Origin of the sequence: Synechococcus sp. M16CYN (genome assembly GCF_040371545.1) — a bacterium.
Classification (GTDB): Bacteria; Cyanobacteriota; Cyanobacteriia; order PCC-6307; family Cyanobiaceae; genus Parasynechococcus.
Map to the genome: position 1 here is coordinate 1 of NZ_AP029048.1, position 57671 is coordinate 57671.

A 57671-nucleotide genomic window follows, 5' to 3' on the forward strand; every position below is an offset into this window, starting at 1 on the left:
CGCTTTTAGCTCTGAATCAATGCTTCACCCCAGGGCAAAAGTGTGGTTAGTTGTGACCAAGAGCAGGCAGCCAACATTGGGAAACTTGCTTCCGATAAATCTTGACCTGCGTACAACTGCGATGGGTCAGCACCCAGCCAACGAATTGGGCAATCCAATTCCTCCAATACAAGCCATGCCGCGGCCAGGTCCCAAATTCTAGGAGTTGCTTCAAGGGCACCAACTGTTTGTCCCATCGCGACACTCACTAAATTGAGGCTGGCAACTCCAAGTAAACGAATCTTTCCAGGAAACGGTTGATCCAGTTTCCTCTGTAGCAGTCGTATTGAGCGACTACAAAGCGAAACACAATTGCTTGTGGTTAGACAGCGCGTCTTTGCCGTCAATACTTCGCCATTTCGAAAAGCGCCCCGACCTTGTAAAGCCACAATTCGCTGACTCAAAGCCGGTACGTCCAAAAACACCTCACTAGGACGACCGTCAACGAATCGAGCTATAGAGATGGCCCAATAAGGGATACCAGCTGCAAAGTTTGTTGTGCCATCCAGCGGATCGACGACCCAGTATGCACGAGATTCGGGAACCTGCTTCGACCCCTCCTCACTGAGGATACCTTCTCCCGGGGCAATCTCCGCTAGACCCCCCACAAAGGTGGCATCACTCCAACGATCACAAGCCGTGATAGGAGTTCCATCCGACTTAAGATCAGACGTAGCATGACCAAAGTCCTGGCGCTGTCGTGCTGAAACACGGTCGAGCAACTGATGGACGGCGCTCAGTTGGTCTGCACTGAGCACCTCAGTCATCACAATTCCTGTACAGAGAAGGAAGGAATAGCAAAACCGGAAGAAACCGGAGTGGTGGGACACACAGATCGAAAGGGCATTGGTTCAATGGGAATTAACGTTTGCATGTCTTCAGGATTGATTGAAGGCAACCCATCAGGCCCACTACAAGGAAGCAATGCATCCAAACCAGTACGGCGGCCTAACTGAACTAGGCCAGTGTTATAACCACGAATAGCGCTTGCGTAACGCAGCTCAGCATTGGTGAGATCCCTTTGATTATTCACTACTTCTCTTTGAGTGCTCACACCGGCTTGTACACGAAGCTGAGACAGCAGCAGGGACTCACGGGAGGATAAGACTTCACTGGCCGTGGTTTGAATGTTTTGGATGGACGTACGAAGTCCAAAGAAACTTTGTTCCACCTCAAGGCGAATGTCATCCCGCTTTCTTGCGAATTGGTAAGCATTTTGCTTAGCAGCCCGCTTGAAACGGCTGTATTCAGCATGGGAATGACCTCCATCAAACAAACGCCACGTCAGCGTTAACGCTGTGGTGTTGCTGAAGGCCCACGCATAATCATCCATATCGATCTCTTTGATAGATCTTCTACCCATTTGGCCTTCCCGACGATTAACATTACTCGTGTTGACAAAGCTTAAAATTGGCTGAATTGCTGCGAGAGAAGCATTGGCCTCGCTGTTGCTAATGGATATGTCAAGGAGTAGCTGATCTAACTCTTCTCTATAGGCGTAAGCAGCGCTGATACTCTCCTGAAGTGATGCTTTCCAACTCCCTAAAGGCCTTCCCGGGGTGGCTGCCGTTGGGGTGATGTTTTGAGGCAAGCTAACTTTGGAAGCCAAACTCCGACGCGCTGTATTCTGATCACCCAGCTTGGAGGCCAGGATACTCCTATCGCGCGCGAGCTGGGTCTCAGCTTCAAGAACTTCAAGTTTTGTGTTAACGCCAGCGTTAAAGCGAGCGCGAGCGTCTCTTAGGCTGATTAAGGAGGCACGAACCGAGGTCTGACCAATTCGAACACCTTCATCAGCTTCTTGAAGATTGAAGTAAGCAATAGAAGTCTCCAATCGGAGATCACGCAGAGAGATCAGATACGATCTGCGTGCTCGTTCATAACGGTCACGAGCGGCGGCGATTTGGGGAACGCGCCTCGGGTTAATGATGTCCCAACTAACTTGAAGGCTGGCATTGAGACGCCATTCACGCGCATAAGTCTCATTCGTAGGCTCATTTACCGGATTGGCCACTTCTCCGGTCAAGCGATTGGTCGCCGATGCCATGGAGACTTCAGACAAAAAGTCTGGATTCCGAAATGTGTACGACTTGAAGTAGGCAGGAAGACCACCGGCAGAAAAATCCACAGTGGGATACCAGAACGCAATTTTTGCGCGTAAAGACAACTTCGCTTGATCAACTTGACTTAATGCAGCTTTTAATTTTGGACTATTGACCTCTGCCAAAAGCAAAGTCTCTTCGAGGGTAAGCGGACGCAACTCGTTGATCTGGACTTGTTCTTTTTGATCCGGAAGCGCAAGAGATGGCGGAGCAACCAAAGGCTGAAGCGATAGAGGTACCTCAGTGGCTGCTGGAGATATGGCAGATTCGTTCACGTTTACGCGAAGTCGCCCTTCTCTGAACTCAGAAGCAATGGGCAAGGTCGATTTATCGATTAATGCAGAGGTAGAGCCCTCATAGACAGAATTTTGACTTAGTCCGGGTGAAGTTCCAGCAACCAAAATTTCCGCAACCAACAACGCACTTGCGGAGAATCGGTGCACAATACGAATCAATCTTCAACAAGCTTAGAGGTCTTCTTGGCCGAACCCAGCACAGAAGCAACAATATCAGCCGCCCCATAAACGACGCGTATAGGAACAGTGATCTGACGCTGAACCGCTTCAAGAGTCATGTCGTCAAGAAACACCTGCTGCCCCCGACGCAACATCACAGAGGGGAGCAAAAGCTCATCTCTTAGATCGCAACCCTTTAATCCATCAAGAAGATCTTGGCCTGTTAGCAGTCCCGTAACTACCTGACTTTGGCCCCAGTAGGGGCTTGGTAACCCAAACAGCTTAAGGTTGACCCCTTTTACAGCATTTAACCGTTGGGTGACTGGTTGGAGAGCAGTCTTGACAATGTTCCCCACCACCCAACTGCATCGCCGGGGCCGAGCCACCTTTTGAGGGAGTACTTTGGAGGCCTCATCCAGAGCCTCTAGGAAGGCACGAATGCTGCCTACGCCATTTTCTTCTTGGGGGAAATCCTCATAATCCGCTCGTGGTGGCAGCGGTAGTCTGGCCATTAGGTACCATTCATCGGACAACCAAACGAAGCGCGATCCTACCCGAACTTGAAATTCGGGTTGTAATCTCTCTACCTGGTCAATCACACGGCGAGCGCAGTCCCGGTCTACTGGCACGAGGCAATCATCTTCTGGCCGAAAGCGTGTTAGACCGACTGGCACTATGGCAGTAGACAAGACAGCTGGCCAGTCTCCCCTGGCAAAACACGAAAGGTCATTGAGAGTCTGCTGCAATGCAGCGCCATCATTGAGACCGGGGCATACAACTACCTGGGCATGGATCTGTAGATTATGCCGGTCAAACCAGGCAAGTTGATCCATCAACAATCCAGCTCGAGGGTTGGCAAGAAGGCGAGAACGCAAAATCGGTTCCGTAGCGTGAACCGATACGAAGAGTGGTGATAACCGCTGGTCTTTAATTCGCTGCCAATCCGCTTCTTTAAGGTTAGTGAGCGTAACATAAGAACTGTATAAAAAGCTAAGGCGATAGTCGTCGTCTTTCAAGTAGAGGCTGCTTCGGTGGCCAGGAGGTTGCTGGTCAATAAAACAAAAAGAACAATGATTGTTGCATTGACGCAGCCCATCAAAAAGTGCTTCAGTAAAGACTAAGCCAAGACCATCATCCGTGTCTTTTTCCAGATTAATGCGGTGAAGCCCACCAGCGGTATCGCGAACTTCCAGGCTGAGGTGTTCTTCAACGCAAAGATAACGATAATCGATTAAATCTCTAGGACGAATCCCGTTGATACTGAGAAGTTGATCACCAGGTTCAAAGCCAAGCTCGTGTCCAATAGAGTCGGGATCAACGGATGCGACTATAGCGGGCTGTAGCTGATGCACAAAAGTGTTGGAATCAAGAGTCGCAACGGCAACTCCGGCAGACATCTCATTCAATGCGAAGTAGCACTCAATCTCTTCATTCAGTGTGCACTGGAAACAACCCACCAAACAAGAAGGGTCGAACCAAATATCAATCGGTAAACAACAAAAATCCAGGAGCTGTTTTGTTGTAAAAAGTGTAACAACCAACCAATGGACAACCAGGATACCAAGGTAGCCGAGATAATGCCTACAATGAGAGAAAGGGGATCGACGGTCGTACCGACGTCCAAGGCGCTTTTTAATTCTACCAATCCAGCAACAGAAATTGCAGGGATACTTAGCAAGAAGGAAAAACGCGCAGCGTCTGCGCGTTTCCATCCATCAAACAACGAAGCTGTGAGTGTACTTCCCGAGCGAGAGACGCCAGGGACAACGGCCAAAGCCTGAGCGCAGCCTACAACAAGACCGTCGCGACTATTAACCGAATCAAGTCGTTTAATTTGTGAACCGACGCATTCAGCGAACGCAAGGAACAGCGCCATCACAATTGAAATAACCGCGATGGAAGGAACAGTACGTAATGGGGAGCCGTCATACTCCTGGTGCCAAAACATCTTGATTCCTAGGCCCAACAGGAGAATAGGCATGTTGCCGCTCGCCATGGCAATTCCCAAACGCGCTTCGGGGTCTTGCCATTGTCCATAGCGAATTGCACGACTGATTCCCCTGAGCACCCGAGATAGATCTTGGTGAAAGTACGACGTTGTAGCAATGATGCTTCCCAATTGAATAGCTGCGGTAACAGATACTCCTGGGTCATCCCAGCCGAAAAGTGCTGGTACAACCCTGAGGTGAGCGGTGCTGCTTATTGGTAAAAACTCTGTTATTCCCTGGATGATGCCAAGCACTAAAGCCTCAACAAGACCTAGCGGAACAGCGGTATCGGTCATCTAAGGATAAATGTCCTAGCGACCCTATGTCGGACACAAAGACCAAGGATGTCCTCTAGGGTTCTGTAACTTTGGGACCAAAAGAATTTGATCGGTAGCATCTGGCAATCTACGACTTCCGATCGTGCATGGTTCGTGTCGATACCGAAAGTAGCCACAGCCATGATTGTGCTGCCAGTCTTTTTACAAGCTCCCTGGGTTCGTATTCATCCGTTTTCAGCGACGCTATTCACCGCCGTGTTGATCGCAGCCGGCATCACTCTAAACCGTAGCGAAAACCAGCACAGCACAGACCTAGGTTCACTGCTAGTTGGTTTTAGCGGCAGCTGGTTTGCAGGGTGTGTGTTCTGGGGTTGGCTTCGGGCTCATCCAATTTTGCATCTGCCAGTTGAAGCTTTTGCCTTACCAATTGCTTTAGCCGGCTTAGGAAACCGTTGGCATCTCGCCTCAGCCTTCTATTTGTCATCTTTGCTCGGTACAGCCTTCACCGATCTAATGATTGCCATCACGGGAGTGATGCGCTTTTGGCCCACCGTAGTCACCGCCTCCCCGAACACAGCGCCCCAACTACTACATAAGGCAGGGCTCCATCTACTTCACCCACTCCAACTCATAGCTCTTGCAGCGGCTATTGCCATAATTCTATGGATTGCTCGGGAATTATCAAAACTTGAAATAGCCCCTCGCTGTAGTACCGACACACTCTCTATGTCAGCATCGGTGCTCACAACCACCTTATGGGTGGATGGTCTTTTTCTACTCTTTGCATTGCTCCAACCTAGTCTCAGTGGATTAATCGAGTGAAACGAACTGCAAAACCTCTGCGTTGCCGGGTACTACAACAGCAATTTGACCTGTAGCCTTCTTCGGCCGGCTTTGCCGGCCGTCCTGTTTCGTCCCCTAATTGAGAGTTGTTGTGATGAAGTGGCTCCTAAGCTTGTTAACCACCACCCTAGTCGTGGCAGGCTTGATCTCGAGCCTTGTGCTTTCATACGCGGTTTACGCGGAAGAAGACATTCTCGGAAAATATTCCGGTAGCGAAATCCGTAATGTTGCGGATGACAAAATCGCTGAGCGTGAAGGCAAGGTGGATCTCAATAATTCTTCCGTACGCCGTTTTCAGCAGTTCCCTGGGATGTATCCCACAATGGCTGGAAAAATTGTTCTTGGCGGGCCATACAACGAAGTTGATGACGTACTGGAACTTGACCTTAGTGAACGTCAGAAAGAGCTGTTCGCCAAGTACCGCGATAATTTTACTGTCACGCCTCCATCAATTGCCCTTAACGAAGGTGATGATCGAATTAATGATGGTCAGTACCGATGAGGGAAGCATTCATAATTCACTCGCTGTGATTACCTGAGCCGCCAGTATATCTGGCGGTTTTTTGCCTCAATGGACCAGCTTTATTCTCCTGATCCAATTCCTCCCGGCCCCTGGGATGTGGCGGTGATTGGCGCCGGGGCAGCCGGTCTAATGACTTGCCTGGACCTCCCCGCCGGCTTAAGCGTGTTGCTGCTTAATCGGAACACCGGGCGCTGTTCGTCCAGCCGATGGGCGCAGGGAGGGATCGCCGCAGTCACACGGCCAGAGGATAATGCTTACAGCCACGCTGAGGACACCATCCATGCCGGAGCTGGACTATGTGACAGGGATGCCGTACAGCTGCTGGTAAACGAAGCGCCCCATTGCGTAGAACGTCTTCAAAAGTTAGGGATGACTTTTGACCGTGATGGCCCAAACCTCGCAACTACGCTTGAAGCAGCCCACAGCCACAAACGAGTCCTTCATGTACGAGACCAGACCGGAAAAGCACTAGTGGATGTGCTACGGGAGCGTGTAGAAGAACGTGTTGGTCTTTTACACCGCCGCGGCGTACGGGTCACGCAGCTTATGGTGGAAAACGGGTGTTGCAGCGGTCTACAGGTGCTAGACGGCCGCCGCGTTTACACGGTACAAGCCCGAGCCATTGTGCTCGCCAGCGGGGGCGGCGGTCATCTGTTCGCAAATACCACCAACCCGACTCAAGCCTGCGGCGAAGGCATAGCACTTGCCTGGCAAGCAGGCGCTGCCGTAGAAGACCTAGAATTCATCCAGTTTCATCCTACGGCGTTACGCCTCAAAGGCGCCCCTTGCTTTCTCCTCTCAGAGGCGGTACGAGGCGAAGGCGGTGTTTTGCTGGATGACTTCGGTTGTAGCCCCGTAGCTCATTTGCCACAAGGGGATCTCTCTCCTCGTGATCAAGTGAGTCGCGCTCTTGTTCAGGCCATGCAACGGCAGGGAGTAGGACAAATTTGGCTCGATTTCAGTGCCATTCCCCGCAAGCGGGCGGAAGCGCGCTTCCCAAATATTCTTGACCGTTGTGGTGAATTTGGCCTCAACCCTCTGGAACACCCAATCCCAGTTGCTCCCGCCGCGCACTATTGGATGGGTGGTGTCGCTACCGACCTTCAAGCTGCCACAAATCTTCCTGGGCTTTTCGCAGTTGGCGAAGTGGCTTGCACGGGGCTCCACGGTGCTAATCGTCTGGCCAGTAACTCCCTGATGGAATGTCTGGTTTTTGCTCATCAGCTAGAGAAAATTAGCCTGGTGCCACAACAAACATGGGGTAAACGATCCAAACCCACAATCTGTGAGCTTGATCTCAGTCATGGAGAAAGCAGTACCGGCCTGATATCACGCATTGAACAACTCAGGCAGCTGTGCTGGCGCGACGCCGGTGTGGACCGAGCCGTTCGTAAACTCCGCCGAGCTCTTCATCAAGTTCAAGCTGAGGAAATCTGGCTTGAGCATCAGCCTCTTTTGCGCCTTATGCGAGGTCTTGGTAATACAGAAGCCTTAGAACTTGGTGACAGCAGTCGCAGAAATCTTAATCTGCTGCTAGATCTTCATCACCGCTTACTAACGAGTCGGTTAATGCTGCAGGCGGGGTTATTCAGGCGCGAAAGTCGAGGCGGACATTTCCGCATTGATGCGCCGGCGCCACTACCTCAATGGCAATGTCACTCCCGTCAGTCCATCAAAGAGGGAATTAGGACCCGGGCCTTGCGTGTATGACTTAGAATTCTCTACTGCCTTGATAGCCACTCAGGTCAGCCAAGATACTGAGGGGTTTAACACCGGAATCTATCTCACCATTAATTTCCCAGCTAGGAAAGCCTTCCAACCTCTTACTACGGCAAAGGTCAGCCTGGTTGTTCTGGCCATCAGTTGCACATTCCACAACAATGAGCTGCTGGCTAGCCTGCTTGCCAAATAACTCCTTTTGTTCATGGCAGTGAGGACACCAATATGCCGAATACATCACAGCACCGCCTACTGCAAGATGCTCTGCTAATGCTAGAGCAGCTATCGAACTTTCATTCGTCACAGCTGGAGGAACACCGACCTTCTCACCCACGTTAGCCGAGCGTCCTGAATCAACCGCAGAAATCCAAATCAGGCTCCCTAGCAAAACGACAGTGGCTAGAAGCACACCGCGAAAAGCCAGTATACCGGAATCCTCCCAACCACCGCCAACTATCGATAGCACCAATAAAAGTATAGATAAGGACGCGGAGAGAACACAAAAGAAGCAGAATGCCTGAATTTTCAGGACAGCTAATCCCAATAGGACGGCGCTGAATGCAGCCATGCTAGTGGAAAGCGTAAATAATCCCCACCAAGTGCGACGAGACAAATCTGCCTTATTCTCCTGCAGCCCAGGTAACAGAGGCATCAAAGTCATTAACAGGATAGAGATGTAGGCGATCAACCCAACCAGCGATAGTGGGATACCGTTAATCAAAGTTCCCCAGGAACTATTAAGCACTTTGTCGCACCCGTCCGCACCCATCGGACACGTGAGCTCGCCGAGAAACCCCCAACGCTTGAGAGTGATCGAACCTGTATCGATTACGCCAACTGTGGCCAGCACTGCCATTGCAATGCGTGCCCATTTGGTCCCGGGATCCTGACGCCGGCGACTAACGAGACGGGTAACACCCACCTGATAACCCTACAAGTGACCAAATTCTGCCAGTCTCTACACAATCCGTCCCAATTAAGCAAGGTGATCGGCGGTTTGCTGGTACAGCAACGTGGCCACAACTGCAAAACTGGTCATTACCTTTATCTATACATGGGCCAGGGCAAATAATTGCGTTGACGTCAAAATGTCACAATGAAATCGATTGTCAGGGCGGGAATATGACATCCGCATCAACTAAAGTTAACGCAATGGCTGTGGTCGATCAGTCATAACTAAAGGCATCCCAAACCAATCTAGATGATATAGAGGATGCAAGGGCTTATTCATTTTGATCGGTTAAACAATTCAATCGACATTGGTATATGGACCGGACCTGTGCAAAAACCCTGACTAACACAGCTGTCAGGGAGGTTACGACGGTAAGCGGGTTTCTTCCCTTCACTAGAGTCACAGAACCTATGTCCAGGGCTCTTGCCGCAGGTTGAGATACGGAAGTCGCGGTGCTCCACTCTCGATTCTCGTCCCATAATACAACACAGCCATCTACAAGACTCTGCAGATAATTAATCTTGCTCCTGATGGGTTAGGTATAAATAAAAACTTGTTCAAACGTATCCAAGACCAACTAACCGACGCTATTTTACTCACAATGTTGATCACGGAACTCCTGAGGAAAATAGAAGAGTGCTTCTCATTATATAGCTCATTTTTTTACGTCAGCAATGTCTCACCCATATGAGAATTTTCACATTGTTCTTTATTTGGAAGACTGCACTATCATTGCAAATTTGTCTAATTAGATAAATTCAAATGTGACTCAAGTTTGGAAGAATGCCTTAACAATTTTACAATAAACAACTGCCTTAGAAAACAATCAACGCTAAATAAAAAACAGTAGTTAGTTTTATTGAACACTATATTTACATACGATTAAATAATTATATTATGTGCCTAATTAACCTCAAATAGATAGTAAATTTACCGTTCAGTTATATATGATTAACAACAGGCTTTACATCGCCAATGTGTAGAAAGTGATCCCAGCATTTGCAGTGAATCCTGTGGCTATCTTAATCGTTAAAAGCTAATAATATCCTATTAACTAATAGATGACTTTTCGCCATCGTAGAAAGCAAATAGATCTCCAAAACTGATATAGCCAGTTACAGACTACTCTCAATTATCAGTGTTTTGTCGTTAACTAGCTCAAATTAGACCTAAGGCAGTACACAACATCAGTAAGCAATAATGGCTCTATTCAATATTTGGGATCATTGCAGGATAACGCTTCCGATTTAACTCTACTGAATCTCCCATGAGGTGCCAGGTAGAGGAGCTCAGGAATCTTGCGTATTTACTAGCGCTTCGAATACGAGCAAACAGCACTACTAGTAGAACGGTACTGCAACACAACAGTACAAGATTTAGCAGCAAATCACTCTTAATCTTAAAAGAGTCGGGAGCCATTATATCCATCGCTTTGCAGTCAAACATGTTGTGCGGCTCAGGGGCGGTTTAAATTGGCTACACTCTTTCTTTCCACCAGTGTTGGCTCAGCGCCTTATCCAGCGGCAATGGTGTTCCACAACCGCTCAAACCAATTTTGATTAAAATGATCGTGGATGGAACAGCCAGGTTTGACCAAGTCGCTTTTCTGAAAGGCAGAGAATTGAGTGATCTTTTAGTAGCAGCCTTTAGTGGTAATCAATAGTCTCTTGACGGTCTTCAGACTTTGCAGAAGTCCCGATCTTGTGGTTGCAACATCTTTTGAATTATTATCTAAAGTAAACGAACCCTCACATTACTTAAAGCAGTTTGATTCCCTTTAAGAGCTTAGTAAGTACGAAGGCAAGCACTAAGCCTGAACCGACTAATCCGAGATAGATACCAATACCCATATGAGAATAAAGAGACGACCACCCATTAGATCAGAAATTGAATAGAAAATGCCCTGATACTGATAAGGTTTACAAATTGTCGATTATTTGGATTCAGATGGATTCAGATTGGTCGGCTAGTATCTTTCCCCTTTTTAATCTCGACCCCGGGCAAACGGGTTGTAAAATTCTTCATGAAATTAAATCGTCTCCTTCACACTGGTTTCAGCCTTAAAAAATGTGATGAAGTCGAAAGCTACCCCCATCTTGAAGGCGAAAGGCCTAACGGAATCTCCATGCCATTTAATTCTCTGTTTTAGCCTACTAAAGTCGACATCAAGAACTCCATAAGTATATGAGTCTCTCGTGGTCATCCGCTTGCTTAATTTTAAGTCCTATGATGCGAAGCCATATGCAGAAGCAAACCACTGACAAAGACATTTAAAGGAGCCGACGCCACAGTTCTAAAAACCGCACGTGTCGGAAAGGATGTCGCTATTCCTTCAACCCGCGATTAGAGCATCTGTTAAATCAGTCGATGACGATAAAATAATGTTACGAAGCCTAGATTAAGAACACATTCATTGGTGTCGAAACACCAGAGCAGAAAAGCCTTACAACGATGTTACAAACACAAAGCATTCGCGATTCACAATGAGTGTGGCCGTTATTGAGTCACTATTACCTGTATCCATGTGTGGCATGTGTGGTAGTAAGCCAAATTCGGCTGCAGAAACAGCCAGGTTGATCAGCTGTAAGATTGTTAAATTTATTGCTCGCACAAGAAATCATACGATGACAACAAACACATTAAACGCATTACAATCATCTTAATTGAAGATTATGCTTTGAGTTTGGTTAGAAGAGGAAAAACAATTGCAGACTAGGGAGGCCGTAAGAGGAATAAATTAGACGAATAATTTCAGGCTTCGCAGTCAACACAATTGCCGATTTGAAATATCGTTAGCGAATATCTTAAGCATTTTATGATTCTTTACGAAGCTGATAGCTCAGCGTGGAAAGTTTACAGTCACTAATTTACCTATAAATAAGAAATTTATAACGATAAGTAACCACCAAATTCTTATACACATCTGAGCTCTAAGCATCATAGTTTAACTTCAAGAAGTTAAGCCCGATACGTTCCGAATACCTTTGGCGCTCCTGGTAACAACAATACACTACCAGCACAGTGCTGCTGAAACAATTAACTTCTCATGACATTGGTCCATATGAGCCTCTTCTTGAGTATCGGTCGATTATGTAGCGAGAGCTCAAGAATAGCTTGAATCCCTTCCTCCTAAAGAACTGAAAAATCCAAGATAATTACAGATGACCTAACAACGACTCAGTCCTGCGAGTACGGAGATCCATTCCGAAGGCAGATTTCAGCTTTTTGAAGCTCACGACCTAAGTACATTGCGTGATCAAGGCGGCTTAAAGGATAGGGCCCATCTCCTTCTGTAAGTTGAATTCCTACTTGCTTCGCTGTACGACCTCGATACACAGCTAGAGGTTGTCTTGGTTCATTAGCTCTTCGGCAATTAAGTACCTCGCCTGTTTCAGTATCATGGGCTAATCCCTTATCATCAATAGTATTCCCATAATGTTCAAGAACAAGCTCCGTCGCCGCATAGTCAACTTTGATTAAGAAATAACCATTAGGGTCAAGGGCGATAAACCGCCTAGACAAATGGTTATCCAGCTCCTGTAGAGAATCTGTCAAAGATGATGATTCTGGGATTTCAAGCATTACTTCAATCTAAAAATCCAAGGTAGGCGGCTCCACCTTGAATGGAAGTTCGGCATTGATAGCATCGATCTCCTCCAGCATCAAATCATTTGCTTTGGGCAACCAAGCCCTTATCAACGCGTCCATTTGCGGCTCATACCAACGGTGCAAGCTGACGTGAGGACGGACCATGAACCCTCGGCGCCGTTTGTGACTACCACCAGCTCCAGGATCAAAATTGCGGATCCCCCTCTCTAAAGCCCACTGAATTGGAGAATAGTAGCAAACCTCAAAATGAAGACATTCAATTTGTTCATTCGTACCCCAATATCGCCCCCAAAGGTTTGTAGCGTCGTGAACGCAAAGTGACATAGCTACTGGATGACGCGGGTCACCTCTATGGGCTGCAAATAACACAATTTTCCTACGATATTCATCCGCAAGTGCTTCAAAAAATCCCTGATTTAAGTATTTGCTGCCCCATTGCCCCCACTGAGCACAGTGCTGTTCATAGAAGCCATACATAGTCTGCAGCAAATCCCGATCTAATTGATCTCCCGTCAGTGACGTGATTGTGATTCCTGCATTGGCTACTGCCTTGCGTTCTCTTTTGATATTGCGGCGCTGGTTAGAGTTGAAACCTTGAAGATAATCGTCAAAGGTCTGATCCTCCCCACGGCTCCAAAGACTCTGTTGGTTAAGCCAAGCTGCACAACCTGCAGCTTCAGCGAGGGGACGCCATGACGGATCTACATAAAGGAAGTTGCAACTAAGGATTCCGTTCTTCTTGCAAAAGCGATCAATCGTTTGCAGTAAAATCGCGGTAAGCTGAGCTTCATCTTCTCCTAATAGAATATGAAATCGGTAGCCCAAAACTGGGCTTGCTGGACTCATTCCTAAAAGCTTTGGATAGTAACGAAAGCCAAGATTCGTAGCCAAACGAACGAAAGCCTGGTCGAATACAAATTCGCCATAGCTGTGACCCTTCAGATACAAGGGCGCGATCGCGACGGGCTTATTGTCCCGCCATAAAGCCAAGTGAAAAGGCTGCCAACCTTGGTCAGGAACAGTACTGCCAGAGCCTTCGAGAGCACTTAACCACTCCCATTGATAAAAAGGAGTGGCACCCTCCCCAAGCAAATCTCGCCATTGCTGCGTAGGGATCTCATTAATTGAGCGGTGCCAACGCGCGGTGAGCGCGGTCATATAATTAATCCCGCCATTTGAAGTGGCTTGATATTAACGAAAGACAAAGGAGCAGAATACTTTGCTTGATTTACGAAAGCATGATTAACTAAAACGTATCGAAGTGGTTGACGAATCCAATATAACAGGTAATGAGATCGGTAGCAGTTAGGACCCACGCTGCCGTTGATAGCTGACCAATATTTCATCATGTCCTAGGTTTTCTATGACATCACAGTTCCAGGCACTTGCTTCGCCCATTCGGATCGGTAGCGGACCATGGTCCCACGGGACCCAGGTATTAGGGCCACCGAGTAGTCTTGGTACCAGAGTCAACCGCAGGGTATCAATGCAATCTTCTTGAAGAAGTTGGGCTGCCAAGTGAGCACCACCCAACACTACAAGATGTCGAATTCCTGCCGCTCGGATAGCAGCAAGACGATTAGACCATGAGTGACCTAACGCAATCCAATGATCAAATCCTTTAGAGGGCAACATTGGTGCTACAAGCCATCTCTCAAAGGGTTGCTGAAAGAATCGCCAATGCTGAGGAAAAACATGGCTATGGCTCACTACCACAGCAACGGGCTGGGCAGAACGACCTTGATCCAGCCTCTGCTGAACAAGTTCAGCGTTCCTGATTAAACAGGTGCATTGATGGGCTCGCAATGTTCCAGCACCTATCAAGCAGGCATCTCCCCAAGCCAAAGCTTGCTCGAGTGCGCGTCGGTCACCCTCTCCTCCCAACTGAGCCACAATGCTCCTAGACGAGGAAAGGCGACCGTCTAAAGAAATAGCCAAAACCAGTCGGGTTTCAGGCCTCGCAGATGATTGACAATTAGTCTTTTGTGGTATCACGAGCTCTTCAGATTGCAACAACGGCGTCCACTAGCGCAGCAGGAGAAGCTATTTCTAGTCGTAGAGGTTCTGCGTAGACTTCCGCAGCATTGTTAGGGCTCTCTTGAAGGCGCACCTTATAAAGGTGGGCGCCGATCGCTGCGATCGGATTGGAAAGACGATCTGCGATATGTAGTGCGATATTTTCTGCCGTGGGAACACAATTTGCGAAAAACGGTACATCCTTGTTAAGGAAGGTGTGATCAAACGGCTCAACCACTAAATCATCGACCAAGCGCTGCAGGGCTGATAGGTCGCAAACCATGCCCGTACGCGAGTCAATGCTACCACGAACAGTTATATCTACTAAGTAATTATGCCCATGACCATGAGGTCGAGCACATTTGCCATAGATGCGCTCATTTTCTTCTTGGCTCAATTCAGGGCGAGCTAGGCGGTGAGCAGCAGAAAAATGAGTGCGAATGGTGAGGAAAGCATCCATAGGATCTCCGAGATAGTCGGCCCAGAGGCTCGGTTGTTCGTAAAGGCGTAAAGCTGTAATCGGAAGATGAGAATTGAGGCGCCGCCAAATTGATCGGATAAGAGCCTCAGTAGTTGGTAAACAGCTATCAGGCTGAGTAATGTCAAATTCTGGCCAAACTTCATTGAGGAAGCGAGAATCGAGCTGACTGGTTATTTGTGAGCTAATGGCCCGCTTCACCTCAGATAAGTTCAGCACCATGCCGTGAGCATCCAGGTTTCCAGCCATTGAGACAATAAGTTCATAGTTGTGGCCATGACCTGGCGCGAAGCTGCAGAGACCAAAGAGAGCGGCATTATCGTCTGGGGAAAACTCCGGTAACCAGTAACGATGGCTGGCACTGAAACAAGCCCGTCGAGTAATCACACAAAATCTGCCATGGCCATGCCGGGTGGTTGATTCAATTTCAATCATGTGACGTTCTGGCCGGGGAGCATCCTAATGAGCCAACAGCAATTCTGAGCTATGGCAGATTCCGCTTTCCCTCTAAAGCAGCGCTTGGGGGGCCGTAGTCTTTATTTGGTGGGGATGATGGGCAGTGGTAAAACAGAAACTGGCCGACCTCTCGCAAAACAATTAGGCTACAGCTTTGTTGATGCAGACGCTGTAATCGAACAAGTTGCGGATTGCACTATTCCTGAAATTTTCAAACGAGATGGGGAGACAGGATTCCGCTTAATCGAGAGTCAAGTTCTTAGTGCAATTAGCAAGCACCATTCACTGGTCGTTGCTACTGGCGGTGGAATTGTGACAAAATCAGAAAACTGGGGTTTATTGCATAGCGGCATAGTGATCTGGCTAAACGTTGGGCAAGATCGGTTGCTCACACGATTGGAGGCTGATCCCACCACCAGACCGCTGCTGCCGAAAGCAGACCTTAAATCAAAGTTAAATGAGATTCTAAACCATAGGCGCCGATTTTATTGCGAAGCGGACCTTATAGTCATGGTTGATGGCGAAGCACCCGATGCAGTAGCCGTCAACATCTTAAAGCTCTTGCCTTCACTTCTAAGAGATCCCATTCCTACTCAACGAAGGGAAATCAACTCGCACTAGGCCGTTGGAGGCTCTAGCCGGACAGCAAACCACTGAATCGTGATTCCGGGACTGAGCTCGAGATCGCAAGCCGTGTCCAGTAACCGCTGCGCGGCAGCATCCACGTTCGGCTGGTTCATTAAGTCGGCGGGCGGGCTCTCCATCATCTGCAAGCACCGGCTCAGCCATGCCAAAGTATCGGCCGCGCTGAGAAGACGTTCCGGCCTGCCGGGCTCTAGAACCACGTAATCGTCACAAGTGTGGATCAAAGAATCAGACATGAGCCGAGATTTACTTGCTTTTGTAATCGGGACCTTAATCTTGATCAGTGGGTCTTCCGCATGGGCTTCGCCGCTAGAACAAAGATTGAGCCTCTGGCCTGAATGGACCCTGCCGGCTCCTTTAACTCGCCCCTCCAGTAGAGACGACTTAGTTTATCCGGAGTGGTTCACAGGTTGCTGGCAGGTGAAAAGTGTCGATCTGGATTTACCCAATCAGCCGCCCGTTATTCACGAAGCTCGTTTTCTCAGGGACTCTAAAAATCGGCTGGTTGGGGATCGTGCCTTCAATGCAAGTTCTATAGGTCGAGCCCTACTTGGCGATCAGATTTTGCGTATTGAAGACGACCCCACATCATCGGGACGACAGATGACACAGTTGAGAGGAAACCGATACCTGGAAACCACTGTCATTGGTAGACGACAGTTCTCTCCTGATGCTGACATCTTCTTAGCTGATGAGTTGGTATTGCAGATTTTTCATACTACAGAGCTACCGAGACTAAGCCGAATAGAAACCCTTAGCCGTTACCAACGCTGCGGCGCCGCAATCTGTGCTGAACAATGGCAAGCTAGCTACGCTCCTCCTGGACAAAGCTTGCGGGGCCAAGCCATTAGTAACCATCACTACCAACTACAGTTCACACCTCTTCCAATGTCCGCTCCATCAACTTAAGCTCAAGTTGATCCCGCCATTGAAAGAGAGGTTGAAGTTTGGGATGATCCCTTAAACCAGGCACACCTTTTCCAGCCAAGACAGTGCCCGCAGAAGACGGAAAACAAAGTAGCGAAAGTTGTGCAGCAACTGACAAATCTGCAAGCGACATGGTTTCTCCCACTAACCATGGGCTCTTTTGTACTAAAGATGCTAACTGCTCCAAGCTAGCTAGCAGATCAATTCGTTCATTTTGATTTACCAATTCAGCAACATCGCTGATCCATTTACCGGGAAAAGCACCCATCATGGTGCGTATAGGATCTGGCACATCGCCGGGTAGTAGTGCGACACGCAATGTAGCGTCTACGGCCACTGCTTGAACTAGAGCAGAACGACATACTGTCGCTAAGGTGGTATCAGCCCAGTCCTCAATCAAATGCACCTGAGCAGCCTGGCGCGTATCCACAGGGATAAGGATCGGATTTGGCTCTTGTCGTTCAAGATGCCGGACGATTGCCGAAGAGTCGGCCAGCACGGCATCACCATCTACCAACATGGGAACTTGGCGCTGGCCCGACATTCGAAATACAGCCAACTGACCTACTCCCGGTGTAACTTCGACAATTCGATAGCTCAGCCCTTTCGCTTGAAGTACCATCCGAACCTTCAAGCAGAAAGCGGAATGGCGAAATTGATACAATTCTAACATCACCGAAGGTCCCGAACCACAAGCTCGGCAGAGTAGCCGGTAAACTCGAAATACAGGCTCCCTGTGGAAGTTCTTGACAAACCAAAGACTAAGTTCAATGAATCTTGCACCTGCTTGTTATCTAATAATGTTGACTGCTGATATAAATATGCAAAAAATACAGCCTAATTGCGAGGTTGGAGAATTTTTCAATCGATTACTCTCAAGATTTACTATGCATTGAAAGCTTAAATTAATATTTGCTATAAATAGCGCAGTAACTCAGAAGTAATAAATTAATAGAGGTCAATAACGAAAAATCTTTATTAAGATAGAGGCAATTTTTTTCAAAAAGTAATCCGCCTTCATTTAAATTAGCGATAATTAATGATCAAAAGATCGTTTCTTCAACGGTTAATATTTGCAAATTAATACTTAGAACAAAACATTAACCAAAGAAAATATAATGCAACTTTTCTATTTAATTACTATAATATACTTATTGTTTATATCAGTCCTACTTAGGATATTACTTAAGAACAAAAATTCTAATGATACTAGTTTTTTACAAAAAGAAGCAAAATAAGATTGATTAAACTATAGATACAGATTGGTTAAAAGCTCATTGTCTGAATAAATAGATAATAAATTTTACCATAAAAAATGGGTTAATAAACTTCTTGAAAATAGCACGTAAAAATATTACAATAAAATAAATTAAATATGAGTTAATGAAAGAACTAATTCTTCTTTTTTTAAAAAAGACTAGAATCATAAAAAATAATTAAACTTGAAAAATTTTTTGTCTGATTTCAGTGATCAAACTTATTCTTAAGTTTAATTACTTAAATCAGTAAGCTACTTTTTGATTAAAAGACAAGAAAAAGAGACGGTTAAATAATAAATAGTAATATAATCTAGATAATTATTAATTTCATCTTTTTTGTTGCATTTAAATATAAATTCAAAAAATTTTAATAAAATTTAATGTAATTTTGCTGTACACTTTAGATAATTTTTAATGGCTTTTGATTTATATTAAGTAACTTCTTTCGGACTATCTAATTGTGTTTTTTACTGATACATATATAAACTTTGAATTAAATTAGTTTTATAGGTACAGCCAGAAATTGTATCATTTAAAAATAAAAGCAATTGCTAAGGAATTTTATTATACAGTAGATTTCCAAGAGGAGAATTATATACATAATTCATAGTGTGAATAAAATTTCTCTCTTTAATAATTACAACTATAATTATTGCTCAAATATTTTATTGCTGTTAATTCTGCTAAAGCAATTAAGGTCGACTCTAAAATATAAAAAACTTACATTAAAATTAAGGACTATAAAAAATATTTAAAAGCAAAGTAAATAAATGCATTTCATCTATAGTCAAGTAAATTTATTTGCAAAAATTAAATTTTACTGAACATAATATCATTTTGTAAACTTCATTTAAATAAAGTTTAATAATTACTAAAAGTCTGCTTATTATTACTCAAAAATTGTGAAAAGTAAGTATAAAAAGATAGTGTTTCTATTACAAGTAGTTATATCTGTAAATATAAAGTTATAGTTTTATAATGCGTGCATAAGTTTTATAAAAAGTTTATTTTTATGAGTATTAAATTAATCTTAACTGTTCTCTTAAGTAATTTACTATTAGATGTAGTTATATATATCATATCTATTCTCTAATCAAGCAACTCAATTGATATAGTAACTAAAAAATGAGGCTCAAAGGTAATTTCAAACATATGAATGTAATTATCATACATATTTAGCAACTAATTATCTAATCAAATAATGAATAAGATTGAATTTATTCATGATATAAAAACAGTAAAATTTTAATTAACTAAGCAATTTTTTGTGTTTTTAGACTAATTTCTTTAAAAGTAAAATTACTAACATCAATAAAATTTGGATTTTTAAATCAAATTAAGTTATTTTAATCAGATTATTTAATCTTTTTAATTATTCTATCTTGAAGAGATCTTCTATTTTAAGTAACTATAATTTGTATGTTGAGCACCAAATTATAATCAGAAACCAAATACTTATCTAAAAAGTTGGGTTACATATTTCTTATTAATTAATAAATAAAATTTTATTTATAAAATCTTGCAACTTTTGCAAAGCTCTTAGGCACAGTCTCAGTACTTTTAATGTTAACATTAAAACGTAATATATTTTATTTGTATGATTTATTTTGAGGCTTGAAAAATCCAGATCTCAAACTTGTTTAAACTCCTTATAATCTTTAAAATCAAATACGATAATTAACTATGAGACAGTTTTTTCTCAATGTCACTCGTTATCCGCGTTATTTAGTGACATTCACACTCGGGGTGATGAACTCCGTTGCGAAGCCCCTTATCCAGCGATTTAATAATCCGATCACCGCAGTGGCCCTGATCGGGGCATTGATCAGCGGTTGTATCAGCCTTTCGTTAGTACTCCGTGCCATGGTGTATGGAGTTCCGATGGCGTGATGGCACAAAAACGTCGGATTAAGCGGATAGAGGCCCTAATTCGCAAGGAAATCAGCGAACTACTGATCAATTACATTAATGATGAACGAGTGCATAAGGGCATTGTAAGCGTTACATCGGTTGAGATAACTGGAGATCTACAGCATTGCAAAATATTCGTGAGCATTTTTGGTGAATCAAGCGACCGCAACGAAGTTTTAGGGGGGCTGAAGGCCGCGAGCGGTTACTTGAGAGGTGAACTCGGACGGCGGCTGCAGATGCGTCGCGCACCGGAAATGAAGTTCCAGCTTGATCGGGGCTTAGAAAAAGGAACTTCCGTATTAAGGCTGCTCAACAAACTTGGGGATCAACGTCAAAAACGCGGTGATATCTCTCCTGGAAGTGATGAGCTGTAATCCGGCTAATGGGTTGAGACAGCAGGTTGCCGAACTAATTCTGGTTCGGGCCAGTGGCTATCTTAACGATCGACAGCGCCGCTATCCCTTGTGGGAGCTAAGCAACGCTGAGTTACAGCGCTGTCTCTGTCAGGGTGTTGGCGGCGTAATCCTATTGGGAGGAGGTGCTGTAGAACTACAGCAGCGAACTTTAATGCTGAGGCGGTGGAGTAATCGACGACTGTTAATCTGTGCTGATGTCGAAGAGGGGGTTGGCCAGCGCTTCGAGGGAGCCAGTTGGTTAGTGCCACCCTTGGCACTTGGACGACTGTACCAAAACCACCCGAAGCAAGCTTTACTCCTGGCGGAGCGCTACGGCCATTGCATCGGAAGCCAAGCTCACCGCTGCGGCCTGAATTGGGTCCTCGGACCTGTTTGCGATATAAATAACAACCCGGCCAACCCAGTGATCAATGTACGGGCTTGGGGAGAGGACTCTGCCAGCGTGAGCGCGCTCGTTACTGCGTTTCAACGTGGCTTATCAACTACCGGTGTGCTTAGCTGTGCCAAACATTTTCCCGGCCATGGAGATACTACCAGTGACTCCCATCTAGGCCTACCAGTACTCCCTCACACTAGAGACCGGCTAAAGGAAGTTGAGCTGCTGCCATTTCGTGAGGCCATTGCTGCAGGGGTCGATAGCGTAATGACTGCACACTTATTACTACCTGAGCTTGATTCGGATCATCCCGCCAGCCTCTCAAAAGCAATACTCACTGATTTGCTGAGAGTTGATTTGGATTTTGACGGCTTGATAGTGACCGATGCCTTGGTAATGGAAGCAGTTGCCATGCGTTATGGCGCCGCTGAGGCTGCAGTATTGGCCTTCGAAGCTGGAGCTGATTTAATTTTAATGCCAGCCGACACCGATGCAGCAATCACCGGCTTATGCGATGCTTTCCGCAGTGGACGGTTTTCTCAGGCAAGATTGCAGGCTTCCCTTCAGCGACGCCATAGAGCATTAGAGCGGGTAATGAAGCCGCTGCAAACAATGCCCCCGATCACATCTGATGCAGAGCAAGCACTGGAACAAGAATTGATAACTACTTGTCTCCACATCACACCTAACGCCGGAATTGATATCGCCCGGGGCATTAACCTGGTCCGCGTGGATAGTGTTTCCCCTTGTTCTCCCTTCTATGGCATAGCACCTGCGTTACGCCTACCGGAGCTTCAGGGATTCCAGAGCCTAGTCATCCACGGTCAAGGAGTCTCTCCTTGGCAAAGTCAAGATGACTCTCCACTGGCGCTCAATCGCCTCGGAGAGGGTCCCGTACTTCTACAACTGTTCCTACGAGGCAATCCTTTTCGTGGCCAGCAAGACAGCCGTGAGCCTTGGTCAGCTGCTGTGCGGCAATTGCAGCGGCTGAATCGATTAGCGGGCCTTGTGATCTATGGCAGTCCTTACATCTGGGATGAGCTGAAAACTGCTTTGAAACCTGGCATTCCTGCGGCTTATAGCCCGGGACAAATGCCTGAAGCTCAACAACAAGTATTGATAGCTCTTTTCAACAATGCAAAGACCACAACGGCCTATGCAAATTTCACCAGCTAATCCCCCCTGCGCCCCAGTCTCTGCTGATCTAAGGGTCGCCACCATTAACGATCAGCCTTCTTGTAACTAACTATAAAATAACAGGAAAGTAGGATGGGCCTTTACCCGGTTTCAGGAAAAGGGACTTATTTATCAGGTAGTAGTGGGTTGACATCACTTTCACAGAGGCTGGCTTCATCGTCCTTGAGAGCTGATATCCAAATCGAACAATGCAATGGCCAAGGGTATCTTTTGCTGTAGCTAACGCTCCCCCCTTGCTTCCTGGAGTAAAGGAATGAACACCATAATTTCAATACTCATAAGACAAGTGTGGTCAGCGATTGTGATACCATTTTCACATTAGTTTGGTCGAATCTTCTAATTTAGCGATTGAGAAAATGTTCAAACTTTGATGTTTAGCAGCCACAATAGCGCATCGCTAATTGCAACAGATATACTCCGCCTTTATGGCGGCTGTAGATCCGTCTAACTGCTTACTGGTGCTGACTAATAAAGACGTATTGCTTGTACCAGACAGCAGAAGACAGGCTTACTTTAAGCAAGGCCCAATCACCTATGCGAGTTCTAGATCTGTTGTTAACCAAAATTAAGGAAAAGAGTCTGGAATTATCCGTCGTTTAGGTTAGCGAGTACCATGAATTCATTCTTCACCTTACCTCAGTCTAGCCCGACTCTTTTCAAGGTTGACAACCTTAACCTAATTATTTTTCTCATCACGCCCTCGAGATACCCTTGAGCGCTAACCCCAGCCTTAGAGCATCCCCCTAGACTCACTACTCGATTGGACAGCTTAGTTACAAACTTTAACTAAGCAATCGACCTCACACAGACTGCCATTTAACAGTTTCTTGAGGTGGTGCCTGTTAAGCTCGAACTGGCATTCCAGGTATACATAAAACTGACTTAGAGTCAGATCAGGGCAAGGTGAGACGCTACAGCTGTCAGTAGACAGAGCTCAAATTGCAGTGACTGTGCTATTGCATAGTTAAATCAACTCCAGTAAGCCTTCTAGTCCCTCGACAATATCCAAGAAATTGTGAAGCATTGTGCGGAGTCGTTGATGTGAACAACCCGGGCTCGAGAAACCACCTCCAAAACTGCACAGTGATCTTGACCCGTGCAGCTAATCAACAGGGGGCGACAAAACAACTGTTAGAGCAGCGAGGTGCCAGGGTTCTCGATTTACCAGCTTTGGTGATTGTTCCCCCAGATGACTGGGGGCCGCTGGACGAAGCCTTAGCTAGCTTGGAGGACTTTCACTGGCTAGTATTTTCGAGTGTCAACGGCGTTCAGGCCGTGGAGTATCGCCTCCAACGGCTGGGAGGCGGCCTGTGCCGATTGCCATCGAGTTTAAAAATTGCGGCCGTTGGGCGCAGAACAGCTCGACTGCTCAAGGATCTCGGTGCGCCTGCAGATTTCGTGCCACCAAGTTTTGTTGCTGACAGCTTAATTGACCACTTTCCGGAATCTGGCTGGGGTTTGACCATGCTGCTTCCAAGAGTCCAACACGGTGGCCGAACTTTGTTGGCAGAGTCTTTCAAAGCAGCGGGGATACGAGTTGTAGAAGTAGCGGCATATGACTCCCGCTGTCCAGAACAGATCGCTGAACCGGCAGCTAAGGCCTTGGTAGACGGTTCAGCGGATGCTGTCGCCTTCAGCAGCGGCAAAACCGCACTGCACGCCGCCCAACTATTGCAAGGGCGATTTGGCAATGATTGGAAGCGACACCTGCGGGGCGTATCAGTGGTGTCGATCGGCCCTCAGACTAGTCGGAGCTGTCGTGAACATTTTGGCCGGGTGGATGCAGAAGCCGATCCTCACGATATGGAAGGTCTAGCCGAAGCCTGCAATCGAGCAATGCGGAAGAAACTTTGAATTCATCCTATAATCGGGCTGACTTACAGTCAAGACAGCTAAATCATCCTGAAGCTAGTACTGAGGGTCAAAGGTGTTGACGCGCACTCGATTACCACAGAACCTATGAGATAGATTGGGGGGTCATACGTAATTCGGAGGTCGTAATCTCATATGCATCAAGCTGCAAACCAGCCTGGCAGTCTACAGCGCACGGGGTTGCGAAGTAGCTGCAAAATGGTACACGATCGATAGGGTATCTCTGCAGGATGACAACTCTATCGCGATCAACGTTGAATTAGTAACACAAACTTCTGCTAATTCAGCCGTTGATTTCTACCAAATCACGAAAACGATCAAGGTTGGCTTGGAGCTCTTTCGTCACAATTCCCCCTAAGATGCTAGGCTCCATTAGTGGCGCTAGAACCCCTGGCAATTCGTAACTGACGCTGAGCTTCACCATCGTACGCTCTAGCGACTGTGGGTAAAAGCGTACAGCGCCCTTTGTAGGAAGGCCGTTCACAGATTCCCAATGAAGCTGTTGCGCTTCGACTCGCTGAGTAATGCGGGCTTTCCAAGTGAAGCGAAACCCCTGAGCTGCAAGCGTCCAATCTGTAAGATCAGGGTCGTCATCCAGCATTCTCACTGATTCAATCCAACGCATCCATTTCGGCATAGCTTCAAGATCACTCCAAACAGCCCAAGCCTTGTCGGCATAAGCTTGAACCTCTGTGGTCACCGTGTTTTCTAGCCAGCGTCCCATCGTTAGGCCACCGCTGCATTCGTGGCCAGTCTGACGGGCCGGCCGAGTACGGCAGCAGCAGCCAAATGACCACTCATGGTCGCCCCTTCCATTGAATCGATGTAATCCTGTCTGGTGTAACTACCCGCCAAGAAAAAATTACTAATCGGGGTACGCTGATCAGGGCGATAGGGTTCCATTCCAGGTGCTTCTTTATAAAGCGATTGAGCCAATTTCACCACATTGCTCCAGGTAAGCGTGAGGTCGTGAGCTGACGGGAAAAGTACTCGCACTTGAAGATCTGTGTGCGTAATGATCTCGGCAACCGACTTCGATATCCAAGGGTCACCAGGAGTCAGAACGCACTGAAGCAAAGACCCTTGTCCATCCTTACGGTAATCCTCGGGACTCGCCAGGGCGAGATCGGCAAAACAGCTGAAATCCGCATCAGCGGTATACAGCAAGTTATTTAAGCCACTGGGATTAGACAGATTCCGACGTTTGGCTTGCTCGTGACTGAGCTCCGTTACCCAGCCGTCGTAACGCAGCTGCACCGTGGCAACCGGAACGGTTTCGAGTTTGTGAATTGCTTCAAACTGAGGGAATTTACGCCAAGCTTTCGGCAACAGGCGCTTAATACCGGGAACATCACAGGCAGCCAGATAAACATCAGCCTCCACAACAGAGTCTCCCTCAGGCGTTCCTAGCAAAAAACCGGTCACCAAAGACCTACCAACCTCACTGAACATCACCTCTTTCACGCGATGACGCAAATGCAACTTAGCGCCACGAGCCTGTATGTAGTCAAGAATCGGGCCTGTGAGCCAGCGGTGGGGAGATCCCTTGAGTAGATTTAGCTTCGAAGCTTCGGTTTTCGAGGCAAACATCATGAATATCGTGAGCATACAACGCGCAGAAATAGCCTCGCAATCAATGAAACCCAGCGCGTAAGCGATTGGATTCCACAAGCGACGAACACTCTCGAGGCTACCGCCATGTCTTATAAACCAGTATTGAAAACTCATTGAGTCAAGAGCGCGAATTGTACGCATCGCCCCCTTGTAATCAATTAGGCCACGAACGATAGGACTTGTCCCTAGCGCCAACGCGTTAAGTAATTTATCGATCCAATTGAGCTGCGGCGTAGTAAAAAACGCTTTAAGGCCGTTAAACGGAGCACCAATGGGAAAACGAAAGTCAAGCTTACGCAGGTCACCACCTTTATTGACAAATAAATGGGTGTGATCTTTTGGAAGTAAGTTTTCAAAAGCTCCTACTTTCCTCATTAGAGCAAAGAGGTTGGCATAATTGAAAAAGAAAACGTGCAAGCCCATTTCGATGTGATTGCCATCGGGATCTACCCAGCTGCCCACCTTGCCGCCTACAAATGGACGTGCCTCATAAAGATTTACTTCATAGCCTGCATCCACAAGATCCACTGCGGCAGAAAGGCCAGCGAGACCAGAACCAACAATTGCGACTCGCACCATGAAGTGTGCAACTTAGTCGACTTTATTTATGAGCCTCCGTAAAGTGAGAGTCGATCACGTAGTGATAATGACCACAACTCCAACCGCAGTGCCAACCCACGCTGCAAAAGACGGTAAAGGTATCTTGATCACCGAACCTGCAATGCAACAACTTGCTAGGCTATGCGCTGAACAAGAGACCAACCAAGTTCTTCGAGTTGGCGTTCGCTCCGGTGGCTGCAGCGGCATGAGCTACACAATGGATTTCGTTCCTACTTCCGATACCCTCCCAGATGATGAGATCTATGAATACAAATTATCCAATGGCTTTGGATTCCGAGTGATATGTGATCCCAAAAGTTTACTGTACATTTACGGCATGAAACTGGATTTCAACACTGCTCTGATCGGAGGTGGATTTAATTTTATAAACCCCAATGCAATACAGACTTGCGGCTGTGGAAGTTCCTTCGCGGTTTAGTCTCGCCTAAGAGGTCGTCGCATGGGAATCTAAAGAAGAACACACAACATTTTACCGTCGATGGATACATCTTCAGACAGCCTATTCAATCAGGCCATGGCTCGCTATCAGGCAGGTGCTTCTGCATCTGATGTGCTGCCCGACTTCCTCCGAATCACTGAGACAGCGCCAGGCCAATCCGCTGGTTGGATTTGCCTATCCTGGTTGCAGCTGTTGTGTGACCAACCAGAAGACGCCCTCCGGTCAGCTCGGACTGCAGTCAAATTTAGTACTTACGACCCTCAGGCTAGAATTAATCTCAGCCTGGCGCTTCTTGAAACGCGGTCTAAAGGCGTCCGGGACCACATTCAGGTAGTCCAACGAGTGATCACCTTCGCTCCTGAATCAACTGGGGACCTTAAAAGTTCTATAGAGGACGGCCTACAACGCAAGCCCGGATGGAAGGCTCTCGAAAAAGTAAAAGCCTGGCTCAATCTCTGAAAATCAATTGTCAAAGAAGAACCTCTCTAAATCTCTAGTTAAGAGACGGGTTCCATATTTACAACCATGACGTTGCCGCATTAATCCCGCGGTCAGGCCGAAGGGCAGCCTCTTAGATCAGCAGAAACATGTAAATCTTGGGGAGTAGCTACGAATTGGAATCGAATATAAACAAAATCGATTATGTCAGCTTACAAGGGGAAGGTTGAGAAAAATCTATTTGGGCCTGAAACTCTTTGTGTCTGCCCCAATATACTCATTGACGCGGTCTCATTGTTGAAAAGCTGAGTTGCCAATATCCATTATATTCCATGACCTGCTTGTCCTAACTATTGTGGGGTCTTACCTGTACCCACTGCAGCCCTATATGTACCAATCTCACCAAGCGGCACCTCTAGATGTGCTATCACATCTTTTAAGGAAGCTCGCAATAAGGTGATCTGATAACTAGCATTTCGTCAGTTTAGTGGGGCAGCTTATCTTCACAATTAAATCAACCCTATGACTTTCCGGATTAGGTTCCTCAGTTCGTGGCGTGCTTTGCAGAAGCGACGTGACACCCAAATAGAATTCGCAATATTTTGTGCTTCTACAGAGACTGACAAAAACTGAAAACCTAGCCGCCATCTCACAACTCGAATCCTCAACCACTGCAGCGAGAGGTTGTAATGATTCAGAACTGCAACACCCATGCTGAAGCGAACCCAACGAAAATTAGACAGCGGATGGAAGACTCAGAGGTAGTCTCCTTACCGGTAGCCTTTGCTGCGCTACCGCACACTATGACGAGGCCAAACGTTGAACCCAGCTGGAAAATCTGGCTAGATCGTCTACTAATGATGAATGTGTTGGTGGTTGTTTTCGGAGCGGGATTCTTGGCTACCGCTGTCTTAGTGCAGAGCCAAGGGCAAGATAACGTGATGGATCTTTTTCAAAAGCTTTGGCAGCCTCTGTTCACGCCAGCTCTCAGCTTGTTAATCATGTCTGCCTGTTTGAGTGGGACCTTCCGCTGGTTACAGCAGCGAGTGCTGAAGTCAGGGTCGAGTGGCGGAAGCTGAAACCCAGCTGACCTAACCGCTCTGAAGCTACCCGTTGCCCCTCCAGGACGACTTTAGCGCCGTCACCGAGAAGGAATCGCAGTATCAGTCCAGGTACCGGCAAAAAGCTTGGACGGTTAAGGCTAAGGCCCAATTCCTTGGCAAGGACTGCCATCGACACGGGCTCAGGTGCTACAGCATTCACCACACCAGACCAAGCTGAATCTTCTATGGCCTTCTGAATGAGAACACATAGATCACTACGATGAATCCAGCTCATCCACTGCCGGCCGCTGCCAATCGGTCCACCGAAACCAGCGCTGAACGCCGGCAGCATCTTGCCAAGCGCGCCACCACCGGAAGCTAATACGATGCCGATTCGGATGATGACTTGGCGAACGGAGCCAGGGACGGCGGTAGCTGCCGCCTCCCACCGTTGACACAGAGACGCTAGGAAATCATCACCCGCAGGACTAGATTCGACAAATTTAGTTGTGGTGCTTGTGCCGTAGAATCCAACTGCTGATGCATTAATCAGTACGCCAGGTGGTGACGATGAAATTGCAATTGCTTCTACTAATAATCGCGTTGTTTCTAAACGACTGTCCTCCAAAATTTTGAGGTGGGACGCATTCCAACGTCTCCCTGTTATTGGTTCACCTACCAAATTTATCACACCCTCGGCTTGACTTAGCGCTCTAGTGAGCTGAGGGTTCTGCCACGACGAAGAAATAGCTGGATCAAGCTGCAACCAATCTATCTGTCCGTTGCTGCGTTCTAATTCATATCCTCGAGCTGATTTACGACTTACCAGTGTAAGTTGGTGGCCAGCCTGCAATAAAATCGGTACCAGTTCATAACCAATAAAACCAGTGCAGCCAAGCAACAAAAGATGCATGGGGCGGTAGTTGCGCAAGGTAACAAAGCTAGAACGGGTTGGATCTTTTTTGGCGATTAAACCAGAGCTGGCCCATGCCACTCCGTAATTTGTCTGAAGAATGAAGTATCCTTAACGATTCTTTAAAGTCTAACTACAACATTAATCTTTGCATTAACCAGCTAAAACTCATATAGAAGAAAGTTCATAACAATTGAAACAGCGCAGCCAGATCATTAACAAAAACCACTGCCACTTTCAAAGGTCATGCATCTCAAAAACCGCCAATCGAACAGCTGGAGTTTCATTACACGGAGAAATAAACATGTAGTGTCAACCCACTGGCTTTAAACCTCACACCCCTACCAGCCTAATCATGTCTGATATTAACACCAGCGCACCCGCCAAGACCAAACCGACAGGCCTGCGTAAAGGTACCTTAGTGAAGGTAAACCGCAAAGCTTATTCCTCTAGCATCGAAGCAGCTGCCAGTGACCCCATCCCACCAAACTACATCTTTGAAGGTCCAGGTGAGCTTTTAGTTGTTAAAGGCAACTACGGCCAAGTACGCTGGAAACGTCCGGTGCCGGATGTGTGGCTTCGCATTGACCAGTTAGAAGTATACGCGTGAATGGTTAGAACCTTCAAACGCTCTTCTCACTAAACATTGTGACCGTGGAAACGCTGTTCATAGCCGTGATGGTTTTCCGTGAGGTACTAGACAGTGTATCACTGAGATTATTAGTCAATCTCAATCTGTAAGTACGGCGATACCTAGTACCGCTGTGGGGCGGTTTCCGCCATGAAAAAGCGGCTACTCAAAATTCACACTCCGCGCAGTCGAGAAAGCCGACGTGGGTTGCAAACCGCAGGTTCAATGGAATAAAGCCTTGCAACTAGGTTAGCTAAGTCGACAAATCGCCAAAGTCTGTCGGCCTAGCAAGTAGTGCCAGAGCGGGGTTACTAATATTTTAGAGTTCTCCGCAAATGTTTTATCTCCCGATGACGTAAATGAGGGGGCATTTCAGGCATTAAGTTCTGTCCTTTTGCAAGCGCAACCTAATAGGAGCGAACACGGCCTTGGAGCAGTTCATGGTGGCCATCGCCCCCCAATTGATGGCTAAATCTAATATTCGTCACCTCAGAGATCGTCACAGAATACATCAGTATTAGCTAGGACTTTAGTCATTCAACATCACAATCAACCTGCAAATGATCCTGAGGAGTTGGCTACAAAGCTCATCGACTGGGGTATTAGATCAAGGACTAACCCCAACGGCAGCGCTCAACGCCGGTCATATGTCCAAGCTCCAGGATCAGAGTATCGCAAAAGGTTAACAGTGTACTCAACACATAATCAGTCCATAATCTCAACAAAACTAAAACCAGATTAATAAACTTGGATCTTATAAACGACGACGCCTAGTCTGCAAAAGCAGCCGACAACAGACTGTGCTGTCGGTTGAGATTTCGGGCGGCTTGCCGAAGTCCTCCCCCATTAACATCCATCAAGTCGCCGTTCACAAAAGAACTTAGTGGAGAAATCTTTGAAGAGAGATTAAGTAAGATTCTCTACTCTCGTCAACCTCTTTCAGGACACAAACCGAGCGTATAACCATGGTCTAGAGCACTGTTGAAATGATCAACCTGATCTCGGTAGGAAAGATAACCTACAGCTTCTATCAAAGCCGATCCAGCACGGCGGGACCAGAGCCAAATCGGAACTTACGCTCCCCAAAAAGCGCTAGTTGTTGCCTCATGGAATCTTTTAAAACCGTCGACGTTCATCCCATAGGCGACGACGACGTTGTTCTGCTTCCCTCAGCATCTCGCGACCGTCGTTGAGATAGTTGTCCACGTATCCTAGAGTGTAACGCTTCAATTCAGCCAGGGCATCTTCCACTTCAGATAAACAGTGGTAAACACTCAATCCAAAGCCTTGTGCCGAAATAGGAGTTGGCAAAGACTGAAACAATTGCTTCACCCGATCCATTTTATGGACACTGATTTGTAAGTAGCCGCAAAAGGCTTCCATCAGTTCATCGTCGTAGGGATCGGCCGATAAGGCCTTGAGTTGACTGGGGAATGGATGAATCACCTCACCAAGCAGCCGATCGATTGGGGTATAAACCTGACGTAGCCATTTCGCCAAAGCATCGTCATCAGCAATAGCCTGGTCGTAGGATCTTCTGGTACAGTGAAGATCCTGATCCATTGATACAGTAGAGTTAACGCGATAGTTGCGGTCAAAGTCTCGGCGACGCTCTTGGTCCCCCAGTACTTCCCAGGCAGCATTCAGCGCTAGCATCCGTTGATCACTGCCACCAGCATCAGGATGATGCCGTTTAACCAAACGCCTGTAAGCCGCTTTAATCTCTGCGGCCGACGCATGGCTACCGACCCCAAGCACAACATAAGGATTAGTCATAACACTACCCTCCACTCATCTCGCCATGTTGATAAAATCAGCCTACGGTTAAACATCAGTGTGAGAAAGCAACGCTTGCTCTGCTATAACTAGCCAACATCACAATGATCTGTCTAATGACTATCACCCGGAGCCACTGAGCTAATCAAAAGATGGCCACAGTAGCTGCATCACTATCGATTTTATGTATCAATTCAAGCTGTGACCTATTCCTGTCTCCATAATTTCCTTGTTACTGATGGTGAAAATTGATTGATATAACTGAGCTGACATCCCAAGAATTTTCGTGGATACGAAAAGTGCTTATCCAGAAATCTTAGAAGACTTTGTGCCCGTTTCACCTTCCACATTTATGATCTAGTAGATGGAATTAGTCGATGCCTAAGAATTCAATTGAAGTTCGGCATTGCTCACCCTATGCTCTTATTAGAAATCGGGACATCAAAACCTGCAGTTGGACCAAGTTACCCTAGCCATCAAGCGTTCACATGTGTCGATCAATTCTATATTCAAGTTATTAAATACGGTAAGAGTCAGTTGATAGACACTAGCGTTACCTAATTAACTCCAGCATTGTAATTACCAGAATTTGCCAATGCTAAACGACCGTAATACTGCTGGTTTGGTTCACATTTGCGATTGCAAGTTCCAAGAATGTGTTTTTCGATTAATGAAAACAAGTCATGGCTCACTAATTGAAGTCATGATATCTGCAGCAGTTGCCATAGAAATAGCCTGTCTAAAAAATAACCATAAAAAACTCCCCAGATTAGAAAGCCTCAAAATCTAATCTGGGGGATGTCAAAATGTCTGTTGGACAGTTACTTAGAATTTAAAGGTGGTTTTAATCAAGCCGCCCATGGCGCTGAGTTTATTATCATCACGCTGAGTGTCCGCAAAGGGAGCACTTAAATAATGAATAGCAGGGGTGACGGTAATGTTGTCGGTGACCTGGAACTTGTAGAAGAACTCCCAGGCGTAGCCACCGCCATTTAAGTAATCTTTCTCATTTGTCCCGTCTTCCACATCAATTTCTGTAACGAAAGTAGGCTGACCAACGGCCATACCAAAAGAGTTACCCTCCAACAAGACGTCAGACCACTCAAGACCTACATACCAAGACTGGGTGGTAGCGCGCTCTACGCCGGGCATGTTGCTTTCAGATATATCCGAAAGGCCCCAACCAGCACTAATGAGAGGAAGCCAACCAGACTCTTCGGGTATCCACCAAGCGCTCAAGCCGTAGGAGTCTGTTCGGTTGTCGGATAAGGACAGGTCAACAGCACCACGAGTAGCGTTGCCGTTGTAAAGGCCAACACCGTTGATGCCAGAAGCCTTAGTGTAAGCGGCGGCGATACCCCAGCTTTCAGGTGCATAAGCAATCTGGGTAGTGGCACTGAATCCAGAACCATCAGTACTTATACCTCCCTCATAGGGGTTGCTAAGCTCAGCGTTGCTAGACAAGTAGCTGGTGGAAATACTAAAGCCATCGTCAGTGTGCCAGTAGATACCAGCACCACCGCCAAGAGCTAGGTTGTAAGCGCCAGGGGCACCTGCATAAGTGAAGAAATCCATCGTTGCGTCAGATGGATAAAGACTGGGCCACACCGCCAGCATGTCGTCCATACGAAGGCGAGGACCACCTACAACGGTAAACTCATCGCCGATGGGAAAACTATAAAGAAGGCGATCGATAGTAACAGCATTATCTGTGTCAAATCCATACTCTTGGCTAAATAAGCCAACACCATTACCAACAAAGATATTATTCATATTGCCTGAGCGTAAACGCGTCGTTAGACTATCTTTGCCAGTGAAGCTAGTTTCCAGGCCTAGACGTAGGTCGTAACTAAAAGAGGTGCCGCCGTTAGCAGCGGTTTGCGCTTGGCTACCTTTGCCTCTGTATTTGGCAGCACCCAATACCCAGTGGGTTGTGCCCCTAAGCTTAGTAGTAGTGGAAAACTGGGTTGCTTCCAATTCGCCAACGCGAGCTTCAAGGCCATCGGCACGGCCACGAACGATAGCGAGTTCGGTTTCGAATTCATTAAGGAGGCGACGCAGTTCGTCAGTGACTTCGGTAGTACGGTCGAGGCAGGAGTTCAGCAGTGCTGCGGCCTCGTATCGAGTCATTACCCGGTTACCACGAAAAGCTCCGTTTGGATAACCAGCAACGCAGCCATACCGTTCCACTAGGTTATTTAGTGCTTGATAAGCCCAGTCGGTAGGGTAAACGTCAGAGAATTGGGTCACACTAGCGACTTGGTTAAGACTGTTAGTAGAAGAGTCAGCCGCGTAGTCAGAAACACCGTTGATGTTGATCTCAGCGGCATTGACACCAGAGACCAGAAGGCCAAGAGTGGCGGGAGCCGCCAGTATTTGCTGGAAAAGCTTCACTTGAGAATTCCTCACACAGAACATGGGCGTAACGGCGCCCATCCGACTGATAGTCCCTTAACTGTCGTAGTTACGACAGAAGGTATGCCACAAAAACACATGTCTAGTATTAACGGTAACAAAATTGTCAATTAATTGTTCATAGTGAACTAATCTGGCTTGAAGAGAAGCCTATCTAATTCTGTGCATGATCAAACTACATGGAAGAAAGATACTGATGATAAAATGACCGACCTTTGGCAATAAGTGCAGCAAGTTTCTACAGATACTCGAATCGCTGCCGATTAGTCGACCATTTTCAAGCCATCACCGAATTTATTTAAAAATTACTTTTCTTGAAAGTGTTAGTCAGCCCGATCACAGTGATGGGTTTTCGTACCACGTCGGCCGATTAGCCATCCACGCCTCCAGACGTGTCGCAAATTAGGCCACTTATGGTTTCTTGAGCTAATTGGTTTTTGTCTATTGCTTCGACTTCAGTTTTAGATAATACTAAATTTCCTCGCTGGCCAGGCTCAGCCTTAATGGAACTACCCTTAGCTCGCCCGAATAGCTAATAATCGTTTCTGTCAATACTATTTGCTACGCTCCTCTAATTCAGTTTATCTCCAAATCGAATTTTAGTTTTGTCATTCTGGCTAGCGACCAGCATAAGCCTTGCAAAGGCTTATTTGCTCTGATCCCAGACATCATTGACCCGTGGATGTGGGCGTGCAGTGGGCGGGTCAAGTCACCGGCATGGCGAGTTGCAAACTTAATTCAACTGTAAGCTTCCATTGCCGCCAACACATCACCCCCATTTTCTTTAAGTACTCGACACCTCATACTGATACACCTTCATGATCAGTGTGGGGCAAATACTTGGTTAGGCAACTACAAGGCGTAAAATTAATTGCTGTAGATCTAAACTTATTGGAACGTTACGAGATTGTTTTATAAAAGTAATTGGAGGTAACTGCAGCAAAAAGCTATAGCATTTTGTCAAAAGCAACATTACTGTTGTACAATAAAATGAGTAACTGCAGTTGAAGTCATAATCTAATTCTAACTAAAAAAATCAAAATAAACTTTGCCTAAGAGATTTTGTGTCAAATTCGTCGTTGCTAAGCAGTTTTAAAACGATGCCCCCGAGTGGAAAACCGCTCGGGGGCTCTCGCCGGGTCCGCTCTTGCCACGGAACCGGATGATCAGTCAGAAGCAGCCGTTCAGCCGGCATCCTCCGCGATCAGCAGACCCTGCATCAAAGAACTGGAAATCATGGACACCTCCTCCTCAAGGGATTATTGAGCGCCGGCGATGCATTCGGTGAGATCTGAGACTAAAAAGACCGAAGATGTCACCACATCACTGCGATCGGAACTCCTGAACATTAACTGAGATGTTCAGAAGATGGTGCGAATGGAGCAACCCCATCGATGGTTAACGCCATTTCTTCTATGGCTACTCACCCTGATTCTTTGGCTACCGGGACTCGGAAATTTACCGCTTCGAGACTGGGATGAAGGACTCGTTGCCAATGTGGCTCGTTCCACTACAGGGTTGCTTCCCATGAAATGGAAGCACTCATACCTGAACAAGCCTCCAGGGCTTCATTGGCCGATGGGTCAGCTGATCCGAACTCAGGGCAAGCAAGAGAATGTTGTAAGACTGCTGCCGGCATTGATCTCTAGCCTAGCCATACCTCTAATCTTCTTGCTGAGACGCACCCTGGGAGCGAAAGGTTGCGAGCGATCGGCGTTACTCTCTGGACTTGTGCTGATGACGCTGCTGCCTATGGCTCGCCATGGGCGACTGGCTATGCTTGATGGAACATTGGTGAGTTGTACCCTTCTGCTTTGGTGGGGTTGGGTTAACTCCCAAACCAATCATGGCCAAGCATTCGCAGCAGGCCTAGCTTGTAGCGGTATTCTTCTTCTTAAACCACCGGCAATTTTAGGTTTTGGGCTGATTGTCCTTGTCGCCAGCGGACGCACTCTCCGTCCAACAGGACGTCGATTGTGTGCGCTCGTCTTAGGCCTCTTACCTGGAGTGAGTTGGCACGTTTGGCACTGGATCGTTCGAGGTGATAAAGCTTTGTTGATGTGGGGAGGACAAGGGTTAGCCCGTATCACCACAAAGGTTGGCGATGGCTTCGGCTGGTGGATACCATGGGTCGAAATATTGGAAGGGGGATGGCCCTGGCTACTACTATTCCCAAGTGGTATCAGCTGGATCTGGACCCATCGTCAGCAGACCGTTGGACGTTGGCAGCTTAGTCTTTTGCTCGGCAGCGCCCTAATGGTATTACCCCTACGTACGCAACTTCCCTGGTACAGTCACTTGCTTTGGCCACCAATCTCCCTAGTTTGTGCAGAAGGCCTAAGAGAGTTGCTGGAACGGGGACAGCCCCGTTGGGTACCTCAGAGCTGGAGAGCGATCGGATGCCTCCTTACCATCCTAGGTTGCGTTGCCATCTTCGACAAAACTCTTACAATTCCAAACTTGAGCCTTGTATGTGCAGGGCTGGGACTGTTGGCCGGTGGTCACGGCCTGCAAAACAACGCAAGACGTCACCGAGCTCAAGGACTTGTAATTCTTTTGATCGGCTGGGGATTGGCTCTATTGACTCTTTGGCAAAGCCGCCTTTGGCTCTGGGAGCTTAACGAAAGCTGGGATCCAAGACCCATCGCTGCGGAAATAAAAAAATTGCCTGTGAACGCTGAAGTCCTAGTAGAGGGTCCAATTCGTCCATCACTAAGTTGGTACGCCGATAGGGAACTGTCGCGCTTCTACCAAAAAAGCTCTCCGGATGACAGACACTGGGTGGTCAGTAACCGTCATATTCCAGACTGTCATCTAGCAAATAGACCTGTTAAGGGTGAATGGCAACTGTGGCAATGCGATTAGTCCGATTCTCGGCATAGCAAAAAATTCTGGTTATAGCAGCCAGTCCAGGTCTAACCAATTTATTGAGGTTACTCTACGATTTATCACTATCCACCACACAAAGGTGGTTGAGGTTCTAGGTCCTTAGTTTTTTAGTCAAAGAAATTTAGTGAATTTAAATATAGAGATAACTTAGATTCGATACCTTTAATAAAATATACATGACTGACCGAGTATACGATTGCTCTATATCGCTGAAAAGAAGCTGTAGCTCAGATTGTCATCTGCTGTGATTTAGTAGCTTGGATAATAGTTCAACTGATACCGAAAGACTGATAGCTAGCTCATACAAACTGGTGATCACACCCTATCTGATTTTAATATGCTTCATTCGGTGTCTGTTAGGATCTAAGTCGCACTTGTATGATCGTAACAGCTGGACTCAAGTACCTACCATTTCTTAATCAGTCTCTCTACTTGTTGTCCTTAAAATTTACATAGTAGCTTTACCTAAGTAATTATTAGTCTAGGTTAATAGTTAGTAATGAAGCTAATATATGACGATAGCCAAACTTGCTCGGTTAGGTCCTGTATTGAGCCAAAGTGATCTCTTTGTATATGGTTAAAAAATAAAAATGAAACCATAAAATTTATATCTAGCCTTGTCAATAGATAGTTTTAACTATTCTTAGTAAGTTTAAATATTTTGCTATTTAAGATGCTAGTTATTCTACACTTTTTATAACATTAATAAAATTATAAAAAACTTAAGTAGCACACTATGAAGATAGCAATAGTAAAAAATAAGAACTAAAATCATATAAAATAGTTATCTAAATACTGAAACTTTCTGATAAAAATCAGAAATATTAATCTAATTCTAAATATTATATTTATTAAATTTAATAAACTCAAATCTTGATAATCTTGCTTAATTAATAAAATAAACCAATTAATATTTTATATTTCTATAAATTCTAATCTTACAGTGAATGTACTTAACTGATTATTTTCTAAAGTAAGAAAATAATTATGAATAAAAGTAAAAAATTTCAGTTAAAAAACTGAAATTTTTCTGAATTTTTATAAGAGCTTTTAAATTTTGTAGTTAAATTTTTTACATAGAAAAAGACTATACTGAACAAAAAATAACGATACTGATTAATAGATTATAATATTTTACTTGAAAATGATAACAAAAGTTATACGGTACTATCTCTTAATCCTAGAAATTAGAAAACACCAAGACATTTTTATTATATTTATGTATAGCCTGAATCCAAGGGTATTTTTATATTGGCAAATCTCATTATTACATATTCTCAATTAAAATTTGAAATACAAAATAGTTTATTGATAAAATAGTAACACTAATCTAAATCAGAATATATTTATATGTTTTTGCCAATGCTAGTTGCTTTCTGTTGTGTGACGTGTCAGAAATAAACACTTATATTCTATCTTCTTAAAAAGGAATATACATCAAGTCTTTGCTTAAATTACTAATTTTTCTTGCTTGCAGCCATGATAACGAGGTAAATTAAATAAGTTATTTTATATATTAATGGTTTTTGCCATTTTATTCTTTATCTAGACCTATATTAAGCTATTAAATAAGGCTCCTCTCCGATCTTAAAAAAAATAATTAAAAATATATGGAAAATAAATTACAAGTTAATCATTTATGTCTCCAACAAAAAGCCTCCCCAAAAGGAGGCCGGATTACTTTGGAAAACAATTAAAGAATTTGCTTTATGTTGATATTTAAATCAAAGGGCGTTTCCACGGGGTAGAACCTCTTCAGGGAAGACGAAGTTTTCGTGTGGCTGGTCAGCTGGTGCCATCCAGGCACGCAGACCTTCGTTTAAGAGAATGTTTTTAGTGTAGAAGGTCTCAAATTCAGGATCCTCAGCAGCACGAATTTCCTGTGACACGAAGTCATAGGCGCGCAAGTTGAGGGCCAAACCGATGATGCCAATAGAGCTGGTCCACAGACCCATCACCGGAACAAACAGCATGAAGAAGTGTAGCCAACGCTTATTGGAGAAAGCAATACCAAAAATTTGGCTCCAGAAACGGTTGGCGGTGACCATTGAGTAGGTTTCTTCTTCTTGAGTTGGTTCGAATGCCTTAAAGGTATTCGCCTGCTCACCATCCTCAAACAGGGTATTTTCCACGGTTGCGCCGTGGATGGCGCACAGCAGCGCGCCGCCGAGGATACCAGCCACACCCATCATGTGGAATGGGTTCAAGGTCCAGTTGTGAAAGCCCTGGAGAAAGAGAAGAAAGCGGAAGATCGCCGCTACACCGAAGGAGGGTGCAAAAAACCAGCTACTTTGGCCAAGTGGGTAAATCAGGAAAACACTGACGAACACCGCAATGGGGCCAGAGAAGGCGATGGCGTTATAAGGACGGATGCCGACAAGACGTGCGATTTCGAACTGACGCAACATGAAGCCGATCAGTGCAAAAGCGCCATGTAGAGCAGTAAAAGCCCAAAGACCGCCGAGCTGACACCAGCGGACGAAGTCGCCTTGGGCTTCAGGGCCCCAGAGCAGTAGCAAGCTGTGACCCATCGCGTCAGCAGGAGTCGAAACAGCAGCGGTGAGGAAATTACAACCTTCTAGGTACGACGACGCGATGCCGTGGGTGTACCAGGAGGTCACAAAGGTAGTACCGGTTAACCATCCACCGATAGCCAGATAGGCCGTCGGCATAAGAAGCAGACCGGACCAGCCAATGAATACAAAGCGGTCGCGTTTAAGCCAGTCATCGAGGACGTCGAACCATCCTCGCTGAGGCGCGCGTCCTACAGCAATTGTCATGAGAGTAGCACTTCATGAAGCTTTACATAAGGGAGTGTAAAGGGAGGACGTGGAATCAGAGACGAGTTTCTACATCTTATACTGATGGATAAGTCAAAATACTTACAAGCTAGAGCTGTCACAGTCTCGCTCCCTTCGCGAAGATGCACTCACATTGAAACCAAATGCCGTGTACGTGATTGAACTAACCCTTCGAATGAGCCCGATTCCGGTATCTGTTCAACGCAAAGAACCCAGCGATGCGGAAGCGCTTTATCAACGAATCCGCCAGGCCATTGACCATGGACAGCCTCGCCTTCTTGATCTTACCTGCGAGAAGGTAGAGGGAAAAAAGGCGGCGCTCCCAATCAATGAGGTCCTTGCCGTCCAGCTTTACGAGAAAGCTTCGGCGACAGGTGGCAGCAAACGACCGGGTTTCTCAGTTGATCCCTGACCCAGTAAACGCTGAGCTTCATGTTGATTCAGTTAGTTACCAGTGGCCTAATGGCCACCATTCATTGAATCGCTGCAGCCTGACCATCTCCAAACCAGGCCTTTGGATGTTGGTAGGAAGCAATGGCAGTGGAAAAAGCACGCTTTTTCGCCTGGTCACCGGCCTGCTTCAACCTCAAGTTGGATCTATCTATTGCCAACGGTCATCGGCGCTGGTTTTCCAAAACCCCGATCATCAATTGCTTCTCCCCAGCTGTGGCAGCGACTTAATGCTTGGGATACGACCCAATCAATCCATGGATCAACGTCGAAAGAAGGTCGAGGCCTTACTCAATCAACTCGGCCTTCATGGTTTGGCAAAACGGCCCATACATACCCTTAGTGGTGGACAAAAACAAAGGCTCGCCATTGCCGGTGCTTTGGCGAGTGATGCAAGGCTGCTCTTGCTTGACGAGCCAACCGCTCTGCTAGATCCACAGGGTCAGCGTACCGTTCTTAATACTGTGCGTGAGCTTTGTCATGATCCAGTAAAACCAATTACTGCTTTCTGGATTACCCATCGCCTTGACGAACTTAGTCAAGCTGATGGCGCCGCTCAAATGAGTATGGGACGAATAGGGCCTTGGACCTCTGGGCCAGAACTTGGCCAACGCTTGCAGTTTGGGAGGTTCAGCAAGTAAGCTATTTGTGTTTTGTTCCTCGGTAGCTCAGCGGTAGAGCGGTCGACTGTTAATCGATTGGTCGCAGGTTCGAATCCCGCCCGGGGAGTTCTTTGGAAAGCCGCAGCCGGAGCTGTGGCTTTCTGCTAGCAGAAATAAAGATTTTCGTGACAACGGGTTTCTGGAAGTGGAAGAGTTCCTGATATAGGTTGATCTCGTAAATTCCTCTTATTTCTCGTCATGCTGTACATAACAGTCATTCTTGTGCTCCAACAAAATATAGTGAGTCAAATCTGAACTCTCCAAAGGTCAGAAAAGCTTGAGAGAATCTGCGCAGCGTTGCTTACCCGCTCGAATCGCGCTTTCAATTGTTCCAATCGTTACCTATGCCGAATCGATGAAGCCCTGCATCCTGCTGATCGAAGACGACCAGGACATGCGCGACTTGGTTAGCGGCCATTTGGAGCACAGCGGCTTCGATGTTCAACGCGCCGATGATGGCATCAAAGGCCAAGCGCTTGCTTTGCAATACACCCCAGATCTGATTCTCCTAGATCTGATGCTTCCCAAAGTGGATGGTCTCACCCTTTGTCAACGCCTACGTCGTGATGAACGCACGGCTGGAATTCCCATTTTAATGCTCACAGCCCTTGGAGGAACTAAGGACAAGGTGAGCGGTTTTAACTCGGGTGCTGACGATTACCTTACCAAACCCTTTGATCTGGAAGAGCTCCAGGTGCGTATTAAGGCTCTTCTTCGTCGTAGTGACCGTGCTCTTTTGGGAGCCAGCAATCACAACGAAATTCTCAGCTATGGCCCCTTAACTCTTGTGCCAGAGAGATTTGAAGCCATTTGGTTCGATAGTCCTGTCCGACTCACTCACCTGGAATTCGAGCTGCTTCACTGTTTGCTACAGCGACACGGTCAGACTGTTGCACCGTCGTTGATCTTGAAGGAAGTATGGGGTTATGAGCCCGACGATGATATCGAAACGATCCGTGTTCACGTTCGGCATCTCCGAACCAAGCTGGAACCCGATCCTCGCAAGCCTCATTTCATCAAAACTGTTTATGGCGCTGGCTATTGCCTTGAATTGCCCTCAGATTGTCAGTTGAATGACACGGTGCCGATCACGCGCGAGGAGCGTAAACAGCAAGACGATCGTGCCAGTGCTTAAAAACCTTCGCTCTAAGTTTGAGCTGTTAACAGAAATATATCCAATAACGCCACTTCCCAAGCAAGGCGTGGTTGCACAAATGACAACAGGTGGTAGCGCAATGTTTCTAACCGTTTTAAAAACTGAATATTGCTAGTGGAAGCCCACAGAGCTTGTTGCCACCAGTTGATTAACCAAAGTTGCTGTTCGCCATCCAGGGATTCACATATATCCCGGGCCAAAACCAGCGCTTGCATGGGCTCCGTCGATAACTGCCTAAGCCCAGATACAAGCTCCTGAGGTAAAGTAGACCAATGCTTGCGATGTTCGATCAAAGCACCAGGGGATCCTGCAGCCATTGCTAAGAGTTCAGGTGGATCATCTTCAACGGCATTCAAACGACGTAAAACCTTATTAACAGCATCAGTGTCCAGTCTCATAAATCGAATTAACTGGCAACGAGAACGAATTGTGATCAGGAGCCGTTCGGGCGCCGAAGATAATAGAATCAGCAGACCATGACCAGGCTCTTCAAGAGTCTTGAGCAAAGCATTGGCTGCTGCTTCGGTCATGGTCTCAGCCGCTTCAATTACTACCATTCCTCGAGTTGTTTCCACCGGCTGATGAGCAAGGGAACGACTTATGTCTCGGATTTGTTCGAGGCGCAATTGCGGTGGTGTACGCCGACTCACCCCAGCCACTGTCGCCTCGCTGCGGGTAAGCAGACAACCCCGGTATTGCCAGGTGGGTTCTATCCAAATAAGGTCCGGATGGTTACGCTCTTCCAGGCGGCGTCTTGCTCGATGACAACCTTTTCCTTCGCTAAGTACCCCCTCAAGAAAACGAAGGGCTGCTAGACGTCTACCGACTCCTTCAGGACCAGCGAACACATAGGCCGGGGCTAGGCGCTTGCGCCGCAGGGCTGCCTTTAAGATACAAACTGCTAGAGGTTGACCGATCAACTCATCAAACAACGGTGTCACTGCAGTGTTTGTCGTAACGTCTGTTCCAACTCTTTACTTAGCTGAGCTATAGAACTCTGCGCGTTCAGTCGACACCAACTACGTTGATCTGCAAGCGCGGCGAAGCCATCAGCTACTCGATGAAAAAAAGCATTCTCCTCTGACTCGATCCGGTCATTCTGCTTGCCGCTGCGACGCTGCATACTTACAGCCACAGGCACCATCAACAAGACAGTCAAATCAGGCTCCAAACCAGAGGTAACAATTGACTCTAGATTTGTAATCAGCTCGCGATCTAAGCCACGGCCATAGCCCTGATAGGCAAGGGTTGACCCAACGAAGCGATCACTAAGTACCCAGTCGCCCCGCCGAATAGCTGGGCTAATTACTGTGTCGACGTGCTGGGCACGATCAGCCGCATAAAGTAGAAGCTCAGCCTTCGCAGAGGGTATATGGTCAGCCTCATTATGCAGCAGTAGCTTACGAATAGACCGCCCCAGAAGAGTGCCTCCAGGCTCGCAAGTGCAGACCAATCGAGCCGTAGCAGGCATTAACCCACTATTTGGTAACCATTTAGCTAGATGTCGAATCTGAGTAGATTTTCCGCAACCGTCGATTCCGTCGAGGACGATAAAACGGCCACTCATATGCGCAGAGTTAAAGCATTAAGAACCACCGTGACTGAGCTAAGTGCCATCAACAGTGCTGCTAACGGTGGTGATAACAACACTCCCTGATTCGGCAGTAGCACACCAGCGGCAATCGGAAGAGCAATCAAATTGTACCCAAATGCCCAAAAAAGATTTTGGCGTACTTTATTCAAAGTGCGGCGTGCTAACAAAAGAGCCTCCGGAAGATTATCGAGACGATCGCCGAGCAACACCATGTCGGCAGTGTCTTGGGCGATCTGCGTTCCCGTGCCGACGGCGATTCCAAGATCAGCAGCAGCCAAAGCGGGGACGTCGTTTATGCCGTCGCCTACCATGGCCACCTTTCCCTTACTACGCAACTGCTCTAAACGTTGCAATTTCTGTTCTGGCAGCATTTGCCACGCTAGGTCATCGTCGGAGAAACCAAGTCTTTGACCAAGATGACGCACAGCCACTTCACGATCGCCACTAAAGATGGCGAGTTGCAGACCAGAGCAACGGAGTCTCTTAAGGGCTGAGGCGACATCCGGTCGCTGCTGATCTTCGATTTGAAACAATCCGATTAAACTATCTCCCTGAGACAGGGCAACAATCGATCCAGACCTAACGGTCAACCAGGCCATGGCTTGGTCTGGAATTACCAAGCCGTGCCTTTGCAACCAATTGGGACTGCCAACTCGAAGTTCACCGGATACGCCCTGCAGTTCACCAACTAGCCCCTCCCCCAACATCGTCGACACGCGGATCACATCGAGTAAGGGCAATTGTCGCCGTTGGGCTTCTTGGAGTAGGGCGTAAGCCAATGGATGGCGACTACTCTGCTCCAGACTTGCCGCCCACTGCAACAGACGGTCAACATCGTCTGAAAAAATATCAGTGACTAAGGGTCGACCCAGTGTAAGCGTACCGGTCTTATCAAATACCACCTGATCCAATGAAGCAGCCATTTCAATGACATCTCCACCTCGAAATAACCAGCCACGCCTGGCCGCAAGACCTGTGGCCACAGTAACTACCGTAGGAGTAGCTAAGCCTAAGGCACACGGACAAGCCACTACAAGAACAGAGATAGTGAGCTGTAGAGCCAATCCGATAGGTGTGGTGGCGATACTGCTCAAATCACTCTGGTGCGGATCTTCATAGGCGGCGCCATGCTCGTGAGGAAAAGGAAGCCCTATCACACTGGTCTGTAAGACCTGCGGCCAATGCACCGCTCCAAACAGCCACCAAAATAAAAAGGTGACCAGAGCCAAAGCCATAACGCCATAACAGAATCGTCCCGCTACCCGGTCGGCCAATCCCTGAATAGGAGCTCGTCGCGCCTGAGCCTGTTCCACCAAGCGTACGATGCGTGCAAGGGATGTATCAGAACCGACTCGGCGTGCTTCGAGTACGAGCGGAGATTCAAGATTCAAACTCCCTGACACTAACTCAGTGCCAGGCTCAACCCGAAGCGGCATGGGTTCACCAGTTAGGTTGGAGACATCAATCATGGAATGTCCCTCGCGGATGACACCATCTACAGGGACTTGATCTCCAGCAAGGAGTTGCACACATTCCCCAGGACGCAAAGCACTGACAAGCACATCGCGAATCGCGCCATCGTCCGATATCAAACGGGCAGTTTCAGGCTGCAACTGAGAAAATTGTTGAAGTGCTTGACATGTACGACTACGGGCCCGCTCTTCGAGGCAGCGCCCCAAAAGAACAAACCCAAGTAGCATCACTGGCTCATTAAAAAAACAAGACCAGCCCAAGTTAGGCCGGACCAAGGCTGCCAAACTGGCCAGGTAGGCACTGCCTACTCCCAGACCCACGAGGGTATCCATGCTTGGTACACCCGCGCGGGCTGCTGCTAATCCACCGATAAGAATCTGACGACCTGGGCCGACCAAAGCCACAGTGGCCAAAATTGCATGAAATGGGAGACTGCCAATTATTGGCATCGGCAGGTGTCCGGCTTCACTGAGGTGCCCCATTAGGGCCAGCAGCAACAGCACGAGCGCTACTACTAACTGACGCCACCAACTCAGCTCGGTTGAGCCATCTGAACCGGAAAGCTTGAGCTTGGGTTCTAGTACCCGTTCTCGGGCTAAGAAACCGCGTGCGGCTAAGGCGGCGATCACTGCCTCAATATCACCGTCCGACTCATTCAAATCAAGCCAGGCAGCCCGACTCACTAAATTCACATCGACCCGTTTAACACCTGGTTGTTCGAACAAGGTACGTTCCACCGCGGAGACACAACCGCCGCACTTCATACCTGCCACATCCAGGACGATAGTCTGAACCGCAGAACTCACAAGCAAGCAATCTTTGTTGGGTACGCTAGGTGCCGGATCAGGCGGTGACGAACCCGTCAGCATAGAGTTTGTATCAGGTAGCACACCATGCCCCGTAGCAATCGCAATGACAATTTTATCGACAAAAGTTTCACGGTCATGGCAGACCTGATTGTCAAACTGCTACCGGTCAACGCTCGTTCTAAGGAGGCATACGTCTACTATCGCGATGGGTTGTCCGCTCAAAATGATGGTGACTATGCCGAAGCACTGGAGAACTACGACGAAGCTTTAAAGCTCGAAGATAACCCTACCGATCGGGGCGAAACCCTCAAGAATATGGCGATCATTTATATGTCTAATGGCGAGGAAGAGCGAGCAATCGAGACTTACCGAAAATCACTAAGGGAAAATCCGAAACAACCCTCATGCCTGAAAAACATGGGGTTGATTTTTGAAAAATGGGGTCGCATCGCTGAGGAAAGCGGTCGACAAGATGAGGCTGATTACTGGTTTGACCAGACCACGGACATGTGGACCCAAGCGGTTCGACTAAACCCGGGTGGCTATCTAGAAATAGAAAACTGGTTGAAGTCTACTAGTCGTAACAAAGTTGATGTTTATTTTTGATCGACGCGCACCTCGTTACCGAAGACCAGGACTAAAGCCTCGGTGATATTGGTGGCCTCGAGTAAAACCAGATTTAAATTCATTTCTACGATTAATTTCGCTAAACCACTGCCCGAGGGAACCACGGCCTGTTGGAATCCGAGTCGAGCCGCTTCCTGCAAACGCAGTTCAAGCCGGCTCACTGGCCTGAGTTGTCCACCCAAGCCGAGTTCACCAATGAGTACGGTGTCTGGCGGCAGGGTTAGGTCTCGGAAACTCGCCACCACGGCGGCAGCCACACCAAGATCAGCGGCTGGCTCTTCGACTTTCAATCCTCCAGCTACAGCAAGGTAGCAATCAAAACGGGATAAAGGAAGACCCATATGCTTCTCCAACACGGCCAAGATCTGATGCAATCGATTGATTCCAATCCCAGTTGCTGTTCGGCGCGGACTGGCATAACTAGTTACATTCACCAATGCCTGAAGATCCACCACCAGAGAACGTGTCCCTTCATAAGTCACGATGGTGGCCACTCCCGAAGCGCGGGCGCCGCTGAGAAACAGTTCACTGGGATTAACTACTTCCGCCAAACCTTGAGCTTGCATTTCAAATAGGCCTAGCTCATGGGTAGCACCAAAGCGGTTCTTGGTCGCACGCAAGAGGCGATGGCTGGCAAATTGATCGCCCTCAAATGCAAGCACCACATCCACGAGATGCTCCAGCACTTTTGGACCTGCAAGCATCCCCTCTTTTGTGACGTGGCCTACAAGTAACAGCGCCGTGTTTTGACGTTTGGCCAATCTCTGAAGGGATGCCGCACATTCTCTTACCTGTCCAACAGATCCTGGAGCACTAGTGAGGCTGGAATTGTGCAAAGCCTGAATGCTGTCAATTATCGCTACCGCAGGACGCAATGCTTCTAGTTCCTGTAATACCAAGCCGAAGTCAGTCTCGGTAAGCAAACGGAGATCGGAAGTTTCGCCCGCCAGTCGCTGCCAACGCAACTTTACCTGTTGGGCTGATTCTTCAGCACTGACGTACAGAACCGAAGTGTATGCCGCCATTGCCGAAGCACTTTGCAAAAGCAAGGTGCTTTTGCCAATCCCTGGATTACCTCCCACCAGCACCAAAGAACCCGGCACCAAACCGCTACCCAAAACGCGATCGAATTCAACTAATCCTGTAGCTAATCGTTGCAGCGGTCGATTTTCCAATGACGCCATCGTGGTGGAACGACGAGGTGCTGGAGAGTGCTCTTGATTCGGAATAGGACGACAGCGATAGCTATTGGTTGTTACCTGAGATTGCTCAACAAGTGAGTTCCAGCTAAAGCACTCAGGACAACGTCCAAAGAACTGACGAGCCTTGGCACCACAGGCTTGGCAGACAAAAATGATGGTGGGCTTTGACACTGCGAACTGTGAAGAAAGTTGCTGTTACGTGAACCAGCAGGGGGCGGCCTTTTATTTGTGAACTGACATACAATGCGCCCCAGGCTTCATGACGGCCACGGCTCCCCCTAAGGAAACAATTCTCGTGGTCGATGACGAGGCCTCGATAAGAAGGATTTTGGAAACCCGACTTTCGATGATCGGGTACAAGGTTGTTACGGCCTGTGATGGTACGGAGGCATTGGAGTTGTTCCCCAACTGCATGCCGGATCTAGTGGTGCTCGACGTGATGATGCCCAAGCTGGATGGCTACGGTGTCTGCCAAGAGATCCGTAAAGAATCAGATGTACCGATCGTGATGCTTACCGCACTCGGAGATGTAGCAGACCGGATCACCGGGCTTGAGCTGGGTGCCGACGACTATGTAGTCAAGCCCTTTAGCCCTAAGGAGCTCGAAGCGCGAATTCGCTGTGTTTTGCGCAGGGTGGAAAAAGAACAGATCGCAGGCATCCCTAATTCTGGAGTGATCCAGGTTTCAGACCTGAAAATTGACACCAACAAGCGACAAGTATTCCGCAACGATGAGCGTATCCGGCTCACCGGAATGGAATTTAGTCTGCTTGAACTTTTAGTAAGCCGTTCCGGAGAACCTTTTAACCGAGGTGAAATTCTCAAAGAAGTATGGGGATATACTCCCGAGCGCCATGTCGATACTCGTGTAGTGGACGTTCATATCTCTCGCCTTCGTTCCAAACTGGAAGATGATCCCGCTAACCCTGAGCTAATTCTCACAGCTCGCGGTACCGGATACTTATTCCAGCGCATAGTCGACTCCGTTGTTTCAGAAGAACCCTGATTCCTCCCCAGCCATTGAGCCTCGGAGCCAAGGCAACAGGCCACGGGTAATCCGCCGTCTTCTGATCTGGTACCGACGGAATTCCACTGTGACAACAATTATGGGCAGCGTAACCAACCCAGCTTCAACAGCTGGGAACGTTGCAGGGGCCGTCGCCAATAATGTCTTGCAGCCTCTAGTTTTTAATCCACTTCGACGTCTTCAGGGAGGACGTGACGAACACAATGAAAAGAAAATTCGAGATGAAGATCGTTTGTGGGTCGCTGTGGATGGCATGGGAGGGGATTACGCCCCAGGCCCCATTCTCGATGGGTGCTTGCAGGCCATTAAGCACCTACCTCTGAAAATACGTTTTGTTGGCGAACAAGACCAGATCCTTGCGGCAGCTCATGATTTGGAACTCGGACCGAGTCTAGAAGTCGCGCGAGCTGCTGGATATCTGGAATTAGTACCTAGTGGATCTTCTGTTGGCATGGACGACGAAGCCACAGTCGTCCGCCGCAAACGCGATGCGAGTATCAACGTAGCTATGGACCTGGTAAAGAAAGGTCAGGCTCTGGCAGTGTATTCAGCTGGCAACTCTGGAGCCGTCATGGCATCAGCAATCTTCCGCCTCGGACGTCTCAAGGGAATTGACCGCCCAGCAATTGGTGCATTATTGCCCACCAAAGACCCTGATCAACCGGTGCTTGTACTTGATGTGGGCGCCAATATGGATTGCAAACCCACCTACCTACATCAATTTGCTCTGCTCGGGAATATCTACAGCCGGGATGTGCTTCAGGTAATGCAACCTCGCGTTGGTCTACTCAACATTGGCGAAGAGGATTGCAAAGGCAATGAATTGTCCTTAAAAACCTACGAGCTGCTTAAATCAGAGTCCAGACTCCACTTTGCTGGGAATTGTGAGGGACGTGATGTACTGTCAGGCGAGTTTAACGTGGTGGTCTGTGATGGATTTACGGGAAACGTTCTGCTGAAGTTTCTCGAATCTGTCGCCAGCGTAATGTTGGAAGTCCTGCGAGCGGAGCTTCCTAGGGGACGTCGAGGTAAAGTAGGTTCCGCGTTTCTATACGGCAACCTCCAACGAATCAAAAAACGTTTCGATCACGCTGAACATGGAGGTGCCCTCTTGCTTGGAGTGAACGGTATCACTGTGATTGGTCACGGCAGCAGTAAATCTCTTTCGGTTGTGAATGCCTTAAGAATTGCTCATTACGCCGCAAGCCACGGCGTGATGGAGAATTTAGAGGCTCTGCAAAGCGGTTGTAATTGACTGACGACGCCTTGAATTCCACCGCTTTGGTCAAGCAACTCCAGAGCGCTAGCGGTGTGTTGCTCCGGGGGTGCGGGAGTGCCACGCCAGCTCGATCGATTAGCAATGACGAGCTAGGGAAGCGAGTAGAAACCAACGATGCATGGATCCGTAGCCGCACGGGAATTTCAGCCCGCCGGGTAGTGGGTTCGGAGGAGTCCCTTGCAGAACTCAGCGGTCTTGCTGCTGAACGAGCGCTAGCGATGGCGGACTGGCAGGCTGACAGCCTGGATCTAATCGTGCTAGCTACCTCGACACCGGACGATCTCTTTGGATCAGCACCACGTCTTCAGGCTCGAATTGGAGCCGTAAATGCTGCAGCTTTTGATCTTACGGCTGCGTGCAGCGGTTTCTTGTTCGGTCTCGTCACCGCAGCCCAATACATCCGCAGCGGCGCAATGCGTCGAATCTTGGTAGTTGGGGCCGACCAACTCAGCCGCTGGGTAGACTGGGATGATAGGCGTTCCTGCGTACTATTTGGGGATGCTGCCGGAGCCTTGTTGCTCGAGGCATCTGACAATGGCCAAGATGACCTTGAGGGCTTTTTGCTGCGATCGGATGGCAGCCGTGGGGAGGTTCTGCAGCTTCCTCAGGTGAACGAAAGACGCGCCCTGATTGGAGGTGCTAGTCATCAATGCGGTGGATTTGAGCCAATCCAAATGAATGGTCAAGAGGTTTACAAGTTCGCCGTTCGAGAAGTGCCCGCCATTCTGGATTCCCTTCTCCGCGCCACATCCACAAACACCGATTCCATTGACTGGCTATTGTTACATCAGGCCAACCAACGTATCCTCGATGCTGTGGCTGAGCGCTTCAGCATGCCTAACGACAAGGTGCTCAGCAATCTGGCTGCCTATGGCAATACGTCAGCTGCCACAATTGCCCTAATGTTGGACGAAGCCGTACGAGATGGCCGTATTCAAACGGGACATCGGATCGCTAGTAGCGGATTCGGAGCAGGACTGAGTTGGGGAGCTGCTCTTCTGCGTTGGAGCGGCCCCGCCTAAAATCTGGCACTGTCCGCATCGGTCAACGATGGCAATCGCCTGGGTGTTCCCTGGTCAGGGCTCGCAGAAGGTGGGCATGGCGGATCACTTGCTCAGTCTGAGTGGAGCCAGCGAGCGATTCGGTTTGGCATCAGAGCTTCTTGGACGTGATCTCCTCGCTATATGCCGAGGCGAAAGCGGTCGTGGGGAGGGTCCAAATGACCTCAACGACACCCGAAATACTCAACTCGCGTTATTCGTGGTCGAATCTCTCTTGGCCGACAGCTTGCTCCAGCAAGGGCGAACAGCCAAACTGGTTGCTGGCCATAGCTTAGGAGAACTAGTCGCTCTTTATGCCGGCGGTGCCTTCGACTTAGAAACAGGGATCAAGTTGATGAAAATTCGTTCCGAACTGATGGCCAGCGCAGGTGGTGGTGCGATGACAGCGATAATCGGTTTTGATCGCAGTCAGCTCGAGGACCTGGTGGCAACAACAGAAGGAGTTGCCATCGCTAACGATAACAGCGACACGCAAGTGGTAATTTCCGGTCTTCAAAGCGCTGTTGCTGCAGTGAGCAATCAACTCACTTGTAAACGTGTTATTCCTCTCGTTGTCTCCGGAGCCTTTCATTCCCCCTTAATGGCAGAGGCTGCTGCGCATTTTTCCGACACACTCAATGCCACAGCTTTCGGTGATACTCGTATGCCTGTTCTGAGCAACAGCAATCCTAGAGCAACAAACTCAGGAGACCTTCTAAAAGAGCGACTGAAGCAACAGATGACGACGGGAGTGCGCTGGCGAGAAACAATGATAGAAATGACCGTGGAGGGAGTCGATACCCTTGTCGAAATCGGTCCCGGCAATATTCTTAGTGGATTAGCTAAGCGCAGTATGAAGGGGGTGACCGCAACACAGATCAGCTCAGCGGGCGATCTCGGCCAATGAGCGCCGGTAACCTGATTTCACGCAATACCTCGCGGCCGGGCCTCACCTATCAGCTTGTGAGCAAGTTGTTGGTATTTCCAATTTTTCGCGGGCTCTTCCGCGGATCGACCGAAGGTAAATCCAATGTCCCCCAGCAGGGCGCTCTGGTTGTGGCTGCGAACCATGGCTCTCACTTAGATCCTCCGATACTGGGGCATGCTTTGGGACGACCCGTAGCATTTATGGCCAAAGCGGAATTATTCGATGTTCCGCTGCTTGTGCTTCTCATTCGATCGCTCGGAGCCTATCCCGTGCGCCGGGGTGCTAGCGATAGAAATGCGATTCGAACAGCCACAGCCACACTGAACGCAGGATGGGCCACAGGGGTGTTTCTGGATGGCACTAGGCAGCCAAATGGCCGCGTGAATGCTCCTCTACCAGGAGCTGCGTTGCTAGCAGCGCGCAGCGGAGCGCCACTACTTCCGGTAGCCATTCTCAACAGCCACCGCGCTCTGGGAAGCCGTCAGTTTTGGCCTCGTTTAGTGCCAATCCAACTGCGTATTGGCACTCCCATCCCGCCGCCAATTAGCCGTCGTCGGGTTGACCTCGACGCTACGACAGCCTTGCTTCAAGAACGCATCAATGCACTGCTCGATCAGGGTCTACACCGTACCTAAGTAGGAACCACAATGGAGATTTAGAGCCAGCAATATTATCCAATATCCAAACCGAAAATTAATAATTTCAGCTAATCACTCACCAGCAAAAATAAGCGTAGTTTATGTATCAAGTCTGGTCCTATATATTTCGGATTCGTATATTTAATAAAAATACGGCTATCCAAACCGAAAATTAATAATTTCAGCTAATCACTCACCAGCAAAAATAAGCGTAGTTTATGTATCAAGTCTGGTCCTATATATTTCGGATTCGTATATTTAATAAAAATACGGCCTGAAAATGTCAGCTTCGATACAAATAAACGGACCAAGAATCGAGCCCTTATTCTTAATGTTACCCTCGCTCTCAGCTCGTGCCAACCGGAGAGAAGGGATAGATCGGCAGTACACTGGACCAAGTTAGAATCTGACCGCGAGTCTGAGATTGACGTAGAAGCTCTAGCAGACGGAAAACATCTGCCGCCACATCCTCCGCAGCTTGCACAACAGGACTTATCCTGCGGCCTTCAATCACCAAATGAGGCGCTTCAATCTCTTCAACGTCATCCTCATCAAAAGCGTAGAAACCGGCCACCAAGCCACGACGCGATAACTGCCGAGCGATCCAAAACCGCTGGCCTTGCTGGTCAGCAGGTAGGCGGTGGTGCAAACGTGCAGCCATTAACGCAAAACTACTTACCCCTAACAAAGGACAATTCAGTTGCTCTGCCAAAGTTCTGGCCATCACAACCGACAAACGAGTCCCTGTGAATCCTCCAGGACCGGTCGCTACGGCAAGGCCTTTAAGAGCAGACCAACGCTCGCACGGCAATATCGTGTTGACACGAGTGATCAAGGTATTGGACAGACCACGACCGTCATTAAATACCGCCACGCGCTGGATGTCGGCCACAGACTCAGGATCTTGCACTGCTACACCAAAATGTTCTGTAGAGCTATGCAGTGCCATCAAGACCGGTGTTTCGCTCACGTAGGCACCGCCTCACCAGGACGTAGACGCTGCCAGCGGCCAGCATCCAACTCGAAGCTTTCACAAGCCCGTACGTCCCACTCTACACCGACCTGGCCACTGGGTAGATCCATCACAGAGACGTAAATTTTAGGGGCTTTAGGCTCTAGATCTGGATCCACAGAAAGATGGGCGGCTCCATGTTGTCGCTCGACCGCATGATAGGCCCGACATCGCTCGACCCAGCGACAATTAACGCAGATACACATGCCTTCCGAGACCTTTCAGAAGGACCGCATTCTGATAAATGACTTTACTCCTGACGAGCAAGTACGTGTTCTGCTGGCACGACTCACACCAGAATGCTGGCCTATCGCATGCGAGTCACTCCCAAGAGGAACAGCCCTCGTGGGAGGCGCAATCCGTGACGCTCTGCTCGGTCGGCAAAGTAACCATACCGATTTGGACTTTGTAGTACCGGCTGACGCCCTCAGGCACACGCAACATCTTGCGCGAACTTTCGGAGGCACATGTGTGGTACTGGATGGGGACAGAGACACAGCACGTCTCATCCTTAAGGGATGGACGATCGACTTAGCAAGCCAAGAAGGTATGTCGTTGGAAGAGGATCTCTGGAGACGGGACTACAGTCTTAACGCCATCGCCTTGGGTATACAACCATTCGGCTCACTGTGCGATCCAACCGGTGGTATTCACGATCTACAAAAGAGACGTCTCCGCGCTATTTGCGAAAGCAATCTCGTCGATGATCCACTGCGACTCTTACGTGGTCTACGGCTGTTGGCGGAGATTTCTCTGGTATTAGACACCGATACAGCGCTTTGGATTCAACGGCACCGTCAAGCTCTGGCAAAATCAGCGCCGGAACGAATCTTAAGCGAATTACAACTTCTTGTGAAAGGTGCTTACGCCGATCAAGTTCTTCAACAACTTGACCAGTTTCAGTTGTTAGAACCATGGGCGGCTACTACACCAAACCCCACCCAAAATCAAGCTGAATGCTTAAGCGATGGAGAGACAGCAACAGCTCTTCCTTTGGCACGTCTCACAGGTTTGATCAGTGATGATGGGCTTAAACGATTACGCGCCAGTAAGATGCTGCGTCACCGCTGCGCGCGTTTACGCTACTGGGTTGAGCGAACTGCTGGACAGCCCGATTCCTTAGGAGAGGAAGAACGGTTGCGACTCCATCAAGATCTCGAAAAAGATTTGGCAGCCCTGATTCTTTGGCTACCACCTCAAATGCAACCACAGTGGCTGAAACGTTGGCGGGATACAAACGATCCACTCTTTCACCCAATCATGCCTCTCAATGGAGTCACACTAAAAAGGGAACTGGGGCTTGAACCAGGACCGAAAATGGGGCAGGTTCTGGCCCACCTTTGTCTTGAACGAGCTTTTGGTCGAATCCATAGTCGTGATGAAGCTCTCCAAACTGCCCGACAGTTTCTACGACAGAATTGAGGCAGTATGTGATTAACTTTACTTGTGTCAGCGATGACAGTCAGACACCGACAGATCGCCTATTTCTCCTATGAGCATTCGCCTGTACATCGGCAATTTGCCGCAGACCTTCAATGAGGAGGAGCTTACTGCTCTTCTTAGAGGGATTGGGGAGGGGATCTGGTTTAAGTCGGTACTGGATCGAGATACCGGCGACTGTCGTGGTTTTGGCTTCGCTAATGTCGAGGATCCGAAGGTTGCCGACGCTGTAATTGAACAACTTAATGGTAAAGATTTCGGTGGCAGCTTTTTACGAGTTGAGCGCTCTGAACGCCGCGATTCAGGTACCAGCAATCGCCGTAGAGGTAGCTCTGCGCCGATGGGTGCCGGTCAGCCTCAAGTAGCTCGTAAAGCAGCGAATAAGGTGGTGCATAGCGATGCACCAAACGAAAGCGCGCCAGACCCACGCTGGGCAGGCGAACTCGCCAGGTTGAAAGATCTGCTGGGAAACCAAAAAACAGCAGTCTGATTAACCAAGGTCACTTAACCACTAGTCCTCATCTGGCGGAGTAAATAAGCACCGCCAGTCTTGTTATCAAGTACTTGTTCAGTTTTAGCAAGTACTTGCTAGCCTAATTGTTAGCGAGATTGTGCCAGTACAAGTGAATGGGGCAAATCGAGCAACTTATTGAACCTTCCCACGTAGGCGCGTCTATGAAATACGTCGTAATCGATTCGTTCGATGGCGTCAAGAATACCTCGGTATAGTCGAAGTGATGTCCAAACTGGCCAACGGGCATCACCTGAAAGCCAACGCACACCAGCTTCGGAACGAGCAAACCACTCCCGTGCCCGTTGCAGCTGGAAAGCCATCAACTCGCGCCAAGCGTCATTGAGTCGACCCTCCATGAAGTCGGCCTCAGAGTAACCGAAGCGCTCAAAATCCTCTTGGGGGAGGTAAATGCGTCCACGGTCGCGATCTTCACCAACATCACGAAGGATGTTGGTGAGTTGATTAGCAATTCCAAGCGCTACAGCCGCATCAGACGTGTCTGGTCTGTCACTCCAAGGAGCTGATGTATAAGCTTGATCAACACCCATCACGCCTTGGGTCATTAGCCCAACAGTGCCCGCAACGCGATAGCAATAAAGCTTCAAATCCTCAAATTTCGGATAGCGAGTCCATGTGAGATCCATGCGCTGACCCTCAATCATGTCGAGATAGGGCTGAATGTCCTGGGGGAAGCGCTCCAGCGTGTCTGCCATGACGGCATCCAGATCATTCGACACACGTCCATTGAATAGGTCACGGGTCTGCTGTTCCCACCGATCCAGACGCTCAGTCAGCTCTTCAATAGAACAAGCCTGCGCTTCTGCACCATCCATTAATTCATCGGTACGACGACACCAAACGTAAATTGCCCAAATTGCCCGACGCTTATGAATAGGTAACAACAACGTACCCAGATAGAACGTTTTGGCCCACCTGGCTGTCTCACGACGACAAACCTCAAAAGCACCGTCGAGATCTCTGGCTGCGAGAGACATCACTTAGGCCGCTACCGGCGCACCGACACAGGAAGCTGATGCTAGTACGCCGCTTTTCGCGTCTACTGCACTGGCACAAAGCTTGCCACTTAGTACTGCGCCCTCCATTGAGGCTAAATAACGTTGCATTGTATAGTCACCCGCCAAAAAGAAGTTTTTGATTGGAGTTATCTGGTTGGGGCGCAGCCCTTGGCAGCCAGGGGTGGCCTTGTATACCGAGAGAGGCGTTTTAACAACCTTGTATTTACTTAGTTTGGCTGGATCATCCCCGCCAAAATGCATTGGAAAGAGTTTTATCAATTCTTTCATTGTGGCATCGATAATATCTGTGTCGCTACGGCTAATCCAGTCCTTAGCAGGTGCAAAAACAAGCTCGAGCATAGAATGGTTGGAGTTCTCGTATCCTTTACAGGTGACACTCATATCTGCATAAACACTGAGCAGGGGCGAACGACTGAATAATAGATGGTCGATATTTGTTAGTTTGCGATCAAACCACATATGGATGTTAATTACAGGAACCCCACGGAGACCATCAAGCTTGCTAAAGATCTCCATCTGTTTCCAGGGTTTTGGCAATAACAACTTGAAAGGATCCACAGGTAGGGCACTCACATAAGCGTCAGCAAAAAGATCAAAGCTCTCTTTCCCCTTCACACCACCGATGTGAAAGGCCGCAACACTTCCGTCGTCATTGAGCTTGATCTCACGAAGTGGGCGATCCAGATGAACCTGTCCACCAAGAGACTCAATGTGCTCAACAATCGGTTGACAAAGGCGCTCTGGGGGAGCCCCATCTAGGAAAGCCATCCGTGAACCATTCTTTTCTTGCAAAAAGCGATTCAGAGCTGTGAGCAAAACAGTGGCAGAAATTTCACCCGGAACAATGAAATTCAACGCTTTACTCATCGCGATAAACACTTCTTCGTTAACTCTTTCAGAAATGTTGTGAAGACGGAGCCACTCCGTCCAAGAATATTGATCACATTTCTCAACATAATCCTGACCACGTAGCATCGCCGGGATAAGACCTAAACCAAAACTGATTTTTTCCGGCCAGCTCAACATGTCTTTATTGCCCAAGATCGCAGCCACACCATTCATAGGTGCCGGAAGATCTGGGAAATCGAACCGGCTATAAGTCCCAGGCTTATCAGGTTGGTTGAAAATCATTGAGTGACTTT

General features: G+C 47.8%; 57 protein-coding genes and 1 tRNA gene (1 of these 58 running past the window's edge). 28 read left to right on the forward strand and 30 right to left on the reverse strand.

The genetic code is table 11. From position 1 onward, the window contains the following. Positions 1 to 5 precede the first annotated feature (5 nt). Genes ABWV55_RS00005 through ABWV55_RS00025 form a run of 5 tightly spaced genes read right to left on the reverse strand, consistent with a single transcriptional unit; the run spans position 6 to position 5044 of the window. Positions 6 to 806 carry an inositol monophosphatase family protein gene (locus ABWV55_RS00005; RefSeq protein ID WP_353292742.1) on the reverse strand — a complete coding sequence of 267 codons (801 nt, stop codon included), beginning with the start codon at positions 804 to 806 and terminating at the stop codon, positions 6 to 8. After that, entirely contained in the window at positions 806 to 2596 is a 1791-nt protein-coding gene (locus tag ABWV55_RS00010; protein WP_353291762.1) for a TolC family protein, read from the reverse strand. The genes ABWV55_RS00005 and ABWV55_RS00010 overlap by 1 nt, the downstream gene beginning before the upstream one ends. Continuing rightward, a complete protein-coding gene (locus ABWV55_RS00015; RefSeq protein ID WP_353292743.1) occupies positions 2593 to 3993 on the reverse strand; it encodes a TIGR03279 family radical SAM protein in 1401 nt (466 codons plus the stop codon). Before ABWV55_RS00015 ends, ABWV55_RS00010 begins: the two co-directional genes overlap by 4 nt. Positions 3994 to 4028: 35 nt before the next feature. Next, positions 4029 to 4880, reverse strand: a complete 852-nt coding sequence (locus tag ABWV55_RS00020; protein WP_353291764.1) for an undecaprenyl-diphosphate phosphatase — start codon at positions 4878 to 4880, stop codon at positions 4029 to 4031. Continuing rightward, positions 4877 to 5044, reverse strand: a complete 168-nt coding sequence (locus ABWV55_RS00025) for a hypothetical protein (RefSeq protein WP_353292811.1) — start codon at positions 5042 to 5044, stop codon at positions 4877 to 4879. The genes ABWV55_RS00020 and ABWV55_RS00025 overlap by 4 nt, the downstream gene beginning before the upstream one ends. Here ABWV55_RS00025 and ABWV55_RS00030 point away from each other — a divergent pair. The 3 genes from ABWV55_RS00030 to nadB all read left to right on the forward strand — a co-directional run bounded on the left by ABWV55_RS00030 (position 4968) and on the right by nadB (position 7938). Continuing rightward, positions 4968 to 5684 carry a DUF3120 domain-containing protein gene (locus ABWV55_RS00030; RefSeq protein ID WP_353291765.1) on the forward strand — a complete coding sequence of 239 codons (717 nt, stop codon included), beginning with the start codon at positions 4968 to 4970 and terminating at the stop codon, positions 5682 to 5684. The genes ABWV55_RS00025 and ABWV55_RS00030 overlap by 77 nt on opposite strands. A gap of 115 nt (positions 5685 to 5799) precedes the next feature. Then, positions 5800 to 6207, forward strand: coding sequence for a photosystem II complex extrinsic protein PsbU (psbU, locus tag ABWV55_RS00035; RefSeq protein WP_353292744.1), 408 nt, complete (start codon positions 5800 to 5802; stop codon positions 6205 to 6207). Positions 6208 to 6276: 69 nt separating this feature from the next. Then, positions 6277 to 7938, forward strand: a complete 1662-nt coding sequence (gene nadB / locus ABWV55_RS00040) for an L-aspartate oxidase (RefSeq protein WP_353291766.1) — start codon at positions 6277 to 6279, stop codon at positions 7936 to 7938. A gap of 1 nt (position 7939) precedes the next feature. Here the strand turns inward: nadB and ABWV55_RS00045 are convergent, their stop codons facing one another. Further along, on the reverse strand, positions 7940 to 8869 hold the full coding sequence (locus ABWV55_RS00045; RefSeq protein WP_353291767.1) for a vitamin K epoxide reductase family protein: 930 nt from the start codon (positions 8867 to 8869) through the stop codon (positions 7940 to 7942). A gap of 15 nt (positions 8870 to 8884) precedes the next feature. Between ABWV55_RS00045 and ABWV55_RS00050 the strand changes: the two genes are divergently transcribed. Next, the gene (locus tag ABWV55_RS00050; protein WP_353291768.1) at positions 8885 to 9019 is read left to right on the forward strand and encodes a hypothetical protein; all 135 of its coding nucleotides are present in this window, start codon (positions 8885 to 8887) and stop codon (positions 9017 to 9019) included. A gap of 155 nt (positions 9020 to 9174) precedes the next feature. Here the strand turns inward: ABWV55_RS00050 and ABWV55_RS00055 are convergent, their stop codons facing one another. The 7 genes from ABWV55_RS00055 to ABWV55_RS00085 all read right to left on the reverse strand — a co-directional run bounded on the left by ABWV55_RS00055 (position 9175) and on the right by ABWV55_RS00085 (position 15437). Next, positions 9175 to 9378, reverse strand: a complete 204-nt coding sequence (locus ABWV55_RS00055; RefSeq protein WP_353291769.1) for a hypothetical protein — start codon at positions 9376 to 9378, stop codon at positions 9175 to 9177. A 727-nt stretch (positions 9379 to 10105) separates the two neighbouring features. Then, positions 10106 to 10345 carry a hypothetical protein gene (locus tag ABWV55_RS00060; RefSeq protein ID WP_353291770.1) on the reverse strand — a complete coding sequence of 80 codons (240 nt, stop codon included), beginning with the start codon at positions 10343 to 10345 and terminating at the stop codon, positions 10106 to 10108. Between the two features lie 583 nt (positions 10346 to 10928). Then, positions 10929 to 11102, reverse strand: coding sequence for a hypothetical protein (locus ABWV55_RS00065; protein WP_353291771.1), 174 nt, complete (start codon positions 11100 to 11102; stop codon positions 10929 to 10931). Positions 11103 to 12076: 974 nt separating this feature from the next. Next, positions 12077 to 12481 carry a DUF4346 domain-containing protein gene (locus tag ABWV55_RS00070; RefSeq protein ID WP_353291772.1) on the reverse strand — a complete coding sequence of 135 codons (405 nt, stop codon included), beginning with the start codon at positions 12479 to 12481 and terminating at the stop codon, positions 12077 to 12079. A 9-nt stretch (positions 12482 to 12490) separates the two neighbouring features. Further along, positions 12491 to 13666, reverse strand: coding sequence for a GNAT family N-acetyltransferase (locus tag ABWV55_RS00075; protein ID WP_353291773.1), 1176 nt, complete (start codon positions 13664 to 13666; stop codon positions 12491 to 12493). A gap of 147 nt (positions 13667 to 13813) precedes the next feature. After that, positions 13814 to 14524 carry a dihydrofolate reductase family protein gene (locus ABWV55_RS00080; protein ID WP_353291774.1) on the reverse strand — a complete coding sequence of 237 codons (711 nt, stop codon included), beginning with the start codon at positions 14522 to 14524 and terminating at the stop codon, positions 13814 to 13816. Beyond that, positions 14511 to 15437: a 6-carboxytetrahydropterin synthase gene (locus ABWV55_RS00085; protein ID WP_353291775.1), complete on the reverse strand. Its 927-nt coding sequence runs from the start codon at positions 15435 to 15437 to the stop codon at positions 14511 to 14513. Before ABWV55_RS00085 ends, ABWV55_RS00080 begins: the two co-directional genes overlap by 14 nt. Positions 15438 to 15488: 51 nt before the next feature. Between ABWV55_RS00085 and ABWV55_RS00090 the strand changes: the two genes are divergently transcribed. Continuing rightward, the gene (locus tag ABWV55_RS00090) at positions 15489 to 16079 is read left to right on the forward strand and encodes a shikimate kinase (RefSeq protein ID WP_353291776.1); all 591 of its coding nucleotides are present in this window, start codon (positions 15489 to 15491) and stop codon (positions 16077 to 16079) included. Here the strand turns inward: ABWV55_RS00090 and ABWV55_RS00095 are convergent. Next, positions 16076 to 16339, reverse strand: a complete 264-nt coding sequence (locus ABWV55_RS00095; protein WP_353291777.1) for a chlororespiratory reduction protein 7 — start codon at positions 16337 to 16339, stop codon at positions 16076 to 16078. The genes ABWV55_RS00090 and ABWV55_RS00095 overlap by 4 nt on opposite strands. Between ABWV55_RS00095 and ABWV55_RS00100 the strand changes: the two genes are divergently transcribed. Then, a complete protein-coding gene (locus ABWV55_RS00100; protein ID WP_353291778.1) occupies positions 16338 to 17012 on the forward strand; it encodes a DUF6816 family protein in 675 nt (224 codons plus the stop codon). The two genes, ABWV55_RS00095 and ABWV55_RS00100, sit on opposite strands and share 2 nt — an antisense overlap. Here ABWV55_RS00100 and ABWV55_RS00105 read toward each other — a convergent pair. Then, a complete protein-coding gene (locus ABWV55_RS00105; protein WP_353291779.1) occupies positions 16978 to 17703 on the reverse strand; it encodes a glutathione S-transferase family protein in 726 nt (241 codons plus the stop codon). The genes ABWV55_RS00100 and ABWV55_RS00105 overlap by 35 nt on opposite strands. 2269 nt (positions 17704 to 19972) lie before the next feature. On the opposite strand from ABWV55_RS00105, the gene ABWV55_RS00110 reads away from it, so the two are divergent. The 4 genes from ABWV55_RS00110 to ABWV55_RS00125 all read left to right on the forward strand — a co-directional run bounded on the left by ABWV55_RS00110 (position 19973) and on the right by ABWV55_RS00125 (position 24043). Continuing rightward, positions 19973 to 20179, forward strand: coding sequence for a DUF751 family protein (locus ABWV55_RS00110; RefSeq protein ID WP_353291780.1), 207 nt, complete (start codon positions 19973 to 19975; stop codon positions 20177 to 20179). Beyond that, positions 20179 to 20574 carry a 30S ribosome-binding factor RbfA gene (gene rbfA / locus ABWV55_RS00115; protein WP_353292745.1) on the forward strand — a complete coding sequence of 132 codons (396 nt, stop codon included), beginning with the start codon at positions 20179 to 20181 and terminating at the stop codon, positions 20572 to 20574. The genes ABWV55_RS00110 and rbfA overlap by 1 nt, the downstream gene beginning before the upstream one ends. Beyond that, on the forward strand, positions 20564 to 22168 hold the full coding sequence (locus ABWV55_RS00120; RefSeq protein ID WP_353292746.1) for a glycoside hydrolase family 3 N-terminal domain-containing protein: 1605 nt from the start codon (positions 20564 to 20566) through the stop codon (positions 22166 to 22168). Before rbfA ends, ABWV55_RS00120 begins: the two co-directional genes overlap by 11 nt. A 1062-nt stretch (positions 22169 to 23230) precedes the next feature. Then, on the forward strand, positions 23231 to 24043 hold the full coding sequence (locus tag ABWV55_RS00125) for a uroporphyrinogen-III synthase (protein WP_353292747.1): 813 nt from the start codon (positions 23231 to 23233) through the stop codon (positions 24041 to 24043). A 301-nt stretch (positions 24044 to 24344) separates the two neighbouring features. On the opposite strand, the gene ABWV55_RS00130 is transcribed toward ABWV55_RS00125, so the two are convergent. Both ABWV55_RS00130 and zds read right to left on the reverse strand, forming a co-directional pair. Then, positions 24345 to 24785, reverse strand: a complete 441-nt coding sequence (locus tag ABWV55_RS00130) for an SRPBCC family protein (RefSeq protein WP_353291781.1) — start codon at positions 24783 to 24785, stop codon at positions 24345 to 24347. Between the two features lie 2 nt (positions 24786 to 24787). Beyond that, on the reverse strand, positions 24788 to 26251 hold the full coding sequence (gene zds / locus ABWV55_RS00135) for a 9,9'-di-cis-zeta-carotene desaturase (RefSeq protein WP_353292748.1): 1464 nt from the start codon (positions 26249 to 26251) through the stop codon (positions 24788 to 24790). 70 nt (positions 26252 to 26321) lie between these two features. Here zds and ABWV55_RS00140 point away from each other — a divergent pair, with 70 nt between their 5' ends. The 3 genes from ABWV55_RS00140 to ABWV55_RS00150 all read left to right on the forward strand — a co-directional run bounded on the left by ABWV55_RS00140 (position 26322) and on the right by ABWV55_RS00150 (position 28252). Continuing rightward, on the forward strand, positions 26322 to 26714 hold the full coding sequence (locus ABWV55_RS00140) for an iron-sulfur cluster assembly accessory protein (protein WP_353292749.1): 393 nt from the start codon (positions 26322 to 26324) through the stop codon (positions 26712 to 26714). Positions 26715 to 26774: 60 nt separating this feature from the next. Beyond that, positions 26775 to 27194 (forward strand): hypothetical protein, encoded by a 420-nt coding sequence (locus ABWV55_RS00145; RefSeq protein ID WP_353291782.1) that lies wholly within the window; start codon positions 26775 to 26777, stop codon positions 27192 to 27194. Between the two features lie 668 nt (positions 27195 to 27862). Next, complete coding sequence (locus tag ABWV55_RS00150) at positions 27863 to 28252, forward strand: hypothetical protein (protein WP_353291783.1); 390 nt, start codon at positions 27863 to 27865, stop codon at positions 28250 to 28252. Here the strand turns inward: ABWV55_RS00150 and ABWV55_RS00155 are convergent. Further along, entirely contained in the window at positions 28173 to 29129 is a 957-nt protein-coding gene (locus tag ABWV55_RS00155; RefSeq protein WP_353292750.1) for a TIGR01777 family oxidoreductase, read from the reverse strand. The genes ABWV55_RS00150 and ABWV55_RS00155 overlap by 80 nt on opposite strands. A gap of 355 nt (positions 29130 to 29484) precedes the next feature. On the opposite strand from ABWV55_RS00155, the gene ABWV55_RS00160 reads away from it, so the two are divergent. Both ABWV55_RS00160 and ABWV55_RS00165 read left to right on the forward strand, forming a co-directional pair. Beyond that, positions 29485 to 29739 (forward strand): NAD(P)H-quinone oxidoreductase subunit O, encoded by a 255-nt coding sequence (locus tag ABWV55_RS00160; protein ID WP_353291784.1) that lies wholly within the window; start codon positions 29485 to 29487, stop codon positions 29737 to 29739. 581 nt (positions 29740 to 30320) lie between these two features. Continuing rightward, positions 30321 to 30446 carry a hypothetical protein gene (locus tag ABWV55_RS00165; protein WP_353291785.1) on the forward strand — a complete coding sequence of 42 codons (126 nt, stop codon included), beginning with the start codon at positions 30321 to 30323 and terminating at the stop codon, positions 30444 to 30446. Positions 30447 to 30876: 430 nt separating this feature from the next. Here the strand turns inward: ABWV55_RS00165 and ABWV55_RS00170 are convergent, their stop codons facing one another. The 3 genes from ABWV55_RS00170 to ABWV55_RS00180 form a co-directional block, all read right to left on the reverse strand. Beyond that, positions 30877 to 31536, reverse strand: coding sequence for a J domain-containing protein (locus tag ABWV55_RS00170; protein ID WP_353291786.1), 660 nt, complete (start codon positions 31534 to 31536; stop codon positions 30877 to 30879). 825 nt (positions 31537 to 32361) lie between these two features. Beyond that, complete coding sequence (locus ABWV55_RS00175; RefSeq protein WP_353292751.1) at positions 32362 to 33930, reverse strand: iron uptake porin; 1569 nt, start codon at positions 33928 to 33930, stop codon at positions 32362 to 32364. Positions 33931 to 34987: 1057 nt separating this feature from the next. Next, a complete protein-coding gene (locus ABWV55_RS00180) occupies positions 34988 to 35146 on the reverse strand; it encodes a hypothetical protein (RefSeq protein ID WP_353291787.1) in 159 nt (52 codons plus the stop codon). A 173-nt stretch (positions 35147 to 35319) separates the two neighbouring features. Here ABWV55_RS00180 and ABWV55_RS00185 point away from each other — a divergent pair, with 173 nt between their 5' ends. Next, a complete protein-coding gene (locus tag ABWV55_RS00185; protein ID WP_353291788.1) occupies positions 35320 to 36816 on the forward strand; it encodes a glycosyltransferase family 39 protein in 1497 nt (498 codons plus the stop codon). Between the two features lie 1748 nt (positions 36817 to 38564). Here the strand turns inward: ABWV55_RS00185 and psbD are convergent. Continuing rightward, entirely contained in the window at positions 38565 to 39620 is a 1056-nt protein-coding gene (gene psbD / locus ABWV55_RS00190) for a photosystem II D2 protein (photosystem q(a) protein) (protein WP_353291789.1), read from the reverse strand. A 169-nt stretch (positions 39621 to 39789) separates the two neighbouring features. On the opposite strand from psbD, the gene ABWV55_RS00195 reads away from it, so the two are divergent. The 4 genes from ABWV55_RS00195 (at position 39790) to ABWV55_RS00210 (ending at position 41888) form a co-directional block, all read left to right on the forward strand. Then, positions 39790 to 40053, forward strand: coding sequence for a hypothetical protein (locus tag ABWV55_RS00195; protein WP_353292752.1), 264 nt, complete (start codon positions 39790 to 39792; stop codon positions 40051 to 40053). Further along, positions 40043 to 40732, forward strand: coding sequence for an ABC transporter ATP-binding protein (locus tag ABWV55_RS00200; protein WP_353292753.1), 690 nt, complete (start codon positions 40043 to 40045; stop codon positions 40730 to 40732). The genes ABWV55_RS00195 and ABWV55_RS00200 overlap by 11 nt, the downstream gene beginning before the upstream one ends. Positions 40733 to 40748: 16 nt before the next feature. Beyond that, positions 40749 to 40820, forward strand: a tRNA-Asn gene (locus ABWV55_RS00205). Positions 40821 to 41108: 288 nt separating this feature from the next. After that, positions 41109 to 41888, forward strand: coding sequence for a response regulator transcription factor (locus tag ABWV55_RS00210; protein ID WP_353292754.1), 780 nt, complete (start codon positions 41109 to 41111; stop codon positions 41886 to 41888). Between the two features lie 11 nt (positions 41889 to 41899). On the opposite strand, the gene ABWV55_RS00215 is transcribed toward ABWV55_RS00210, so the two are convergent. Genes ABWV55_RS00215 through ABWV55_RS00225 form a run of 3 tightly spaced genes read right to left on the reverse strand, consistent with a single transcriptional unit; the run spans position 41900 to position 45845 of the window. Then, positions 41900 to 42850: a DNA polymerase III subunit delta' gene (locus ABWV55_RS00215; RefSeq protein ID WP_353291790.1), complete on the reverse strand. Its 951-nt coding sequence runs from the start codon at positions 42848 to 42850 to the stop codon at positions 41900 to 41902. Beyond that, positions 42847 to 43476, reverse strand: a complete 630-nt coding sequence (gene tmk / locus ABWV55_RS00220) for a dTMP kinase (protein ID WP_353291791.1) — start codon at positions 43474 to 43476, stop codon at positions 42847 to 42849. The genes ABWV55_RS00215 and tmk overlap by 4 nt, the downstream gene beginning before the upstream one ends. Next, positions 43473 to 45845 (reverse strand): heavy metal translocating P-type ATPase, encoded by a 2373-nt coding sequence (locus ABWV55_RS00225; RefSeq protein ID WP_353291792.1) that lies wholly within the window; start codon positions 45843 to 45845, stop codon positions 43473 to 43475. Before ABWV55_RS00225 ends, tmk begins: the two co-directional genes overlap by 4 nt. Positions 45846 to 45869: 24 nt before the next feature. Between ABWV55_RS00225 and ABWV55_RS00230 the strand changes: the two genes are divergently transcribed. Further along, positions 45870 to 46391: a photosystem I assembly protein Ycf3 gene (locus ABWV55_RS00230; protein WP_353291794.1), complete on the forward strand. Its 522-nt coding sequence runs from the start codon at positions 45870 to 45872 to the stop codon at positions 46389 to 46391. Here the strand turns inward: ABWV55_RS00230 and radA are convergent. Beyond that, on the reverse strand, positions 46382 to 47785 hold the full coding sequence (gene radA / locus ABWV55_RS00235; protein WP_353291795.1) for a DNA repair protein RadA: 1404 nt from the start codon (positions 47783 to 47785) through the stop codon (positions 46382 to 46384). The genes ABWV55_RS00230 and radA overlap by 10 nt on opposite strands. 88 nt (positions 47786 to 47873) lie before the next feature. Between radA and rpaB the strand changes: the two genes are divergently transcribed. The 5 genes from rpaB to ABWV55_RS00260 are packed head-to-tail and all read left to right on the forward strand — an operon-like array spanning position 47874 to position 52523. Then, on the forward strand, positions 47874 to 48620 hold the full coding sequence (gene rpaB, locus ABWV55_RS00240) for a response regulator transcription factor RpaB (protein ID WP_353291796.1): 747 nt from the start codon (positions 47874 to 47876) through the stop codon (positions 48618 to 48620). Continuing rightward, positions 48601 to 49896, forward strand: a complete 1296-nt coding sequence (gene plsX, locus ABWV55_RS00245; protein ID WP_353291797.1) for a phosphate acyltransferase PlsX — start codon at positions 48601 to 48603, stop codon at positions 49894 to 49896. Before rpaB ends, plsX begins: the two co-directional genes overlap by 20 nt. After that, on the forward strand, positions 49893 to 50942 hold the full coding sequence (locus ABWV55_RS00250) for a beta-ketoacyl-ACP synthase III (protein ID WP_353291798.1): 1050 nt from the start codon (positions 49893 to 49895) through the stop codon (positions 50940 to 50942). The genes plsX and ABWV55_RS00250 overlap by 4 nt, the downstream gene beginning before the upstream one ends. Positions 50943 to 50970: 28 nt before the next feature. Continuing rightward, positions 50971 to 51867: an ACP S-malonyltransferase gene (gene fabD / locus ABWV55_RS00255; RefSeq protein WP_353291799.1), complete on the forward strand. Its 897-nt coding sequence runs from the start codon at positions 50971 to 50973 to the stop codon at positions 51865 to 51867. Continuing rightward, entirely contained in the window at positions 51864 to 52523 is a 660-nt protein-coding gene (locus ABWV55_RS00260; protein ID WP_353291800.1) for a lysophospholipid acyltransferase family protein, read from the forward strand. The genes fabD and ABWV55_RS00260 overlap by 4 nt, the downstream gene beginning before the upstream one ends. A 349-nt stretch (positions 52524 to 52872) precedes the next feature. Here ABWV55_RS00260 and tsaB read toward each other — a convergent pair whose 3' ends face one another. Further along, positions 52873 to 53496 (reverse strand): tRNA (adenosine(37)-N6)-threonylcarbamoyltransferase complex dimerization subunit type 1 TsaB, encoded by a 624-nt coding sequence (gene tsaB, locus ABWV55_RS00265; protein WP_353291801.1) that lies wholly within the window; start codon positions 53494 to 53496, stop codon positions 52873 to 52875. After that, the gene (locus ABWV55_RS00270; protein WP_353291802.1) at positions 53493 to 53744 is read right to left on the reverse strand and encodes a Ycf34 family protein; all 252 of its coding nucleotides are present in this window, start codon (positions 53742 to 53744) and stop codon (positions 53493 to 53495) included. Before ABWV55_RS00270 ends, tsaB begins: the two co-directional genes overlap by 4 nt. Here ABWV55_RS00270 and ABWV55_RS00275 point away from each other — a divergent pair. Continuing rightward, positions 53743 to 54960, forward strand: coding sequence for a CCA tRNA nucleotidyltransferase (locus ABWV55_RS00275; protein WP_353291803.1), 1218 nt, complete (start codon positions 53743 to 53745; stop codon positions 54958 to 54960). The genes ABWV55_RS00270 and ABWV55_RS00275 overlap by 2 nt on opposite strands. A 70-nt stretch (positions 54961 to 55030) precedes the next feature. Beyond that, positions 55031 to 55468 (forward strand): RNA-binding protein, encoded by a 438-nt coding sequence (locus ABWV55_RS00280; protein WP_353291804.1) that lies wholly within the window; start codon positions 55031 to 55033, stop codon positions 55466 to 55468. A gap of 110 nt (positions 55469 to 55578) precedes the next feature. Here ABWV55_RS00280 and ABWV55_RS00285 read toward each other — a convergent pair whose 3' ends face one another. Together ABWV55_RS00285 and pds are read right to left on the reverse strand one after the other, a co-directional pair. Continuing rightward, a complete protein-coding gene (locus ABWV55_RS00285; protein ID WP_353291805.1) occupies positions 55579 to 56487 on the reverse strand; it encodes a phytoene synthase in 909 nt (302 codons plus the stop codon). Between the two features lie 3 nt (positions 56488 to 56490). Further along, positions 56491 to 57671, reverse strand: partial view of a 15-cis-phytoene desaturase gene (pds, locus tag ABWV55_RS00290; RefSeq protein ID WP_353291806.1) — the 3' portion only. Its footprint extends 238 nt past the window's final position; the window shows 1181 of its 1419 coding nt (coding positions 239-1419); its start codon lies off the right edge, out of view — the gene reads right to left on this strand; its stop codon occupies positions 56491 to 56493.

Coding starts and splice junctions, on each gene's coding strand:
- ABWV55_RS00005 (WP_353292742.1), bottom strand. CDS start 806: ATGACTGAGGTGCTCAGTGCAGACCAACTGAGCGCCGTCCATCAGTTG.
- ABWV55_RS00015 (WP_353292743.1), bottom strand. CDS start 3,993: ATGTCTGCCGGAGTTGCCGTTGCGACTCTTGATTCCAACACTTTTGTG.
- ABWV55_RS00020 (WP_353291764.1), bottom strand. CDS start 4,880: ATGACCGATACCGCTGTTCCGCTAGGTCTTGTTGAGGCTTTAGTGCTT.
- ABWV55_RS00025 (WP_353292811.1), bottom strand. CDS start 5,044: ATGGCTGTGGCTACTTTCGGTATCGACACGAACCATGCACGATCGGAA.
- psbU (WP_353292744.1), top strand. CDS start 5,800: ATGAAGTGGCTCCTAAGCTTGTTAACCACCACCCTAGTCGTGGCAGGC.
- nadB (WP_353291766.1), top strand. CDS start 6,277: ATGGACCAGCTTTATTCTCCTGATCCAATTCCTCCCGGCCCCTGGGAT.
- ABWV55_RS00055 (WP_353291769.1), bottom strand. CDS start 9,378: ATGGGACGAGAATCGAGAGTGGAGCACCGCGACTTCCGTATCTCAACC.
- ABWV55_RS00060 (WP_353291770.1), bottom strand. CDS start 10,345: ATGTTTGACTGCAAAGCGATGGATATAATGGCTCCCGACTCTTTTAAG.
- ABWV55_RS00065 (WP_353291771.1), bottom strand. CDS start 11,102: ATGACCACGAGAGACTCATATACTTATGGAGTTCTTGATGTCGACTTT.
- ABWV55_RS00070 (WP_353291772.1), bottom strand. CDS start 12,481: ATGCTTGAAATCCCAGAATCATCATCTTTGACAGATTCTCTACAGGAG.
- ABWV55_RS00075 (WP_353291773.1), bottom strand. CDS start 13,666: ATGACCGCGCTCACCGCGCGTTGGCACCGCTCAATTAATGAGATCCCT.
- ABWV55_RS00085 (WP_353291775.1), bottom strand. CDS start 15,437: ATGATTGAAATTGAATCAACCACCCGGCATGGCCATGGCAGATTTTGT.
- ABWV55_RS00090 (WP_353291776.1), top strand. CDS start 15,489: ATGGCAGATTCCGCTTTCCCTCTAAAGCAGCGCTTGGGGGGCCGTAGT.
- ABWV55_RS00100 (WP_353291778.1), top strand. CDS start 16,338: ATGAGCCGAGATTTACTTGCTTTTGTAATCGGGACCTTAATCTTGATC.
- ABWV55_RS00095 (WP_353291777.1), bottom strand. CDS start 16,339: ATGTCTGATTCTTTGATCCACACTTGTGACGATTACGTGGTTCTAGAG.
- ABWV55_RS00105 (WP_353291779.1), bottom strand. CDS start 17,703: ATGTTAGAATTGTATCAATTTCGCCATTCCGCTTTCTGCTTGAAGGTT.
- ABWV55_RS00110 (WP_353291780.1), top strand. CDS start 19,973: ATGAGACAGTTTTTTCTCAATGTCACTCGTTATCCGCGTTATTTAGTG.
- rbfA (WP_353292745.1), top strand. CDS start 20,179: ATGGCACAAAAACGTCGGATTAAGCGGATAGAGGCCCTAATTCGCAAG.
- ABWV55_RS00120 (WP_353292746.1), top strand. CDS start 20,564: ATGAGCTGTAATCCGGCTAATGGGTTGAGACAGCAGGTTGCCGAACTA.
- ABWV55_RS00130 (WP_353291781.1), bottom strand. CDS start 24,785: ATGGGACGCTGGCTAGAAAACACGGTGACCACAGAGGTTCAAGCTTAT.
- ABWV55_RS00140 (WP_353292749.1), top strand. CDS start 26,322: ATGACCACAACTCCAACCGCAGTGCCAACCCACGCTGCAAAAGACGGT.
- ABWV55_RS00145 (WP_353291782.1), top strand. CDS start 26,775: ATGGATACATCTTCAGACAGCCTATTCAATCAGGCCATGGCTCGCTAT.
- ABWV55_RS00150 (WP_353291783.1), top strand. CDS start 27,863: ATGATTCAGAACTGCAACACCCATGCTGAAGCGAACCCAACGAAAATT.
- ABWV55_RS00155 (WP_353292750.1), bottom strand. CDS start 29,129: ATGCATCTTTTGTTGCTTGGCTGCACTGGTTTTATTGGTTATGAACTG.
- ABWV55_RS00160 (WP_353291784.1), top strand. CDS start 29,485: ATGTCTGATATTAACACCAGCGCACCCGCCAAGACCAAACCGACAGGC.
- ABWV55_RS00165 (WP_353291785.1), top strand. CDS start 30,321: ATGATCCTGAGGAGTTGGCTACAAAGCTCATCGACTGGGGTATTAGAT.
- ABWV55_RS00170 (WP_353291786.1), bottom strand. CDS start 31,536: ATGACTAATCCTTATGTTGTGCTTGGGGTCGGTAGCCATGCGTCGGCC.
- ABWV55_RS00180 (WP_353291787.1), bottom strand. CDS start 35,146: ATGCCGGCTGAACGGCTGCTTCTGACTGATCATCCGGTTCCGTGGCAA.
- ABWV55_RS00185 (WP_353291788.1), top strand. CDS start 35,320: ATGGTGCGAATGGAGCAACCCCATCGATGGTTAACGCCATTTCTTCTA.
- psbD (WP_353291789.1), bottom strand. CDS start 39,620: ATGACAATTGCTGTAGGACGCGCGCCTCAGCGAGGATGGTTCGACGTC.
- ABWV55_RS00210 (WP_353292754.1), top strand. CDS start 41,109: ATGAAGCCCTGCATCCTGCTGATCGAAGACGACCAGGACATGCGCGAC.
- tmk (WP_353291791.1), bottom strand. CDS start 43,476: ATGAGTGGCCGTTTTATCGTCCTCGACGGAATCGACGGTTGCGGAAAA.
- ABWV55_RS00225 (WP_353291792.1), bottom strand. CDS start 45,845: ATGCTGACGGGTTCGTCACCGCCTGATCCGGCACCTAGCGTACCCAAC.
- ABWV55_RS00230 (WP_353291794.1), top strand. CDS start 45,870: ATGCCCCGTAGCAATCGCAATGACAATTTTATCGACAAAAGTTTCACG.
- rpaB (WP_353291796.1), top strand. CDS start 47,874: ATGACGGCCACGGCTCCCCCTAAGGAAACAATTCTCGTGGTCGATGAC.
- fabD (WP_353291799.1), top strand. CDS start 50,971: ATGGCAATCGCCTGGGTGTTCCCTGGTCAGGGCTCGCAGAAGGTGGGC.
- ABWV55_RS00260 (WP_353291800.1), top strand. CDS start 51,864: ATGAGCGCCGGTAACCTGATTTCACGCAATACCTCGCGGCCGGGCCTC.
- ABWV55_RS00275 (WP_353291803.1), top strand. CDS start 53,743: ATGCCTTCCGAGACCTTTCAGAAGGACCGCATTCTGATAAATGACTTT.
- ABWV55_RS00270 (WP_353291802.1), bottom strand. CDS start 53,744: ATGTGTATCTGCGTTAATTGTCGCTGGGTCGAGCGATGTCGGGCCTAT.
- ABWV55_RS00280 (WP_353291804.1), top strand. CDS start 55,031: ATGAGCATTCGCCTGTACATCGGCAATTTGCCGCAGACCTTCAATGAG.
- ABWV55_RS00285 (WP_353291805.1), bottom strand. CDS start 56,487: ATGTCTCTCGCAGCCAGAGATCTCGACGGTGCTTTTGAGGTTTGTCGT.